The following is a 57,671-nucleotide window of genomic DNA, read 5'->3' on the forward strand; positions in this document are numbered from 1 at the left end:
CTGCTCTGCACGGGCTAACTCGCTGGCTTCGGCAGCTTTGGCTTCCGCTGCTTCGGCTGCGTGGCGGGCGTGCAGGGCTTGTTGTTCAGCGGCTTGCAGCTGCTGTTGTTCGGCAAGGCGTTTTGTCTCGATGGCATCGCGTTGCGCCTGTTCGGCGAGTTCGCGCGAGCGCATCAGTTGCGCATGTTCGGTTTCAGCACGGGCGCGTGCCGCCGCATAGTCAAGGGCAGACTGCTCGGAGACGCGCTTTTTCTGAATGGCGTCGAGTGCCTGCTGCTCCGCCTGGGAACGCTCGGCGGCCGTGCGCGCCAGAGCAATGGCTTCGCGTGCCTGCCGTTCGGCGGTGTCCGCAGCCTGACGTTCGGCTTCCGCCTGTTGCGCGGCATGTTCGATCTTCAGCTTTTCCGCAGTGCATTTTGCTTCGAGCGCCTTGCGGGTTTCCTGCTCTTCGCGTTCACGTGCCTGCAACAGCTGTGCATGCTCTTGTTCGGCGCGCATGCGGGCTTCGGTTTCGGCAAGGGCGGCTTCTTCCGCCTGGCGCTTTTCCTGGACGGCCTGCAGCGCCTTGTGCTCCGCATCGACGCGTTCCCGCTCAATGCGCGCCAGTTCAGTGGCTTCGCGTGCCTTGAGCAACGCCGCCAGCGCTGCCTTGCGCTTCAATTCAGTGGCGGCGCGGAGCTGTTCAGCGGTATGCCGGACGGCGGTGGACTCGGCCTCCGCCGCGGCGCGGGCCGCACGATCGGCTTCTTCCCTGGCGCGCAGGGCGTCGGCTTCTTCCTGCTCGGCATGCCTGCGTGCCTCGGCTTCAGCCAACGCGGCTTGCTCTGCAGCCAGCTTTTGCCGAGCAGCTTCCAGCGCCTGGCGGGCGGCTTCGGCGCGCTTCTGCTCGAGCGCCACCTTTTGCTGCATGGCAGCCAGCGCCTGCTGTTCGTCCTTTGCGCGCTGGCGCTCCAGGCGCGCCAGTTCGACGGCCTCACGCGCTTTTTGCAGTGCGGCTTCAGCGGTTTCGCGTTGTGTGTCGGCACGCTCAAGCGCCTTGGCCAACGCCATCCGCGCGGCTACGCATTCTTCTTCTTTCGCCAAGCGTGCGGCGTGGTCAGTCTGTTCCTGCATGCGAAGCAGGCCGGTGTGCTGCTGCTCGGCGTCGGCTCGGGCTTTGGCTTGGGAGATCGCGGCTTCTTCGGCCTTCAGTTTTTCCTGAAAGGCGGCCGCGGCCTGCTGTTCAGCATCGGCGCGTTCTCGTTCTAGCCGCGCCTGCTCCATCGCCTCGCATGCCTTTTGGGCCGCAAGTTCCGCCGTCTGGCGCTGTAGTTCAGCACGCTCGGCGGCACGCAGCATAGCCTGCCGTTCGGAGTCGGCCTGCTCGGCTGCCATCCTCGCCGCGGCACGCTCCAGTTCGACGCGGCGATCGGCCAGCTGGCGGGCGCGTTGCTCTTCAGCGCTGCGTACCTGCGCGGCATTGGTAATGGCTTGCTCCGCTTCGGCGCGTTCGCGTGCTTCCTGCACGGCGCGCGCTTCCGCTTCGATGCGGTTACGCGCCTGCAAGTCGGCCTGATGTTCGGCTTCGACACGGGTCAGGGCCATCTGCTGCAGTTCGCGTTCAGTCCGGATGCGCGCTTCGGTGGCAGCAAGGATGCGCTCTTCCGCTTCGCGGCGCGCCTGTGCGGCTACCGTAGCTGTTGCTTCGGCGTGTTCGCGGCGTGCGGCGGCGTCGCGCATTTCAGCTTCGGCCTGCAGGCGCACATGCAGCGCTTCGGTTGTCTTGCGTTCGAGCTCGATGCGGGCCAGCGCAGCGGCTTCCTTTTCCTGTTCGGTCAGTGCGCGGGCGCGAGCTTCCTCACGGGCTCGAACTTCGGCTGGTGTACGGCTCAGCGCGGCTTGCAGTGCCATGGCTTCGGCGCGTTCACGTTCACGAGCGACGTCGAGTGCCTCGCTGCGTGCCTGGGCCAGCATTTCGGCGGACTGTCGGGCTGCTTTTTCGCGGCGCTCCTGCTCGCGCGCCAGATCGGCGATGCGCGCATCAGCCCGTGCACGGGCTTCGGCTTCCTGGCGAGCGGCTTCGGTCGCGGCAATCCGTTGTACGGCTTGCCAGCGAGCCAGTTCAGTTTCCTGTGCAAGTTCTTCAGCAGCCGCAGCCACTCGGGCGACAAGCTGGGATTGGGTGGCGATATGTTCGGCCGAGCGCTCGCGGGCTTCACGTTCCGCACGGGCACGCTCGTCGGCGACGCGCCGCGCTTGCGCATCGACTTCGGCACGTGCGCGCAATTCTTCGGTTTCGCGCTTGACCGCCGCGGCACGCGCTTCGCTGGCTTCGCGCGCTTGACGTTCGGCATCGTAGCGAGCACGGCTGGCTTCAATTGCTTCTTCGGATGCCTTGGCGTTCTGGTAAGCCTCGGCCGCAGCGGCCGCTTCGATACGTGCGTGTTCTTCCGCCAGTGCACGGGCGCGTGCCTCTGCGTGGGAGCGGTTTTCGGTTGCGACCGTCGCCTTGGCTTCCGCTTCTACCCTTGCAATTGCCTCGCGGATCGCTTTAAGGTCGACTCCTCCATTGCGCAGGTCAGCGCTGACGGCACGCTCTTCGTTATCCCGGTTACCCGCCGCCGTCCTTTCCACCTCCACCTCCACATCCACCTCCGGACCATCGTCTTGCAGCTTGAGTGTGTTGCGCAATGCCTGATTGGTGTCCATCTTTCCGCTCCCGCTGGGTAGGGATTCCGGCGAGATTCTTGTTATGCCATTGGCCGGAATTTCATACCATGCATTATCAAGCTCCGGAAGAAAAACCAGTGGTGGAAAAGAGACGGATTTCCGAGCCATTTCAGGGAAATGGATTCCATAGAGACGGGAAGACAGGCTCGGGCAAATCGTATTACAGTAGCCGCTTCAGGAAAACAGCCATTTGCCGGCGCCACTCCACAACCGATTACAGCCCATCAGGACCGAACGTGCAGCAAGAACAAGACAGCCCCTCCTCTGCAATGCCTTTGTCCGCGACTGCAAATACCAATGCAGCAGCAACGCCTGCTGCCGGTACCAGCGCCCTTTCCATGGGCAGCCTGCTCGCCGATATGAACCACGACATCCGCACATCGATGAACGGGATTGTCGGCATGCTGGAATTGCTGCTCGAAACCGGCCTGACCGCCGCGCAGCATGAGTATGCGCGGATTGCCCAGAACAGTGTCGATACGCTGCTGCAGGTCATCGAACGCATCGTTGACCTTTCGCTGCTGGAATCCAATCAGTTCAGCCTGACCCAGCTTCCCTTCGATCTCCTGAGCGAAATACAGCAAGCCTGTGCCGACAAGGCTTCTGCGGCTGAAGAGAAAGGCTTGCGACTGACCATCGCTTATCCACAGACAGCCTTGCTGATCGGCGATCCGGTACGGTTACGCCAAGTGGTTGGCATCCTGATCGATACCGCGATCCGGGTTGCCGAACACGGCGAGATCCGGGTCGGTACGGAATTGCAAGTCGACGCCGGCATGGGGAAACTCAGGATGGCGGTGCATGCCAGCGGCCCGTCGGAAGCCGGCGAACAATTGACATCGGCGTTGAACCAGCCACTGCTGACCGGCATTGCGGCACTCAAGGTGCACGGCAAAAACGCCGTCGAACTCGCGCTGTGCGTACGGCTTGCGCGATTGATGGGCGGCAGCGTGAGCGTCGATTGCTCGCCGCGCCTTGGGGCCAACTTTCGCTTGCTGCTCGACATTCCGCTGGCGACTGCCGCAATTGCGGGATTACGGATGCTGGTGCTGGCCGATACGCCAGAGAGGTGGCAGCCTGTGCTTGCATCGCTTGCCGCGGAAGGCATGCAGGTCGACACCGCGACTTCGGTAATGGAAGGTCTTGAGGCTTTGCGTGCCGCAGCTGACAAGCATGCGCCGTATCGGATCGTGATGCTCGAACGCACGGTCGGCGGCATGCAGGCCGACATGCTGGCGACTGCTGTTCGCAATGACGCGTCTTATGCGCACTGTGGCCTGGGCATCCTTGCCGATACGGCAGGACCGGAGACTTACCGACTTTTGCGCGAGGGGTTTGATGCCGTCATCATGCCGTCGATGACGCCGATTGCCTTGATGAATGCAGTTTTCCGGCTTGCCGGTCTGGCGACGCGGCAGATTCCCGCGACATCGGACGCCAGCGGCAAGGATACCGAGCAAAGTGCCGAAAACCTGCAAGGCAAACGCGTGCTGGTTGCCGACGACAATCTGGTCAATCAGCAAGTAGCCATGCGCATGCTTGAAAAGATCGGCTGCAAGGTCGACCTCGCGCTCAACGGCCACGAAGCGGTCGACATGCATAGGACCCGGCACTATGACCTGATTCTGATGGATTGCGACATGCCGCAGCTGGATGGTTATGAGGCAACAGGACAGATTCGCCGGCTGGAAGGTTCGGCCAAGCATGTGCCGGTCATTGCGCTGACCGCCTGCACCACGGAGGAAGAGCGCGACAAATGCTCGGCGGCGGGCATGAATGATTTTCTGTCCAAGCCGATCCGTCCGCAGACGCTCAGGGATATGCTGGCTCGCTGGATGCCGCGCGCATTGCAAGCAGATATTGTATCGTCCGACGTTGCCGGCGACGAGCTGGAAGCCATTCGGGAAATGTTTGGCGCTGACTTTGCCGAACTTGCGACGCTCTACCTCAACGACAGCCCTCCCCGCATCCAGGCTTTGCGCCACGCCGCTGATAATCGTGACGCACAGATTACCGCCAAGGTGGCGCATGCGTTTGCCGGCAGCAGTGCGTCGATCGGAGCGATACGGCTCTCGGCGTTGTGCAGCGAACTGGAAGCAGCGGCAAAGACTGGCCTGCCCGAAGATCTTGCGAACCGCTTATCGATTATCGACACTGAATATGCCCGGGTGAGCAGCAAGCTGTACACCCTGCTCGGATAAGGAACGCCGATGACACCCCTGCAAAAACCATTCAGGATCGTGATTGCGGACGACGACAGTACAACCTGCAGCGTGTTGAGATTGCTGCTGCAGGAACACGGACATCAAGTCGTTGGCGAAGCGCATGATGGCGAAAAGGCGGTCGACATGTGCGAGATGCACAAGCCGGATATTGCCTTCCTCGATATACAGATGCCGCGCATGACCGGTCATGAAGCTGCCCGGCGTATCGTGGATCGCACGCCGGATGTCGGCATCATCATCGTCAGCGCAGTTCCGACGCTGGAGAATGTGCAGGCTGCTTTACAGGCCGGTGCCGCCAGCTTCGTCGTCAAACCGTTCAATGCGGTCAAAGTGGTCGATGCGATCGAGCAGTGTCGGCGCCAGAAAATGCGGCAATCTAGCTCTCCCTGACCACCATCAATCCCGCCCTGAAGCCCGCGCGAACACTGGGGTTGGGAAACACCACGTATTCGGTTGCCTCGCCTACCGTGTATTCAATGCCGGTGTCGCGGGCTATCAATTCACCCGGCTGCAATGGCGTGAAGTTTTTCGTGTTTTGGTCGAAACTCATGCTGAATGCATCGCTGCGCTTGATCAGCTCCTGCTTCACCCGGAATATTGCGGGTGAACTGGCATTGTCCGGAATGCCGCTGGACAAGAAGCGCGTCAGCGCAGTGGCCGTGTCTGCAAAACGACTCAAGTCATTACTGCCCAGCGCCGCCACCTGGCCAAGTTCAAGCGTGGCACTGCTCGCGCCATGTCGCTCCGCCGTATAGGCACTGTAGGTCCCGGCCGACGAGGGGCTCAGGATGACAGCCTCGATTGCCGCCTTGCCTAGCCAGCCGAGCAAGGCATCGCGATTCCGTTCGGGTATCCCTGCCGGCACGACGGCGAAGGTCGAGTAATGCGAGGCGCGAATCGCGGTGTGCAGGTCGAGATGCCACTTGTCTGCATCCGGAGTGCTGAAGAACGAAGCCGTAGCGCGCATGATCTGGTCCGCGCGTTCCGCTTCGGCGGTCCCTTGTAAATCAGCGCGCTCTACGCGAAACAGGCGGTTCAGATCAGCGTCGATGTAGCGCTTGCCGGCGGCAACCGCGGCGAGATTACCGACCACGATCATGAGGTCCACACCCAGGCGGCGTGGTGCGCCGGCAAACTCGTGAAGGATGTGACCCAGCATTTCCAGCGGCGCGGTCTCATCGCCATGCACACCGACGGACAACAGGATGCGCGGACGGGAACCCATGCCAGCCGATGCGAAAAGCTGCAGGATTCCCCGTGAAGGCATCCTGACGGACATACCGGCGTTGGCGAACCTGTCGGCAAGGTCTGTGAAATCACCAGTGGCAAGCGCGGTGACGGTTTCCTCAGCGCTTTGTTTCATATTGTCTTTCATTGGTTGATGGGATGGGCTTTCGATCTTTCATTGTCCGGATCCGCTTGAGCGCTTCGGTAGTGGGATTTGCCGAGCATGGTAGGCGGTTTGGCGCCGTCTAAAATTCTCTTGATTGCGCCACCGGCTGAAGTTTATTTTTTCCTCAGTCGTATCGTGCCGATCGGGAAACTGAAGAAGCTGAAGTGAATGCCGATGTCACAAAAAAAAAGCAGCCAATATTGGTGCAGAGAATTTAGGTTGCGTCCATACCAGTCCCGGACTACTCTGAAGTATGTCTATTGCCAGGAGAAACGTTATGGCCAGTGTCATGCAGCGTGAGTACGCATCCTTTGCGGAATTCTATCCGGTCTATCTCGCTGAGCATTCCAACCGCACTTGCCGGGAATTGCACTTCGTCGGTTCCACTCTTTCCCTGTTTTTTTTAGGCGCCCTGCTACTTACAGGCAACTGGTGGTGGCTGCTCGCCGCGCTGGTGTCCGGATACGGCTTCGCCTGGGTCGGGCATTTCGCTTTTGAAAAAAACCAGCCGGCAACCTTCAAACATCCCATTTATTCTTTCATGGGGGATTGGGTGATGTATTGGCAGATGCTGACTGGGCAGGCGTCGTTCTAGCTTATGTTTGAGAGGCATCAGGCGGTAGCGGCACCGACCTTGCCCGATACGAAATAGTCGGCAAGGCTGGTGTGCAAACCCTGCTCAACCGCAGTCTCCACCTGCTTTGCCAGGACTGCATTTGCGCCTGTATTGAAGACGAACAGGCGATACACATCCGCTACCCGCAGCTGCGCGGGATTGGCCAACAAGACCCAGGTATCGAGGCCCTCGGCTATCCGCTTGCCGATTCGTACCCGCCGCGGTAATTCCGCCTTGATGCGACCTACCCAGCCGGCATCGAGCATCTGTTGAAGCAGCGATTCCGACTCATCGAAACCCAGGCGCGTCAGTGCGCGCAGCGTTCGGGCGTCAACTGCCGCATTCTGGCTATTCGACCTCGCATCATGCAAAACCGTCAGGATGGACATGGCGTCGATGAAGGCACTTCCCGGCGTGGGAATGTGCCACCATCGCTCATATTTCACGATCGGCAAGGCCGCAGCCAGCACGCCTCCCATCAGGGTAATCATCCACGACACATAAATCCACAACAGGAAGATCGGCACGGCGGCCAGCGCGCCATACAAAACGGTATAGGCGGGAAACTTGGTAATGAAAATGACGAAGACCCGCTTGGCAATTTCAAACGCAGTCGCAGCAAGCAATCCGCCGCAGGCTGCATCGCGCCAGTCGACGAAACGGTTCGGCACAGCAAGGTACAGCAGTGTGAATGCCCCCATGGTCAGGAGGACCGAGAGGATGGTATAAAAGGTTGCGCCGATCAGCGGAAAACTGACGACAAAGCCATTCGTCGCACTGAACAAGTCGGACGTAAAAGTGATCGACGCGCCGATCAGCAATGGCCCAAGGGTAACGATCGCCCAATAGATTACCAGCCTCTGGGAGATGGGCCGTGGCGTCTTGACGCGCCAGATATGATTGAACGCCCGGTCGATGGTCAGCATCATCACGACCGCGGTCAGGATCAGGCCGACAGCGCCGATGGCGGAGAGCCGCGTCGCCTTGCTGGCGAACTGGTTGAGGTAGCCTAGAATGTTATTGGCAATCCCCTTGGGCATCAGGCTCTTGATGAAATAGGCCTCCAGCCCGGCACGAAAGGTGTTGAACAAGGGAAATGTCGTAAAGATCGCGAATGCGATGGCAAACACCGGCACCAGTGCCAGCACCGTCGTAAAGGTAAGACTGCCGGCGACCTGAGGCAGACGCTCTTCATGGAGACGACGACGGGCAAACTGGAACAAACCGCGCACGTCATCCACCGGAAAATTCCGGAAGATCTGAAGGTTGAACGGAAAAATCCGTCTGACTGGTTGCGGTTGTGGCATTCGTGTCTGGGCGCTTGGAAACCATCCTATAATACCAAGCATGAATTCGCCTGACCTTCCTATCCTCGTTTTATATTATTCCCGGCATGGATCGACCCGCAAACTGGCAGAGCTGATTGCGCAGGGTATCGAGAGTGTGCGCGGCTGCGAAGCCCGGTTGCGTACCGTGCCGGCCGTGTCGACCGTGACCGAAGCCACCGAATCCGACATTCCGGCCGACGGCGCTCCGTACGCGGACCAGCGTGACCTGGAGGAATGCGCCGGCCTTGCGCTGGGATCGCCTACCCGCTTCGGCAACATGGCCGCTGCCATGAAGTATTTTCTTGACGGCACATCGACGCAATGGTTGTCCGGCGCTCTGACGGGCAAACCCGCCTGCGTCTTCACCTCGACGGGCAGTCTGCACGGCGGACAGGAATCAACCCTGCTGTCGATGATGATCCCGCTGCTGCATCACGGCATGCTCGTCATGGGCGTGCCTTATACCCATCCTCAGCTGATGACGACCAGCAGCGGCGGAACACCCTATGGGGCCAGTCACTGGTCGGGTGCCGACGGCGCTAACGACATCTCGGACGACACGCGCATTCTGACTATCGCCCTCGGTAAGCGTCTTGCCGAAACCACTGTTCGATTGAGGGGTGTCTGATGCAGACTCGCTTCCAGCAAGGGTGTTACTTTGGTGCGACGATCAGCCTGATCGCACTGATCCTGCTCTGCGTGGCATGGGAACTGGTGCTTGCTCCGTTGCGCCCTGGCGGTTCATGGATGGTGCTCAAGGTGTTGCCGCTGCTGCTTCCCTTACGCGGCATCCTGAAGCGGAACATCTATACGATGCAGTGGTCTTCCATGCTGATCCTGTTGTATTTCACCGAAGGGATCGTGCGCGCGACGAGCGACAAGGGCCTGTCCGCTACGCTGGGTTGGGTAGAGGTCGCACTGGTCTGCGTATTTTTTGTTTGCATCATTCTTTTTCTGCGCCCGTATAAACAGGAAGCAAAAAGAATTGCGCAGCAAGCCATCCAAAAAGCCTCCAAATAAGCATAGCCATGAACGACTTTCTGAGTAGCTGCCGCGACGTAGTCGGCGCAGCCAACGTGCTGACCGAAACAGCAGACCTTGAGCGTTACCTGACTGACTGGCGTCGCCGCTACACAGGGCGCGCGCTCGGGGTAGTCCGTCCAGCCAACACCGATGAAGTCGCCGCGATCGTCCGGCTATGCAACCTGCACCGCGTGCCGCTGGTCCCGCAAGGCGGCAACACCGGACTGGTACTCGGCAGCGTGCCCGACCAAAGCGGCAACGCCATCGTGCTGTCACTCTCCCGCATGACGCGCATCCGCGCCACCGACACCATCAACAACACCATGACGGTCGATGCCGGCTGCATCCTTGAACAGATCCAGAATGCGGCGGCGGAAGCCGGTCGCCTGTTCCCGCTGTCACTCGCTGCGGAAGGCAGCTGCACTATCGGCGGCAACCTCGCGACCAATGCAGGCGGCACCGCGGTACTTCGTTACGGCAACACACGCGAGCTCTGCCTGGGTCTTGAAGTCGTCACCGCACAAGGCGACATATGGAACGGCTTGCGAGGGCTCCGCAAGGACAATACCGGCTACGATCTGCGTGACCTGTTTATCGGCGCCGAGGGTACGCTGGGCGTGATCACCGGCGCCGTACTCAAGCTCTTTCCGCAGCCGAAAGCCCAACTCACGGCACTGGCTGCGATGAACTCACCTGAAGAATCGCTACATTTCCTGTCGATGGCGCAGGAACGTTGCGGCGCGGCGCTGACCGGTTTCGAGCTGATGTCTGATTTTTGCCTGACTTTAGTTACCAAACACTTCCCGCAGATGCGCCTGCCCTTCCCGCAGTCCTATCCGCAATACGTCCTGCTGGAACTATCGGACAGCGAGTCGGAGGAACACGCCAACGACATGCTCGAAGGCCTGGTGTCCGAAGCGCTTGAACAAGGAATGATCGCCGACGCCGTCATTGCATCGTCAATTGCACAATCCAAGGCTTTATGGAATTTACGTGAACATATTCCGCTGGCACAAGCCGAGGAAGGAAAAAACATCAAACACGATGTCTCGGTACCGATTTCACGCATTGGCGAATTCATTCGTGTCACCGATGTGCTGCTTGCAGAGCAGTTCCCGGGTTGCCGCATGGTGACCTTTGGTCATCTCGGGGACGGTAACTTGCACTATAACGTTTCGCCACCCGAGAACGCATCGCCGGATGCCTTCATCGAAAGCCAGCCGGCAATCAATCGCGTAGTGCACGACAGCGTGCATGCATTTGGCGGTTCGATCTCGGCGGAGCATGGTCTTGGCGCGTTGAAGCGTGACGAGGTGCGGGCCTACAAGTCCGAGGTGGAGTTGGGATTGATGCGTACGCTGAAGCAGGCGCTGGATCCGTTGAATATCATGAATCCAGGGAAAGTGATTTAAGTGCGCACTTATTTTTTATGTGGTTCGTTAGTTGCCAGCCTTCTCTGCATTTCCATGCCAGCGTACGCGATCTACCGCTGCGAAGCTTCAGGCAAAATCAGCTATAGCGACATGCCATGCCCAGGTGCGAGGCAACTTGAAATCAGGGACTCGCAAATCGACAGCCCGGCTAGCGGGGAAAAACAGCATATTGAAAACAAAAAGGCTCTCGAGAAGGTGGAAAATGCCCGCCATAGAGAAACCAAAACTCAATACAAGGCGCAGCAGCGGGCAGCGAAACAACGAGCCGCATTGGACAAGAAGTGCGCTACATTATCGCGTCGCCAGCAATATGCCAGCGACGACGTGAGGACAGCCCCCCAAAAGTCCGTAGAGAAGGCCAGGCGTAAGGCAAGTCGGATCACGGAGCAGTATGAAGCAGAGTGCAAGGCAAGGCGGTCCGAGTTGTTGGCCAGTTAAAGCCCATTGATTCGAATGCCTTGGCTTACTGAAGCAGCACTGGAACTCGGCGTCAGCAAGGAAACGGCCTGTCAAAATTCATCCGATCCAAGACCCCTCGTCATGGTCAAGCACCCGCTCAATGTGAGCAACCTGTATTAAATCAAGCGTGTTTAATACCGAAACACGCGATTTGCCATCGATATTTGCCGAGTTTCAACTCACTGGATCTGCGGAGAATAGAAGTAGCGACCACGGTTCAATAACGCAATCGCTTCAGTTGACCTTAGTCAATATTTACTTCCGGTTACTTTGTAATCTTAACAACAGGAAAATATTGCTATGGTAAACAAACATGCCGAATTGCATTCCAATTTTGGTTTATCACCGGATCGATAATGAAAGATTATCTACATCCACATCCCCCGCGGTATTTGCCAGCCATCTCGAATGGTTGGCCAAGCGTGGATGGAGGTCATTAACGGTCAGTGAATTAGACTTCTATGCTGCCCGGGGAAAACGCATGCCGGCCAGGTCCTTCCTACTGACCTTTGACGACGGCTATGAAAGTGTTTTTTTGGAAGCTCTCCCTGTATTGAAAAGCTTTAACTTTAGCGCCCTTTGTTTCCTTTCTACAAAATCAATCAGGCATTCGGCAGTGTCTAGTTTGTCCGGCTCGCAGGGCGACCCCGGATTTTTATCGTGGCAGCAGATCAGGGAATTACAGTCAGACGGATGGATGGAGTTTCACTCCCATACGCATGAACACCGGCCACTGTCTGACCTGACCCGCAATGAGTTGACACAGGATCTCGCGACATCGCTCGACCACCTCACACAAGAGCTGGGACTTCCGGGTTCGCATTTCCGCCACCTGGCGTGGCCGTGGGGAGAGTCGCACGATGAGTCGCGCCAGATTGCCGCAAGGTTAGGTTTCCAGTACCAATACACGGTTGCCCGTTCCGGCTTTTTACATAGTTCGCCGTTGCAGAATGTGCCGCGCACCTGCTACGACGGCGCAACGCTGACAAACTTCGTTATCCAGTTTCAGTTGCAGACCGGCATATGCTCCAGCCTCTGGCATGCCGGCTATCCTTTGGTAAGGAAAGTTCGCCGCCCCGGTTTCAGCATCGCCTTTCGGGATGAGACTTCGAGCGTACAAGTTACCGCCCCTATCCGTACTGGCCTTCCCTCGCAGCGCGATACGCCGAATATCGGTAAAGCTGGCTAGGCCTTTCCTACTACAGTTCCGCTATACGCGAAGTTGAGAGGCAAAGAAGATCACCGCGAGCGATATAAGCTGTCGCTGGACCGATTGAAAGGGATTGTGTTTCCAGATTGATAGCACAACGTAAGCAACCGCTATCAACGCAAGTGATAGAACTGATAGGAGTGGCCTGCCCAGCAGGAGTCGAACCTGCGACCTACGGCTTAGAAGGCCGTTGCTCTATCCAACTGAGCTATGGGCAGTCTGTACTGCGACGCGAAGATCTTCAGGAAATCTGAAGACCTCACAGTGAGGACATCGGCAACGGATGTTAACAATCAAACGCGTCCGAGTCTGCGGATATTACCTCTAATGGGAAATCGTTTCAATGACTGGAAGAAGGCTCGTTCAAATTTGAGGAAGTCGACGCTACCAATTCCTCCAGTGTTGCGGCCGGTACTGGACGGCTCAGAAGATAGCCCTGCATCTCATCACACTGCTGCTCGCGCAGAAATGCGAGCTGCTCAGCCGTTTCCACGCCTTCAGCGATGACTCGCATCTTGAGACTGTGGGCCAGCGCAATCACGGCTTTGGCGATTGCCGCGTCGTCCGCATCGGTGGTGATGTCGCGCACAAACGACCTGTCAATCTTGAGCGAATTGATGGGAAAGCGTTTGAGATAACTCAGGCTGGAGTAGCCAGTCCCGAAATCGTCGATCGACAGATGGACGCCCATGTCGCTCAGTTTATGCAGCGTTGCCGCAGCGGCCTCGGGATTTTCCATGACGACGCTTTCGGTAATTTCGAGTTCCAGCCAGTCCGGCCGACAGCCGGTCTGCTCCAGGACATGTGAAACGACTTTCACGATATCTTGATGCTTGAACTGGCGAGCGGAGAGATTGACGGCCACCTTGAGCGGGGCGGTAATGCCCGCGTCATGCCAGGCTTTTTTCTGAGTGCAGGCGGTGCGTAGTACCCATTCACCTATCTGGACGATCAGGCCGGCCTCCTCGGCGATGGGAATGAAATCGCTGGGGAAAACCATGGCTTGTCCTGGTGGCTCCCAACGCAGCAACGCTTCCGCACCGATAATGCGTCCGGACGCAATGTCCATCTGCGGCTGATAATGCACGACGAATTCATTGCGCTCCAATGCCCGGCGCAGACCACTTTCCAGCTTCAGGCGATCAAGGGCACGCGAATTCATTTCATGCGCATAGAACTGGAAATTATTGCGTCCTGCATCCTTGGCCCGGTACATCGCGGTATCGGCATTCTTGAGCAACGTCTGGCCATCGCTGCCGTCCTTGGGATACATGCTGATGCCAATGCTGCCGGTTGGATAAAATTCGTGCCCCTGGACCATCAGTGGTCGCGACAGGTCTTCAAGTATCTGCTGGGCCAGAATGGCAACTGCATCATCCTTGACCACGTCGGGACGGATGATCACGAATTCGTCGCCTCCCAGACGGGCAATGGTATCCCCGGCACGCACGCTCGCGGACAAACGCCGGGCGATCTCCATGATGATCTTGTCACCGGCATCATGACCGAGACTGTCGTTAATGTTTTTGAAGCGGTCGAGGTCGATCAGCATAACGGCGACCTGTTCCTCCGAGCGCTCAGCGAACACCAGTGCCTGTGACAGGCGGTCAAGTAACAGCGAGCGATTAGGTAGGCTGGTCAAGGCGTCGTGGTTCGCCAGGTGCAGCAACTCTTCTTCTATCTGCTTGCGTCTCGATATATCTTCAACGACGGTGCTGTAGTACTTGGGATTGCCACTGTCGCTACGCACCATCGAGCTGGTCAGGTTCACCCATATGTAATACCCGTTCTTGTGACGATAGCGTTTCTCGCGGCTCTTCTCGTCGATTTCACCTGCGATCATTCGCCTGGCAAGAGCCCAGTCGGTGCCCACATCGTCCGGATGCGTGACATCCTGGAAGCGCATGCCGAGCAATTCGCTCTGGGTGTATCCGACGATTTCGCACAGCTTCTTGTTGACCATCAGCCAGCGTCCATCCGGCGAAACATGTGCCAGTCCGACCGCAGCCTGGTTGAACGCGACGCGAAAGCGTTGTTCACTGTCGCGCAGGACTGCCTCGGCTTTGATACGCGCCGTGATGTCGCGCACCACGGCCACCAGCAACTGCCGGCCTTCGGACATGAACGCGCGCATATACACTTCTACCGGCAAACGCTTGCCATCCTTGCGCTGATGGAGCGTTTCAATCGTTCCGGTCTTGTGCTCGCTCTGAATGACTTCATTGAAGCGGCGCTGAATCTTATCGAATTCGCCCGGATCGGGTTTGAGATCTTGCGGCCCGAGTTGCATCAATTCTTCGTAGCTGTAGCCTAGCGTCGAAAGCGCAGTCTTATTCGCATCGATGAAGCGCATCAGCTCATGATCGATCAGGTAGACCGCATCAATGGAACTGTCCAACGCCATGCGGAAGCGCTTCAGTTCTTCCTGCGAACGGATACGTTCGGTGATGTCCTGCGCCATGACGAGGAATACCTTGTCCGGCTTGGCAGGCGTAATGGCTATTTTTAATTCGACATGACGGTGGCCGTCTGGTGTGCGCAGGGTGAGCGCCATTGCATCGTGCGGAGGGGACGCACCGTTACCATCGCCGTCACTGTGGGTAGCCAGCACGAGCCACTTTTCGAGAATGTCGCTGTCAATCACGGACCGCAACGGCAAACCCATCGTTGCCCGACTGTCGGAGATAGAGAACAAGTCGCACATCGCCCGATTGATACGCAGAATTCGCAGCGTTGCATCCACAAGCATCAGGCCAGATGACATCGACGCAATGGCCTGCTCGGCCTGCCGCTGCAGATGGGCGTCACGCACCGCCATCAACTCAGCCGCACCGGCGTCAACATGCTCCATGCAATGGCCTCTCTGGCAATCCGGGATACAAAAACTGCTTTTGTGCGAACGCCAACATTTCCCCAATTAACACATTGTCGTGACGGCCAGATTATCTCAGTCGCCAAGAGACAAAGCAATCTGCAGACACTGTTTGTCGGCAATCGGTACATTACTTGCTACCGTGCGTCCAGAACGTGTGCATCTACCAGCGGATCGCATAGGATGAATGAACAACGAGGGAAGTCTGTGCCGTGAGTCTCGGCCACGATCCCTGTGTTTGAGAAGTGGAAATAGAGCGAAAATAGAGCGGAAATAGAAAAGGGGCTAGCTAAAAAGCTAACCCCCTTTTAAACTTGGTCGGAGTACAAGGATTCGAACCTTGGACCCCCTGGTCCCAAACCAGGTGCGCTACCGGGCTGCGCCACACTCCGAAGAATTAGATCATACCTGAGCAGCACTCTCAGGTCAATTCAAGGAAGCCTTTTAATCTGGTATTTGCGCAAATTTAAAGATTTGAAGGCAAGTTACTCGTGCGTCAATGCAAGCTTCCTATTACTTTCAAAAGAATGCGCCTTGCCGCTAACCGGGTCCCGGAAAGCGATTGCCTTGGCAAGCAACTGCAAAGGCTGCGACATATCATCACCCTTGCAAGGCAGCGCGTCCGGGTAAAACGCGTCGTTGATGATAGGAATACCGAGTGCCGCAAGATGCACGCGTAACTGATGTTTTTTTCCGGTCACAGGGCGCAGGAGGTAACGCGACCAGCGCTCCCCCCTTTCCGCGACATCAATACGGGTTTCCGAATTTGGCTCACCGTCGGCCTCGGTCATCCGAAAAAACGGCTGACCTTCTACAAGTCGGCTGCGATAAACGAATGGAAATTGCACGCCATTCAGGTTTGCTGCTACCGCCTCATAAACCTTCTCGACTTCGCGCTTCTGGAAAAGTGACTGGTAAGCGCCGCGCGTACGCAGATTATGCGAGAACACAACAAGTCCGGCGGTCTCCCTGTCGATACGATGGATCGGCGTCAGGTGATCAAGGCCGGTTCTCTTTTTTAACCTGACCAACAAGGTTTCCCGCAGAAAGCGCCCTGACGGAATAACCGGCAGAAAATGCGGCTTGTCACACACCAGGATGTCTTCATCCTGATAGACAATGTGCTCCGCAAAAGGGATCACCGTTTCCGGTTCGGGTTCGCGGTAATAGAAAATGCAGTCGTTCGGGCGGTATGGACTTTCGGCGTCCATGCGCGCGCCATGCGCATTCACTACATCACCGCGATGCATCCGTAGTTGCCACGCGTCGCGCGACACATTGGGAAAGCGCTCTACGAGGAAGGCCAACAGATTGACCCAAGGCCCAGGAGAAAGCCAGATATAACTCGGGCTGACTCCGTCACGCACCCCAAGCGGCGGCTTGAAAGTGCGGCGATTGAAATTGCGCGACCTCTCCGGCTTCGGGAGAAATTCTTTAGCGGTGTGAGGCGTTTTCATTCTGCAGAAACTTATGCTCGGACCTTCGGATGCAAATCGATCAGGCCACCACCTTGTCGGCGATACGCTTTGCCATTTTCTCCGCCAGTTCCGAATCCCTGGCTTCGACCATGACGCGAATCAGCGGCTCGGTCCCTGAGCTGCGAATCAGCACCCGGCCATTATCGCCCAAGGATGATTCGACGATTTCCTTCTCGCTCATCAAAGCCTGGTTCTTTTGCCATTCGAAGCCGGGGGCGACCTTTACATTGATCAGGCACTGTGGATACAGGGTGAGATCTTCTACACACTGCGGCAAGGTCTTGCCGCTGCGCTTCAACGCCGACAGTACCTGCAATGCCGACACGATGCCATCGCCGGTCGTATGCTTGTCCAGGAACAGCAGGTGACCAGAACCTTCGCCACCGATGCACCAGCCACGCTCGTGCAAAACTTCCAGCACATAGCGGTCGCCGACCTTGGCACGCGCGAATCCAATACCCATTTCCTTGAACGCGACCTCCAGTGCCATGTTGGTCATCAGCGTGCCGACGACTCCCTTGACAGGCGTGGTCGCCATCCTGTCCTTTACCATGATGTACAGCAGCTCGTCACCGTTATATGCCTTGCCTGTCGCATCGACCATCAACAGTCGGTCGGCGTCGCCGTCCAGCGCAATGCCAATATCCGCCTGATGTTCTTTCACAGCAGCGCACAAGGCGTCGGGCGCGGTTGCACCGACACGATCATTGATGTTGGTCCCATTCGGCTTGTTGCCGATGGCGATCACTTCGGCGCCCAGTTCATGGAAGACGTCTGGTGCGATATGGTAAGCGGCGCCATGGGCGCAATCGACGACGATCTTCAGGCCGCGCAAATCCAGTTCGTTGGGAAAGGTGCTCTTGCAGAATTCAATGTAACGTCCCTGCGCATCGAACAGGCGTTTTGCCTTGCCCAGGTTTTCCGAAGACACGCATTCCATCGGATGTTCAAGTTCAGCCTCAATGGCTGACTCGACGTCGTCAGGCAGCTTGTTGCCTGACGATGAAAAGAACTTGATACCGTTATCGGCATAGGGATTATGCGACGCCGAGATCACGACGCCCGCGGAGAGCCGCAATGCGCGGGTTAAATAGGCGACCGCGGGTGTAGGCATCGGTCCGGCCAGCATGACATCGACCCCGGCGGCGGCAAAGCCGGCTTCGAGAGCTGCTTCCAGCATATAGCCCGAGATACGGGTGTCCTTGCCAATCAAGACTACGGGTTTGCCGCTGCTGCCTTCGCCTTGTGCAAGCACCTTGCCGGCAGCATAGCCGAGGCGCATGACAAAATCCGGCGTGATCGGTGATGTGCCGACGCGTCCACGTACACCGTCAGTACCAAAATATTTGCGTGTCATAGGTTGTCCTTCTTTAGTGTTTCGACTGCCTGCCATACCTTCAGGGCATCGACCGTTTCGGCGACATCGTGCACCCTGACGATAAAGGCTCCGTGGGCTACCGCACTCAGGGCTGCCGCAATGCTGCCTGCCATGCGCTGCTCCACTGGCTTGCCGGTAATGGCCCCGATAGTGGATTTACGGGACAGGCCTGCCAATACCGGCAAGCCGATTTCGCCAGAAATATGCCGCAGATCTTTTAACAGCGTCAGATTATGATCGACGGTTTTCCCGAATCCGAAACCCGGATCGATGCACAGGCGCTCTCGCTCTATCCCAACGGCTTCGAATGCCGTCACTCTTTCACCTAAAAAACGCGTGACGTCGGCGACGACATCCTCATATTCGGGGCGAAGTTGCATGGTGACAGGGCTATGTTGCATGTGCATGATACACAAGGCACATTCGCTTTCATTGACGGCACGCAACGCGCCCTCTGCCCTGAATCCATTGATATCGTTGATCATATCCACGCCTGCCGCGATGGCTTCGCGCATCACTTCAGGTTTGTAGGTATCGACGGAAAGCGGCTTTCCGCAGTCACGCAGCGCATAGATGAGGGGCATGACCCGCCGCAACTCTTCGTCCAGCGGCAAGGACGCGGCGCCCGGTCGGCTCGACTCGCCGCCGATATCAATGATGTCAACACCATCGGCAATCATCTGTTCGGCATGCGACAAGGCGAGGTCGAGGGAGTGAAACTGGCCACCATCGGAAAACGAATCGGGCGTCACATTCAGGATGCCCATGACGAGGGGACGGCTTGACTGGCCGCTGAGGGGGAAGCGATAGCGTCCGAACTGCAGGTGTTTGGTGCTCATGATGCGTCAGCTACGATGATTACGGGAAGCATATGATGAAACGCATAACGACGCGGAGGCTGCGAAAGTTGATTCATGAAAGCCTGATTCCGGGTCCGGCGCGCAGAAGCGTGTTCGAATACCGGAAAATATACAAAACGCTATTTTATGTGATCGATCACGAAAAGCATCGCGAAAGAAAACAGCATCGAAAATTTATTCGGATAGAGGCAAAACACCAAAGAGAAGGAGAAATAAAAAAGGGTGAGGATTGCTCCTCACCCTTTCATCTTCTTGCTTTTTGCAGTTCGTCTACGACGGTCCTGGCTTAAGAATCAAGCGTTAAGCCGGTGCAGTCGCGTTCGGCGACATGCCGCCCGATGCGCTATCCGACGGAGAGCGCTTGACCGGAATGCCAGCCTTCGGCGGACGTGGTTCCAGACCTTCCATGATGTCGTTGATCTGGTCGGCGTCGAGTGTTTCCCAATCGAGCAAGGCTTTGGCCATGGTTTCAACCTTGTCCTTGTTTTCTTCGAGCAAACGGCGCGACAGCGCGTACTGTCCATCGAGAATCAAGCGAATCTCGGTGTCAACTTTCTGCTGGGTTGCCTCAGATACCGTCTTGGAACTCATGCGTCCAAAATAAGCATCTTGCTCGCTATCTTCGTACACCATGGTGCCCAGCGTCTCGGACATACCGTAACGGGTCACCATTGCGCGAGCCAGCTTGGTTGCGCGCTCAAAGTCATTGGATGCGCCAGTCGACATTTGATGCATGAAGATTTCCTCGGCGATACGACCACCGAACAGGATCGCAATCTCTTCCAGCATCTTGTCCTTGTACATGTTGACCCGATCATGTTCCGGCAACTGCCAGGTCAAGCCCAATGCATAGCCACGCGGCATGATGGTAACCTTGTGCACCGGATCGGCCTTCGGCAAGAGTTTGGCCACCACTGCGTGTCCTGACTCATGGTACGCAGTATTGCGGCGCTCTTCCTCGCGCATGACGGCGGATTTGCGCTCCGGCCCCATGACGATCTTGTCCTTGGCGTCCTCGAAATCCTGCATTTCCACCAGGCGCTTGTTGCGACGGGCAGCAAACAACGCGGCTTCGTTGACCAGGTTGGCCAGGTCGGCGCCGGAGAATCCCGGGGTGCCACGTGCGAGGATGTCAGCCTTGACGTCCGGCGCGATAGGTACTTTACGCATATGGACGTAGAGGATCTGTTCGCGGCCGCGGATATCGGGCAGGCCAACCATCACCTGGCGGTCGAAACGACCCGGGCGCAGCAGCGCCTTGTCGAGCACGTCGGCGCGGTTGGTTGCTGCAATCACGATGACGCCGGAATTCGCTTCAAAGCCGTCCATCTCGACCAGCAACTGGTTAAGGGTCTGTTCACGTTCATCGTTACCGCCACCCATGCCTGCACCGCGATGGCGACCAACTGCGTCGATCTCGTCGATGAAGATAATGCAGGGAGAATGTTTCTTGGCATTCTCGAACATGTCACGCACACGCGATGCACCGACGCCGACGAACATTTCAACAAAGTCGGAACCGGAAATCGTGAAGAACGGCACTTTGGCTTCGCCGGCGATGGCACGCGCCAGCAAGGTTTTACCAGTACCCGGAGGGCCGACCATCAGGACGCCACGCGGAATGCGTCCACCAAGCTTCTGGAACTTGGTCGGATCGCGCAGGAAGTCAACCAGCTCCTGCACTTCTTCCTTGGCCTCGTCGCAACCGGCAACGTCAGCGAAGGTAACGGTATTGCTTGCCTCGTCCAGCATCCGCGCCTTGGAACGACCGAACGAAAATGCCCCACCCTTGCCGCCGCCCTGCATCTGACGCATGAAGAATACCCAGACGCCGATGAGCAAGAGCATCGGGAACCAGGAAATGAAGACTTGCGACAGGAAGGACTGCTCTTCCGGTTGTTTGACGTCGAATTTGACGCCGTTGTTGATGAGGTCGCCGATCAGGCCGCGATCCAGATAGGTCACTGCGGTCTTGATGCGCTTGCCATCGTTGGTCGTTGCCACGATGGTGCGATCTTCGATGGTTGCCTCGCGGATCTGCTTCGCTTTGACCTCATCCAGGAAATCGGAATACGGTATCGGCGTCGCGCCGCCCGCCAACGTGCGACCGTCGAACTGCTTGAAGACGGTAAACAGCACAAGGGCGATCACCACCCATATGGCGGCTTTGGAAAACATGTTGTTCACTAGAACTCCTTAGACGCAGGTACGCCTATATTTACATAGCTTGTAAAATTGATTCTACTCGCAATGCACAGTGCTTGCTAGGCTGCATTTGCGGACCGGAATCGGCAAATCAAGGGCAAACAAGTAATTATTTGACAATTACTTGTCATCATGGGGTCACTGAACGGGATTTTTTAGCCCTTTACCAAGCAAAAAGATTTCGGATGATTTATCCCTGCTGGCTTTAGGCTTCTTTTGGGTGACGGTTTTGAACTCTTGCTTGAATTTTTCCACCAGCTGCGTATACCCTGTCCCGTTGAAACATTTGACGAGCAAGGCACCGGAAGGTTTCATATGAGCTTGCGCAAACTCCACCGCCAGATCGATGATATGTTCCACGCGAGCGGCGTCGGTGAAGGCCACGCCAGACAAGTTGGGCGCCATGTCCGATAAGACGAGATCCACCTTGCGCCCCGCCAGCACCTCTTCTAGCTGACGTAGCACCTCTTCCTCACGGAAATCACCCTGAATGAAATGCACGTCGGCGATCGGGTCCATTGGCAACATGTCAAGGCCGATGATGGTGCCGTTGATGCCGCCACCCTCCTTCCCCGACAATTTATTGCGCACATACTGTGACCAGCTCCCCGGCGTACTGCCAAGGTCAACAATCACCTGACCGGGACGAATCAGCTTTTCTTCCTCGTCGATTTCCTTGAGCTTGTAGGCGGCCCGTGCACGATACCCCTCCTTCTGCGCGAGCTTCACGTAGGGGTCGTTGATATGGTCGTGCAACCAGTTTTTGTTGAATTTGTTCTTGGCCATTCGCGTAGAATACCGTTTTTAAGGAATAAATAATTATGTTGAAACTGACACCCGCCGAGCGCAGCGCACTGCGTTCGGACGCCCATGCACTGAATCCGGTGGTCATCATCGGCGAAGCCGGATTGACACCGTCTGTGCTCAAGGAAATCGATGCCAGCCTGAATGCGCATGGCCTCATCAAGGTTCGCGTTTTCGGCGACGACCGGGAAGCCCGCGTCGGAATGTATGAAACCATTTGCGAACAACTGGATGCCGCACCAATCCAGCATATCGGCAAACTACTTGTGCTCTATCGCCCCAAAAAAGAAGCTGCCAAGGAACGCAGTGGCAAAAGTGGAAAAGGTTTGCGCGAAGTCACCATCGTCAAGCCCAGCCCAAGCGGTACCAAGCGACCCACCGTAACGAAAGTGATTCTGAAAGGCAATGAACGCGTCACCGCCGGCGGCAACATCAAGCGTGTCAAACCGCGTCAGACAAGTTCCAAAAAGTCTGCGCTTGGCCGGCGCTAAGCTCCCCCAAGCTTACCGATTGCGCCGTGTCCCGTATCGCACTACCGTTCGGGACTTCTGCTCTGCCGGGGCAGCATGATCAGCGCGCCTTGATGACCAGCGCCACGCCAAGCATGCTCTGCACCAGATAAATCGCGCTGGATACGCCATGCAGCAGGCCAAACTTCATTCTCATATCCGAATCCATTACACCTGCGGGACCGGATGCTTCGCGCAGTGCCGCCATGAATGGCTGCGATCCGAAATACCCTAACAGCGTACAAGCCAGCATGGCAAGTAGCAGCCAGGTGCAGGTGCGCCGCTGATTCCCCCCGAGATCCGAAGAAAAAGCGCGCACCAATATCAAGAGGATGATCGCGCAGGCAACCGAAAGCCAGGCTTCCACACGAAACAGTCTGCCGGCAATCGTACCCGCCAACACTCTGTCGTCAAGCGTCGCGAACAACGTGGGAGCAACCACATAACCGATCGTCCACAGGCTACCAACCCATACGGTGACGACCAGCAGACGTGCGCGGGCAAGTGCAAGTGTGGCGTTCAAGTTTTGCCGCAATCAGATGTAGCGCACTTCGAGGACTTCGTATTCGCGAATGCCGGATGGCGCGTTCACTTCGACGACATCGCCAGCGTATTTGCCGATCAACGCACGAGCGATCGGGGAGGTGATCGAAACCTTGAGTTCCTTCAGGTCTGCTTCATCTTCGCCAACGATCTGGTAAGTCACCTGCTGGCCGGACTCCATGTCCTCAAGGTCGACCGTGGACGCAAACACAATACGACCTTCCGCGTCCAGCAAGGTAGGATCAATGATTTGTGCCGCGCTCAGCTTGCCTTCGAGTTCTGCAATACGGCCTTCGATAAAGCTTTGACGCTCTTTCGCTGCATCATATTCCGCATTTTCAGAAAGGTCGCCTTGCGCGCGCGCCTCGGAAATTGCATTAATGACTGCAGGACGATCTTTCGTTTTCAAGCGATGCAATTCTTCCTTCAGAAGTTCTGCACCGCGCTTGGTAATAGGAACTGTGCTCATGAATTTTCTTTTTGACGAAATGAAAACCACAGAGGTCACAAATAGTGCCGGGTGGAACCCGGTACCGTCTGTGACCTCTGTGGCTGGAGTAAGACTGTAGGTCTAGTGTAAAGACTTATGCAGGCCTTGTAAATCGTAGACGTGCAGCTCGTCGAGATGACGCAAACCCTCGACGGCAGCTTCAGCCCCGGCGATGGTGGTGTAGGTCGTGGCACGGGCCAGCAAGGCCGAGGTACGAATCGCGCGCGAGTCCGCAATCGCGGTACGCTTTTCTTCGACCGTATTGATCACCAACACAATTTCGTTGTTCTTGATCATGTCTACCACATGCGGCCTGCCTTCGACCACCTTGTTCACCGCCGCCACTGGAATTCCGGCCGCACTGATGGACGACGCCGTACCCTTGGTTGCCACCAGTGTAAAGCCAAGCTCCACCAAGTCGCGCGCCACCTGTACGGCACGCGGCTTATCGCTGTTTTTGACGCTCAGAAACACCTTGCCCGAGGTCGGCAGCTTTACTCCGGCTCCCAGCTGCGACTTGACGAACGCTTCGCCAAACGTCTTGCCCACTCCCATGACTTCACCCGTTGACTTCATCTCCGGCCCCAGGATCGTATCGACTCCCGGGAACTTGTTGAACGGGAATACCGCTTCCTTGACGGAGTAGTACGATGGCACCACTTCATTCTTGATGCCCTGGCTGTCGAGTGACTGTCCTACCATGCAGCGCGCGGCAATCTTGGCCAGCTGCAGTCCGGTAGCCTTGGATACATACGGCACGGTGCGTGAGGCACGCGGATTGACTTCCAGCACGTACACGACATCCTGCAGCTTGCCATCGACCTCATGCTGCTGGATGGCAAACTGCACATTCATCAGGCCGACCACGTTCAACCCCTTGGCCATCAGGGAGGTCTGGCGCTTGAGTTCGTCAATGGTTTCCTTGGACAGCGAGTACGGCGGCAGCGAACAGGCCGAGTCGCCCGAATGCACGCCGGCCTGCTCAATGTGTTCCATCACGCCGCCAATGAAGGTGCGCTGGCCATCGGACAGGCAGTCGACGTCGACTTCGATCGCATCGTTGAGGAAGCGGTCGAGCAATACCGGCGAATCGTTGGACACCTTGACCGCTTCGCGCATGTAGCGCTCGAGGTCGCGCTGTTCGTGCACGATTTCCATCGCCCGGCCACCCAGCACGTAGGACGGACGGACCACCAGCGGATAGCCGATTTCCTGTGCCAGGCGCAACGCATCTTCTTCGGTACGCGCAGTCCGGTTAGGCGGTTGGCGCAGGCCCAGGTCCTGCAGCAGCTTCTGGAAGCGCTCACGGTCTTCGGCAGCATCAATCATGTCTGGCGAGGTGCCGACAATCGGCACACCGTTGGCTTCGAGGTCCAGTGCCAGCTTGAGCGGCGTCTGGCCGCCGTACTGCACGATCACGCCGTAGGGTTTTTCCTTGTCGACGATTTCCAGCACGTCTTCCAGTGTCAATGGCTCGAAGTACAAGCGGTCGGAAGTGTCGTAATCGGTCGATACAGTTTCCGGGTTGCAGTTGACCATGATGGTTTCATAGCCGTCTTCGCGCATCGCCAGTGCTGCATGCACGCAGCAATAGTCGAATTCGATTCCCTGGCCGATACGGTTCGGACCGCCACCCAGCACCATGATCTTTTTCTTGTCGGTCGGCTGCGATTCGCATTCTTCCTCATAGGTCGAATACATGTATGCGGTACGCGTGGCAAATTCGGCGGCACAGGTGTCGACGCGCTTGTAGACCGGACGCACGTTGAGCGCACGGCGCTTTTCGCGTACTGCCTTGTCGGTGGTCTTCATCAGCTTGGCCAGACGCCGGTCGGCAAAGCCCTTTTGCTTCAGCTTGAACAGCGTGTCTTTATCCAGCGAGTCGAGCGACTGCGATTCCAGCCACAGCTCGATGTCGACGATTTCCTTGATCTGTACCAGGAACCATGGGTCGATGTGCGTCAACTGATGCACTTCTTCCAGTGAGAAGCCTTGAGCAAATGCATCGCCCACATACCAGATGCGCTCCGGTCCGGGCTCGCCCAGCTGCTCTTCGATGGTTTCGCGGTCGGTGGTCTTTTCGTTCATGCCATCGACTCCGACCTCCAGTCCGCGCAATGCTTTCTGGAACGATTCCTGGAACGTGCGGCCAATGGCCATGACTTCACCAACCGATTTCATTTGCGTGGTCAGGTGGCTGTCGGCAGTCGGGAATTTTTCGAATGCAAAGCGCGGCACCTTGGTCACCACATAATCGATGCTCGGCTCGAACGACGCCGGCGTGGCGCCGCCGGTAATTTCATTACGCAGTTCGTCGAGCGTGAAGCCGACTGCCAGCTTGGCGGCGACCTTGGCAATCGGGAAACCGGTGGCCTTGGAGGCCAGCGCGGACGAACGCGACACCCGCGGGTTCATCTCGATGACGATCATGCGGCCGTCGGCCGGGTTGACCGCAAACTGCACGTTGGAGCCGCCGGTATCGACGCCGATCTCGCGCAGCACCGCCAATGAGGCGTTGCGCATGATCTGGTATTCCTTGTCGGTGAGCGTCTGCGCCGGGGCGACGGTAATCGAGTCGCCGGTATGCACGCCCATCGGGTCGAGGTTTTCGATCGAGCAGACGATGATGCAGTTGTCCTTCTTGTCGCGCACGACTTCCATCTCGTACTCTTTCCAGCCGATCAGCGATTCCTCGATCAGCAGCTCAGACGTAGGCGAGGCTTCCAGGCCGCGCTTGCAGATGGTCTCGAACTCTTCCGGATTATAGGCAATGCCGCCGCCAGTGCCGCCCATGGTGAACGATGGCCGGATGATGACGGGAAAGCCGATTTCCTTTTGCACCGCCCATGATTCTTCCATCGTGTGCGACACGCCGGAGCGGGCCGAACCCAGGCCGATCTTCGTCATGGCCTGCTTGAACTTGGAGCGGTCTTCCGCCTTGTCGATGGCTTCCGGTGTGGCGCCGATCAGTTCGCAGCTGTACTTGGTCAGCACGCCGTTGCGGTGCAGATCCAGTGCGCAATTGAGCGCGGTCTGGCCACCCATGGTTGGCAAAATCGCGTCAGGCCTTTCCTTGGCGATGATGCGCTCGACCACCTGCCAGGTGATGGGTTCGATATAGGTGACATCGGCCATTTCCGGGTCGGTCATGATGGTGGCCGGGTTGCTGTTCACCAGCACGACGCGGTAGCCTTCTTCGCGCAATGCCTTGCAGGCCTGTGCGCCGGAATAGTCGAATTCGCAGGCCTGGCCGATGATGATCGGGCCGGCGCCAATAATGAGGATGCTTTTTAAATCGGTACGCTTAGGCATGTTTGTGTTTCTCCATCATCGCCACGAAGCGATCGAACAAGGGGGCGACGTCGGTCGGGCCGGGCGAGGCTTCCGGATGACCCTGGAAGCAGAATGCCGGGCGGTCGGTACGGGCAAAGCCCTGCAGCGAGCCGTCGAACAGCGACACGTGGGTGACGCGGCAGTTGTCCGGCAGGGTTGCCTGGTCGACGGCGAAGCCGTGGTTTTGCGAGGTGATCATCACCTGTCTGGTATCGAGGTCCTGCACCGGATGGTTGGCGCCGTGATGGCCGAACTTCATCTTGAGGGTTTTGGCGCCGGATGCCAGCGCCATGATCTGGTGACCGAGACAGATCCCAAAGGTCGGGATGCCGCGCTCGATGAGTTCTTTGGTTGCCGCAATCGCGTAGTCGCAGGGTTCGGGATCACCGGGACCGTTGGCCAGGAAGATGCCGTCGGGATTCAGTGCAAGTGCATCGGCGGCGGTGGATTGTGCCGGCAGCACGGTAATCTTGCAGCCGCGCTCGGCCAGCATGCGCAGGATGTTGCGCTTGACACCGTAATCATAGGCCACAACATGGAATTTCGGTGCGTGCTGTGCGCCAAAGCCCTGGCCGAGCTTCCACTCGGTTTCATTCCAGACGTAGGACTTGGTCGTGGACACGACTTTTGCGAGATCCATGCCCGCAAGGCCAGGGAAAGACCTGGCCAGCGCCAGTGCCTTTTCCACATCGCTTTCACCAGCGAGGATTGCGCCGTTCTGAGCGCCCTTCTCACGCAGGATACGTGTCAGCTTGCGTGTATCGAGACCGGCAATACCAACCACGTTTTCCGACTTCAGATAGTCGGACAAGGTTTGCTGGGAACGGAAATTGGATGCCACCAGCGGCAGGTCCTTGATGATCAGGCCGGCAGCGTGGATTTTATTGGCTTCGATGTCTTCTTCGTTGACGCCGACGTTGCCGATATGCGGATAGGTCAGTGTGACGATCTGGCGGCTGTAGCTGGGGTCGGTCAGAATTTCCTGGTAGCCTGTCATGGCCGTGTTGAACACGACTTCACCGATCGTATGACCGGGAGCACCAATAGAAAAACCCTGGAAAATCGACCCGTCTGCGAGCGCTAGGATGGCCGGAACTGAGTGGCCAGAAAAAAATGGCAGCAAGGGTAACTCCTGAGATGATTACCGCCGCTGCGCCGCGCCAGAACGACCGTCAACCAAACGGCTTGCGCTGGATGTCGTGGGTCTTTTTGGGACGTGATGGAAGGGGTTATGCGCTACGGCGGGCTGAATTAGCTAAACCCCAAGATTATAGCTGAGATCGGCCTTCGCTGCAAACCCGAGACGCGTTTAAAATCAGGGGTCCTGAACGGATTCCCTAGTCATTCTTTCAATATTTTTTGTGCTCTCCGCACTTAACAAGGAAGCAAGAATTTCGCTTCCTTGCCGGTGTGTCAATGATCTAGAACGATCAGTTGCCGAGAGCGGCGATGCCTGCCTTTGCAATCTGTGCATCTTCAGTCGACTTTACACCGGAGATGCCGACCGCACCGACGCAGTGACCTTCGACCATGACCGGCACGCCGCCTTCGAGCATACCTTCGAGAACCGGGGCGGTCATGAAGGAATAACGGCCGTTGTTGATCATATCTTCATAAACCTTGCTTTCGCGGCGGCCAAGTGCTGCTGTCCTGGCTTTTGCCGGAGCGATGTGCGCGGAGATCGGTGCTGCGCCATCCAAACGCTGCAGCCACAGCAGATGGCCACCTTCGTCAACAATGGAAATGGTAACTGGCCAGTTGTTTGCCTTTGCTTCCGCTTCTGCGGCTGCGGCAATTTTTTTGGTGTCGTCGAGTGTGAGAAACGGTTTGGATTGCATTACGGCTCCTTCTAAAGAAGGCAGGATTGTACGACAGCTGATTCCGCGGTGCCTACCCCGCCGTTCAAACCATGATCACGGCCCCTGCTTACCGCGCTTCAGCACAAGGTCTACCAGCGGCTGCAGATCCGCTGACAATCTACCGAGGTGCGGCAGTACTTCGTTCTGGCGACCCTCACGTATCCATTGCAATAACGTGGCAAGATCCGGAGACGCCTGCTGACTCTCACCCTCTTGCGCCATTGGCAAGGATGCAATCTGTTGGCCGCACAACACTGCCGCTTCTTCTTCCGGCCCGACAACACCGGTCACGCTGCCGCCAATACCCAGCAGTGCGCGATGGCGTGCGCGATCAAGCAACTCATCGAACGTGATCATATTTGGATCGATGCCGGGATCGGAAAGAGAGACGACCCCGCAACTGGCAATGAAAGACATGCGCTCATCGCTGACAAGATGGGCGCCGGCAATCGCCCGGCACACACGTTGAGCGAAAAAACGTGCGGAATCAAAATTGATGCTCCCCGTCGCCACGGTGAACTCGGCTTCGCCCAACTGCGCGACGTGGTCGGTTTCCCTGACCGTGCTTTGCAAAAGCTGACCTATCGCCCGCGATACGCTGGCAGGCGGTGACATGGCAGCGCCCTCAAGTCCTACGTGCTTGAGGCCGATACAAACATCGAGCAGCACGAAATTTTTCCGGGCACTCGCCGCGCTTCCCAGCAGCGCAGCCGCTTTAGCGCGAAATGCATCGATTGTTGGCAACTGTAATGCTGCAACCGGCTCAATTTTCTGCACCAGGACTTCCAGGCTGCGCTCGAACTCACGTTGGGTTGCGACCAGCTTCGACAGGATATCCAGCCGGGATAGCAATTGAGCCGTGCCGATTCCCTTGGTAATCAAATCGGTCGCTCCTGCGGCTTTCGCCCTTTCCCGTTCTGCCCCTTCATCACTGCCCGACACCACAACCACGGGGATTTCCCGGATGCGACTGATTTTGGAACTGCGGATGCGCTGTAGCAAGCCATACCCGTCAAGCTTGGGCATAGTAAGGTCTGTAATCACGACCTTAATATTAGGATCGATCAGCAGGGTCTCCCATGCCTCCTCGCCGTTGAGTGCTTCGCGGAAATCAAACATGCCTTCAATATGTTTGATCAGCGTGGCTCGGACAATACGTGAATCGTCCGCAATCAGGACACGAGGTTTGACAGAAATATCGATTGCGCTAGGAGGTGCCATTCAGGTGCCGTTCATCTGAAAAGTCTGTCGGTAGGAATAGCATTAAGCATACCTGTGGTAAAGATTTTTTGACAGCAATACACGGATTCCCTTACATTGGCCCTGTTGCCGGAATTAAACCTTGACTGAATGATAATGAACCGTACTTTTCCTCTCCGGATACGGCGTGCAGCCTTTTGCGCGTCGCTGTTTTTTGCCGGCCTGATGGGAAGTGCCTGGACGACCGAGATTCCTGCTGTTGAGCCACAAGCTTCTGTAAGTCCTTCAGGCCCATTGGCAAAACTTCATGGGTTTACCAACCGCGCATCCGAACTGGCAATGCAAGCCATGTCCATGATTGGCATCCGGTATAAATACGGTGGAAATGCCCCAGAAAGCGGTTTGGATTGCAGCGGTTTAGTACGTTACGTTTTTCGCAAGACATCGGGTACGGAATTACCACGCACATCTGAAGAGATCAGTCGAGTAGGCGAAAAAATCGACAGCGCGGATCTGCAACCGGGCGATCTGGTGTTTTACAACACCTTGCGCCGCGGTTTCTCCCATGTCGGCATTTATCTTGGCGATAACAAGTTTATCCATGCGCCTCGTGCCGGCGCGGAAGTTCGCGTCGAAAGGATGGATATCGGTTACTGGAAAAAGCGCTTTAACGGTGCACGTCGGATTATCCAGTCCGCCCAGTCAACCCCGCCGAGCCAGCCTGAATAACAGGTCAGCCCCTATTGCTCCCGTTTTGCCGCGAGTTTCCGGCGTAGTTCCGGCAAAGCTGCCGCGACAGCCTGTTCGCCAGCAAGAATCGCAGTATTCCGCCCCGGGAAATCATTGCCTTTCATGGTTCCCAATCTTGGCTGAATCACGACATCCGCTTCCTTGAGCTCGTATTGATTGATACTTTGCCCCATGATGGCGAATGTCTGCAGTACCACATCGACGGAACTGGAAGATGGTTGTGCGTCCGGTTGCGCTGAAATATTGACAGCAATGATGAAGTCCGCACCCATTTCCCGTGCAAAACGAACAGGTACCGGCGACACCAGGCCACCGTCAACATAATTGTGGTCACCTACCCGAACCGGCTGAAAAACGCCAGGCACTGCCGAAGATGCCCTGACCGCAACGCCAGTATTACCGCGTCGGAACAAAATGGGCGCTCCGGTGCTCAGGTCCGTAGCCACTGCACCGAAGGGAATTTTCAGTTTTTCAATCGGCGCGTTTCCCAGCGTACGGTTGACATAGTGCTGCAAGGCCTCTCCTTTGAGCACGCCAGTCGATTTTGCAAACAGCGGCACCGACCAGTCTGAAATGGCAGCCTCATCCATTTCCAACGCCAGTTTTTGTAGGGCAAAGCCGTTATTTCCTGCAGCATACATCGCACCTACCAGACTGCCGGCACTGGTACCAGCCACAACATCGGGCACGATTCCCTGTGCTTCCAGAGCCTTGATGACACCAATATGCGCAAAGCCGCGCGCCGCACCACCACCGAGTGCTAACCCGATTCGCACTGACCGGGTCACCTTAGCCTGAACACTGGCGGCTGGCACATTCGGCTGTATGACCATAGGGATCTTCGGTGACGTGGTGGTGCAGGCGGAAAGGAACAGAGAACAGCAGACAAGAATGCTATGGCGGATGCGGATCATGGAAAGAAGTCGGGGCTGGAGAGCAAACGGGAAGCATGCGCGGGCACATCGAAATGGTCACGTTGGCATGTTGGCCGGGCTGGGAACAAGAAAACAAGTCCGCATTGTAGCCCATCGACAAAACTCTCCCATCAAGCTGGAATGAGAATGATTCCTATTATTTCGTCAAAAAGCTATACTTGACATATTGAGTACTTATTTAATCAAGGACCCATGATGAAAGGTGTCATGCAAAAGAACCTCGTTGTCGCCGCAATCGCCATTGCTGCAGCCTTCTCCGCCCAGGCGCAGGAAAAAGTGCTGAACCTGTATTCGTCGCGCCATTACCAGACCGACGAACAGCTGTATTCAAACTTCACCAAGCAGACTGGCATCAAGATCAATCGCATCGAAGCCGAAGACAGCCCTCTGCTTGAGCGTTTGCGCAACGAGGGAAAGAATAGTCCGGCTGACGTTATCCTGATGGTTGATGCGGCACGTCTCTGGCGCACTCAGATCGAAGGATTGTTCCAACCGGTCAAGTCCAAGGTGCTGGACGCGCGTATTCCCGGCAACCTGCGTGGCAAGAACGATGGCGAAGGTTCAGAGTGGTACGGCTTTTCGACTCGTGCTCGCATCATCGTCTACAACAAGGCGAACGTGAAGCCGGAAGATGTCGCTACCTACGAATCACTGGCCGATCCCAAGAACAAGAGCAAGGTCTGCACACGCTCCGGTTCGCATCCCTACATGCTGTCGATGATTGGCTCGATGATTGAACGTAACGGTGAAGCTGCCACTGAAAAATGGGCACAAGGCGTGGTTGCCAACTTCGCGCGCCCTCCGCGGGGCGGCGACACTGACCAGATCAAAGGCGTCGGCACGGGCGAATGTGGCGTGGCGGTCGCCAATAGCTATTACTATGCGCGTCTGCTGCGTTCGACCAAACCGGAGGACAAGGAACTGATGAGCAAGGTCGCCTTTCTCTGGCCAAACCAGAACACCTCCGGCACACACCTGAACATTTCCGGTGGCGGCGTGGCAAAGAATGCACCGCATCGCGATGCGGCGGTCAAGTTCCTTGAATACCTGGCGAGTGATGAAGCGCAGGCCTATTTCGCCAATGGAAATAACGAGTGGCCAGTCGTGAAGACCGCGGTCGCGGCTAATCCGACACTGGACGCCATGGGCAAGTTCAAGGCGGAGAACGTTTCGATTGCCACCATCGGCAAAAACCAGATCGCCGCGCAAAAGATCCTGGATCGTGTCGGGTATAAGTAAGAAGTAAGCAGAGCCGATAGCCGGCCGCCAAAACAACCATCGGGGCCTTGCCGCGCACTGCGGTCAGGCCCCGATCAGCTTTTCAGCCGGCGCTTCGCAAACGGCCTTGAGTGGAAACCTGACAATGAAGGTGCTGCCCTTTTCCGGCACTGAATCAATCACAAGTGATGCATCGTGCCGCAGCAGCACATGCTTGACAATGGCCAGGCCTAGTCCAGTTCCTTGGGTCTCACGTGAGCGGCTCTTGTCGACGCGATAGAAACGCTCGGTCAGGCGAGCGATATGTTCAGGCTTGATGCCGATACCATTATCCTGAACGGCAAACTGCGGGCCGCTTTCCTTCATTTTCCAGGACAGACGTATGGTGCCGTTCTGCGGGGTATATCGAACCGCATTGGTCGCAAGGTTGCCGAAGGCACTACGCAGTTCCTCCGTGCCGCCTTTGATGTCCGGACCGTCGATGTCGAGGAAAATCTCGTGGCGCCCGCCGGACAACGCCTGGGTATCCTGCAAGATTTGCTCGAGCAGGACGTGGATGTTTACCCGTTCAGGCCGCAACGGATAATCGATCGATTCGAGCCGCGTCAGCGTCAGCATGTCCTCCACCAGGTTTTGCATACGCTGCCCCTGCTCCGCCATCAGCTTCAGGTGCGACAGGCGGGTCTGCACCTCAAGGTTGGGCTGACTGCAGGCAATCTCAAGAAAGCCATTGATGACGGTGAGCGGTGTGCGCAATTCATGCGATGCATTGGCAACGAAATCACGTCGCATCATTTCAATGCGGTCGGACTCGGTCGCGTCATGGGTGACCAGGATCTGGCGCCGGTTTTCAAAAGGAATAATCTGGACAATGAGCTTACGGTCGCGCACCGCAAGCGTCAACGGCTGCTCATACCGACCGAGGATGATGTAATCGATGAACTCCGGACTGCGCACCAGGTTGGTCACGCGCATCCCCTTGTCGCGCTCAAGCTGCAGTCCAAGATGCTTTTCCGCCGCCGTGTTGCACCATTCGAGGAACAGCACGTCATCCATGATGGCGACGCCATCCGGCAACAGGCTCATGGCCTGCCGGAAGCGCGCCAGCCATTCAGCCAGCTCCGCCTGATTGCGTTCGTCGTCGCGCCGCAATTTGTACAAACGGGAAAAAATATCCGTCCATGCGCCCCACCCGTCCGGCAAACGCGAGCTGCTCGGGTGGTCGAGCCAGTTCGACAGTTGGAACAGGTAATGCAGCTGCACCACCAGCATCCCGCATAATCCAAGCACGCCTGCGGTGAGCCCCATGACCAGCCCAAAGAAATACCAGACCACGCCGGCACCGACGAGTATCAGCGCCAGGCGCAGGACGGCAGGGATCCAGAAAAGCAGGCGAGGATTCATGTGAAGCGTGTTTTATTTTTCAGACAGCATATAGCCTACACTACGCACGGTCTTGATCAGCGATTCGGCTTCCTTCAATGCTTTGCGGAGCCGCAGGACATGGACATCGACGGTGCGCTCTTCGATGGCGACGTGGTCGCCCCAGACCTTGTCGAGCAACTGGCTGCGTGAGAACACGCGCTCGGGATGCGCAAGGAAAAACTTGAGCAGCCTGAATTCCGCATGCCCGATGTCGATTTTCTGCTCATTGAGCGTCACTGTGCAACTGACCGGATCGAGCGTGACAGGGCCGGCGGCCATTGCGCTTTGTGCGTGTTCCGGGCTCTTGCGGCGCAGCAGGGCCTTGATGCGTGAAGTCAGCTCGCGCGGCGAGAACGGCTTGGTGATGTAATCATCTGCGCCATTGTCCAGCCCCGCGACCTTGTCTTCTTCCATGCTTTTTGCGGTCAGCATGATGACCGGCAGGCCCTGCAACTGACGGTCTGAACGGATGCGCGACAACAGTCGAAGGCCCGACTGGTCGGGCAACATCCAGTCGAGGAGTACCAGCTGAGGCGCATTCTGCTGCATGTACTCCCAGCCTTCCGCTGAGGTATGGACCGCCGCTGTATTCCAGCCGGCTTCCTTGAGCGTGAACGTCACCAGCTCAATAATCGGCGGTTCGTCTTCAACAATCAGTATGGTGGTTTTATCTACGGCCATATTCAGACAGCGCTATCCAGCTTGGTGTACACATAGTCGGTATGGCGGATGTCCTTGCCTTCGACCACGTAGATAACATATTCGGCAATATTTTTTGCATGATCGCCAATCCGCTCGATCGCCTTGGCGACCCACAGCGTATCCAGGGCAGCGGAAATCGTACGCGGATCTTCCATCATGAACGTGATCATTGTACGCGTGATGGCACGGAATTCATGGTCGATGGCTTCGTCCTGGGAAATGATGCGCGCCGCCTGCCTGTCGTCAAGACGGGCGAAAGCATCGAGAGCATCATGCAGCGAATCCGCAGCGCTGGTCGCAAGCACGCGTACCGATTCATAATGATTCAGCACACCCACGGTGCCGCGCTCATACAGATTTTTTGCAGTGCGTGCAATCTTGGTCGCCTCATCGCCGATTCTTTCCAGATCGGTAATGACCTTCAGCGTCGCCATGACGGTACGCAAATCGTTTGCCGCCGGCTGACGCTTCACGATCAGATGGCTGCAGGTATCGTCAAGCGAGACTTCCAGCTTGTTGACGTTTTCGTCTGCCTTGATCACCTGCTCGGCTTGTGCGATGTTACCGCTGCGAAAACAGGCGATGGCGTCGGCGTACTGGCTTTCCACCAGGCCGCCCATCAATAGGACTTTGGAGCGGATCGCTTCGAGGTCCATGTCGTATTGTTTTGAAGAGTGATCGCCTGGCATCAGGTTCTCCTATGGGTTCATCAATGCAAAAACAGGGGTGGCTGTGGCGACAGCATCAGCCAAAACGACCGGTAATGTAGTCCTGCGTTTCTTTCTTTGCCGGGTTCATGAAGATCTGGTCGGTCTCGCCGAATTCGACCAATTCGCCCAGATACATGTAGGCCGTGTAATCCGAGCAGCGCGCCGCCTGCTGCATATTGTGCGTCACGATAGTGATCGTGTAATCCTGCTTCAGCTCGTTGATCAGTTCTTCAATCTTCACCGTGGAAATCGGATCAAGCGCGGAAGTCGGCTCGTCGAGCAGGAGCACATCCGGCTTGACTGCCACGCCGCGCGCGATGCACAGGCGCTGCTGCTGACCGCCGGACAGGCTGAGCCCGCTCTTGTTGAGTTTATCCTTGACCTCACCCCACAGCGCAGCCTTTTTCAGCGCCCATTCGACGCGCTCGTCCATCTCGCCCTTGGACAGGTTTTCATACAGGCGCACGCCGAAGGCGATGTTTTCGTACACCGACATCGGGAACGGGGTCGGTTTCTGGAACACCATGCCGACCTTGGCGCGCAGCATGTTGACGTCTTGCCCTGGATCGAGAACATTTCGTCCGTTGTACATGATCTTGCCGTCGGCGCGTTGACCTGGATACAGGTCATACATGCGATTGAGTGTACGCAGCAGCGTGGACTTGCCGCAACCAGACGGGCCGATGAAGGCTGTCACCTTCTTTTCGTAGATATTCAGGTTGATGTTTTTCAGGCCCTGAAAATTGCCATAGTAAAAATTCAGGCCGGAAATTTCCATCGTCTTCGCGAGGCTTGCAGTATTTGAATTCATCATGTCAGTTCGGAATCTTTTGGCTGAACAGAGTACGCGACAGGATGTTCAATCCCAGCACGCTGAAAGTAATCAATAAGGCGCCGCCCCATGCCAGTTCGCGCCAGTTGTCGTACGGGCTCATCGCGAACTGATAGATCACGACAGGCAGGTTGGCCATCGGCGCATTCATGTTGGCACTGTAGAACTGGTTGTTCAGCGCGGTAAACAACAGCGGCGCGGTTTCACCGGAAATACGCGCAATCGCCAGCAGCACGCCCGTCACGACGCCGGCCTTGACCGCACGCAAGCGCACCATCATTGCGACCTTCCAGCGTGGTGCCCCAAGAGAAAACGCCGCCTCACGCAAGCTGTTCGGCACCAGCTTGAGCATGTTGTCCGTGGTGCGCACTATCACGGGAACCGCAATCAGCGAGATCGCAAAGCTGCCGGCCCAGCCGGAAAAGTGCTTCACGTTCGCCACGTAAATCGCATAGACGAAGAGGCCGATGACGATCGACGGCGCAGACAACATGATGTCGGTCACAAAGCGCGTGATCTGCGCCAGCCAGCTTTCCTCGCCGTATTCAGCCAGATAAATACCGGCAAGTATGCCAATCGGCGTGCTCACCAGCGTCGCCGCACCAACCATCAGCAAGCTGCCGACGATGGCATTGATCAGTCCGCCGCCATCACTGCCCGGTGCGGGCGTGGTCTGCGTGAACATCGTTAAGCTGAGGGCACCGAAGCCCTTGATCAGCAGCGTGAAAAGAATCCATGAGAGGAACAGCAAGCCTACGGCCATGGCCGTAATCGAGAGCGCGATGCCGATGCGGTGCGCCAGCAGACGGCGGCGATAGACTGGATTCATGATTTGGCTCCTTCCTTGCGCGCCATGCCCATCAGCATCAGCTTGGCAGCGGACAGGACAATAAACGTGATGACAAACAGAATAAGGCCCAGGGCGAACAACGACGACACATGCAACGTTGATTCCGCTTCGGCGAATTCGTTGGCCAGTGTCGACGCAATGCTGTTACCCGCGGCGAATAGCGACCACGACAGCTTATGCGCATTGCCGATCACGAAAGTGACGGCCATGGTTTCACCGAGCGCGCGGCCAAGTCCCAGCATCACTCCACCAACGACTCCGGTCTTGGTGTAAGGCAGCACCACCTTGCGCACCACTTCCCAGCGTGTGCAGCCAAGCCCATACGCAGACTCCTTCAGCACTGCGGGAACAATTTCAAATACATCGCGCATCACCGAGGCGATGAAGGGAATGATCATCACGGCCAGGATTATGCCGGCGGCCAGGATGCCGATGCCCATCGTCGGCCCCTTGAACAGCTGACCGATGACGGGTAGCTGTCCCAGTGTCTTGTTGAGCAAGGGTTGCACATAATCGCCGAACAGGGGCGCGAACACGAACAAGCCCCACATGCCATAGATGATGCTTGGCACCCCGGCCAGCAATTCCACGGCGGTACCCAAGGGACGACGCAGGCGTGCCGGGCAGATTTCCGTCAGAAACAGGGCAATGCCGAAGCTGATGGGGAACGCGATCAGCAAGGCAATCAGTGAAGTGGCGAGGGTGCCGACGATGGCGATCAGTGCGCCATACTGGTCGTTGACCGGATCCCACTCGACCGTCGTGATAAAGGCCGGTCCGAATTCCTTGAATGCGGGCCAGGCACCGATGATGAGCGATACGATAATACCGAGCAGCACAACCAGCACGCTCAGCGCAAAGGTCAGCGTCAGCTTGTGGAACAGGAAATCCTGGATCCGCTGCTTGCGCATGGTCGAACCCATCGCTTTTTCGGCGGCTTCCCTTTCGCGGGCTCGCTGCGATTCGTCGGAAAGAGGCGCCACGATCGTGGAGTAATTTGCGTTCATAGGGCGAATGCCCTTGCGGGCAATGGAGACTGCACCGGAGTCCCTTTTTTCGGGCATCCGGTGCAGTCGTTGAACGTACTGGACAGAGGCAAGTTGCTGGCGTTTAGCTGAGCGATTACCAGAGCGCCTTGCCGGAAGCGTCTTTCAGCTGCGCTTTCCAGCCTTCTTCCACCAGCTTGACGACAGCGGATGGCATCGCGACGTAATCGAGCTCCGCGGCCATTGCGCCGCCGTTCTTGTATGCCCAGTCAAAAAACTTGACGACTTCCTTGCCTTTGGCGGTGTCCACCTGGTTCTTGTGCATCAGGATGAAGGACGCGCCGGTGATCGGCCAGCTTGTCTTGCCTGCCTGGTCGGTCAGGATGACCGCAAAACCAGGAGTTTTGGCCCAGTCAGCACCTGCAGCAGCAGCCTTGAAGGTTTCGTCGTCAGGCTGAACGAACTGGCCATCGCGGTTCTTCAGCTGGGTGTGCGACATCTTGTTTTTCTTGGCATAGGCATACTCGACATAGCCAATGGAATTCTTGATACGCTGTACGTTCGCTGCGACACCTTCATTGCCCTTGCCGCCCACACCAGTCGGCCACTTGACTGCGGTGCCCGCACCGACCTGGGCCTTGAAATCGGGATTAACCTTGGACAGGTAATCGGTGAACAGGAAGGACGTGCCGGAACCATCAGCGCGGTGGACCACGGTAATGTCATCCGTCGGCAGCTTGACGCCAGGATTCAGCGCAGCGATTTCCGGGGCATTCCACTTGGTGATCTTGCCCAGATAGATATCGGCGACTACCTGACCTGTCAGCTTCAGTTGGCCCGGGGTTATGCCCTCCAGATTAACGATCGGTACGACACCACCCATGACTGCCGGAAACTGCATCAGACCAGCAGCGTCCAGATCTTCGGCTTTCAGCGGCATGTCGGAAGCGCCAAAGTCCACGGTCTTGGCCTTGATCTGCTTGATGCCGCCGCCGGAGCCGATGGACTGATAGTTCAGGCCGTTGCCGCTGGCCTTTTTATATTCTTCGGCCCATTTTGCATAGATTGGATAGGGGAAAGTTGCGCCTGCACCGGTAATGTCGGCGGCGATTGCGGAGGAAAACAGGATGGCGCTACCGGCTGCGATAGCTGCCGATTTCAGGAATTTGTTCAGTCGCATAGCTGCTCCATGAGGTTTGTCAAAAGAAGACAGGGCGAACTGTAGCCAACAATTGTGACAGGTTTATGACACTGGCGAAAAGACATGTCATAAATTGCCTTATGATCAAAATTCCTGTCATGAACTTGTCATATTCGACCTCTACACTCCGGAAAAATGACCCGAAGAATGGTTTACCGGCATGAATAAGAAAACCCTGCGTCTTGATGATCCTCCAAAGCAACTCGCTATCAAAGAACCGACCGGCATTTATCTCAATCGGGAACTGTCGCAACTTGCGTTCAATCGGCGCGTACTGGCGCAAGCCGAAGACCGCAGCATTCCCTTGCTGGAACGCCTGCGCTATCTATGTATTGTCAGCAGTAACCTGGATGAGTTTTTTGAAGTCAGGATTGCCAGCCTGCTTGCGCATAACCGGATGGAGGGTGCGCAGGCGCTGCCGCCACAGCTGGCCGCGACGCTTGATCGCACCGGCGAGGAATGCCATGCGATCATCGAGCGCCAATATGCGCTGCTGAATAAGGAAATCCTTCCTCAACTTTCGGAGAATGGTGTTCACCTGCTGCGGCACCAGGATCGCAACGAAGCGCAGCGTGCCTGGGTAAAGGATTACTTCGAACGTGAGGTCCGCCCGTTACTGACCCCCATCGGCCTCGACCCTGCCCATCCCTTCCCCCAAGTGGTGAACAAGAGTCTTAACTTTATTGTCGAGCTTTCCGGCAAGGACGCCTTTGGGCGCGGTACGGCGATCGCCATCCTCAAGGCACCACGTGTGCTGCCGCGGGTCATTCGCTTGCCGGATCACCTGTCCTCAAAAGGCGTGGCCTTCTGCCTGCTGTCGTCCATCATCCACGCGCATATCACGGATCTGTTCACCGGCCGGAACGTCGTTGCCTATTCGCAATTTCGTGTCACGCGTAACAGTGACTTGTGGGTCGATGAGGAAGAGGTGAAGAATCTTCGGCAGGCGCTGCGCACGGAATTACAGAGCCGCCAGTTCGGCTTTGCGGTTCGGCTTGAAGTGGCACGGAATTGTCCGGCGCATCTGGCAGAATTCCTGCTCAACCAGTTTTCCATCGACAAAAGCAGGCTGTACGCAGTCGACGGACCCGTCAACATGGTGCGCCTGCTCGAGCTCATCAATAACGTCCAGCAAGCTTCCCTGCACTTCCCCCCTTTCCAGCCGGGCATGCCGGCAACCCTGGGCGATGGCGACGCCTTCAATATGCTGAGGCAGCGCGATATCCTCCTGCACCACCCGTTTCAGTCGTTTCAGCCCGTCGTCGAATTCATTCGTTGCTCTGCGCTCGACCCGAATGTGGTGGCAATCAAGCAGACAATTTATCGCACCGGCATGAATTCCGACCTGATGGAATCGCTGATTGCCGCTGCTCACCGCGGCAAGGAAGTCACCGTCATCGTCGAGCTGATGGCCCGCTTCGATGAAGAAGCCAATATCAACTGGGCTGAAAAGCTGGAACGTGCCGGCGCCCAGGTGGTGTATGGCGTTGTGGGCCTGAAGACCCATGCCAAGCTGGCACTGGTATTGCGACGCGAAGGTGGCGAGTTGCATCGCTACGCCCATCTGGGGACCGGCAACTATCATCCGACCACCACCAAGCATTACACCGACTTCGGATTGCTGACTGCGCATCCCGCCCTGACTGCCGAAGTGAATGAAATCTTCATTCACCTGACCAGCCTGACAAAACCGAAACATCTGCAATACCTGTGGCTGGCCCCGTTTGCGCTTCAGAAGGAAATCATCCGTTCCATCAAAAATGAAGCCGATATCGCCCGCCAAGGCAAGCCGGCACGCATCATCGCCAAGATGAATGCCTTACTGGATGAATCGGTGATTCGCGCACTCTACGCGGCCTCGGCAGACGGCGTGAAAATAGATCTGATCATTCGCGGTGCCTGCGCATTGCGCCCCGGTGTGCCCGGACTCTCGGAGAACATTCGCGTGCGGTCCATCGTCGGCCGCTTCCTGGAACACAGCCGGATTTATTATTTCCGCAACGGCCTTGCGCATGATGTGTATCTCGCCAGTGCGGACTGGATGAATCGCAACCTGTTCCGACGCGTCGAAGTTGCCTTTCCCGTACTCGACAAAACATTGAAAAAACAAGTCATTACCCACGGACTCAATCCCTATCTCAAGGATAACGTGAATGCCTGGGAACTGGGGATCGATGGCAAGTATCACAGGCGAAAGCCGCGCGGTAAGCAGCAAGCGTTTTGCGCACAACAATATCTGGCACAACTGCTGGGCACGCCTGGCTAAGGAGAATGCGATGGACCTGATCCTGTGGCGACATGCCGAAGCCGAACCGCATGACGTGGACAAGCCCGATGCGGCGCGTGAACTGACCGCGAAAGGTCGCAAGCAGGCAACCAAAATGGGGGAATGGCTGGACCGCAACCTGCCGTCCGAGTGCCGCATTCTCGCGAGTCCCGCAATTCGTACCGTGCAGACAGCCGAAGCGCTTGGCCGCAAATTCAAGACCCATGTATCACTGGCGACCGACACGACTGCCGAAGCGATTCTTGAAGCCGCCAAATGGCCTTCAAGTCGTGAACCGGTATTGATTGTCGGACACCAGCCTACCCTTGGACACGTCGCCTCACTGCTGATTGCAGGCACCGAACAAGACTGGGTGATGCGCAAGGGAAGCATCGTCTGGATCGCGCAGAAGGCGGCGGACGAAGCGGAGGCAAATTACATCAGGGTGGTGCTGGGGGCCGATCTGGCGGGCAAATAACTGCCGTAACGCCATAGCCATACCAGGCACTGTCCGTCACCCGCAATGTTTCAGCGGAATATGCGGTCTCGGCGCGTTCCAATGATGGAACTCGTGGAACTTGTGGACCTCGTGGAACGATCGGGGGCTAATGAGACTAGCGGGAACGCTCACGCTAAGCCGCAAGCGCTTCGCGCTTTTACTGACCGCTGGTTGGCGCAGACGGCACAACTACAGTTTCGATCTGTACAGCGTCCGGCATGGTGATTTGCCGATACTCGCGATAAACGCCGCCCTCGGAAACGCTGCCGCTCACGACACCTTCACCGCGCGTACGGCGCCTGCACATTTCCTGATCCGCTGCCGGCAACGCATTGCAACGCGCCAGCGCATTTCGCTCATAGACTTCCTGCGCATCGCTGAGTTGTCCGTTGAGTGCTTCATTACGCGCGGCAGCCGCTTCCCGCAGGCAAGTCGTCCGCTCTTCCGCAACCGGGATCTGGCGACACGCCGCGGATTCGGTTTGATAGCGAGCCTGTATGTCATTCGCATTGGCACCGCTTGCGGCCATCGCGCCTGCGGAAACAATATCGAACGCGAGAAATACAAGGAGCGTTGAAAATCGCGGGTTTGTCATTTGCTTCATGTGCGTCAGCATCTTGACCTCCTTCGAACGGCTCATCCTGCCAAAAATATCATCAAATTCATTGTACTTCCCCTTCTCCGGATTGCACTGATCCATTCGATCCCGCCGCTCGCGAGCTCATGCACCGCTGCTCCACAGTAGCAAGGTAATCGCATGCAACACCAGGCCAACCAGGCCGCCGACGATCGTGCCATTGATCCGGATGTACTGCAGATCTTTGCCCACATGCAATTCCAGTTTGCGCGACATGGTTTCGGCATCCCATTTACGGATCACGCGCGATACGAGATCGGCGATGTCTTCCCGGCGGCCGACAATGGTTTCGGTCGCGAATATGCGTATCCACTGATTGAGTTTCTTCTGTACTTTCTGGTCGCGCAGCAGTTCGTTTGCAAATGCACTGACTGCCTGGTCGAGTTTCGCGCGCATCTGCGAATCGGGTGACATGGCATCCGCAATCAGGCGCGACTTAACGTCATGCCAGACATGGAGCGTGTAATCGCGCACCAAGGGATGATTCAGGATATCGCTCAGCACCGCATCGATTTTCGCCTCGTATTCCGGCGAGGTGCGCAGTTGCTCGATGAATTCATTTGCCAGGTTCTGGAAACGCGTCTGCCATTCGCTGTCTTCATCCCGCATTTCATCGAGCGTGCTTTGCACCGCTTCCAGCAGTCGTACATAGAGTTTTTCATCGAATGCCTTGGGCATCCAGCGCGGACTGTGCTCATGGATTTTCCAGCGGATATATGGCTTGTTATGCTCCAGGGCACGGGCGGCTAGTCCGATCATGTGATGAAACAAGGCGCGGTGATGCCCGCTGGCGACCAGCACCGTAAGAATCTCGGCAAGCACTGGCGCAAATTTAGTGTTCTCCAGTGCGGAAGAAAGCCGGTTCTGCATGAACTGACGCACGTCTTCATCTTCGACCACTTTCAGCAGGCTCGGAACGCTGCGCACTACCTGCCGGGATACCGACCGGCTGTTTTCCGGCTGGGACAGCCAGGAAGCCGCCGCACCGGAAAAATCGATCGCGCGCAATTCCTCGCGAATGACTTCCTGGGTGATGAAATTATGCTCGAGAAAGTTTGACAGACTGTCGCCGATCCTGTCCTTGTTGCGGGGGATGATGGCGGTATGCGGGATCGGCAGCCCAAGCGGCGAACGGAACAGCGCCGTTACCGCAAACCAGTCAGCCAGTGCGCCGACCATCGCTGCCTCGGCAAAGGCCGATACGAAGGACAGGTAGTGATAACGCGGCTGCAGCAGACGCGACACGACGAACAGCACCGCCATTGCGACCAGCAGGCCGGTTGCCAGTCGTCTTGTCTTGTTTAATTGAATTGCCTGTTCTTGTTCTTGCATTGACTGGTACGTCCCCAGGGTTGCTGAGCGTCCCTTCGAATTTCATCCGGTTCGAGCACCGGATGATGCGATTGGTTCACATTTGACAACAGGGACCGTTCAGGAAAGCAAGCCGCAGGAAGCGGGAATCCTGGTCAGGCGCTTTTCGATTTCTTTGGGCGACCGGCCTTGAGCACTGGCAAACGGTCGAGTTCCTCTTTTAGTTTCGCCGTATCGAGCTGGCGGATGAGTGCGACGCCAACCCGTAGCAATTCACTTTTCTTGACTGCGATTCCGGCTTTCAGGCAGGTCTTCTTCACGTCGCCGAGCACCGCATATTCTGCCTCGGGCATCGTGAAACTATCCCGTACCAGCTTGGTTTTCTTGGTCTTTTCCCTGGTTTCACCAGGCTTGGCGCCCTCTTCCCTGGCAACTTTACCTGTGCGCTTCTTTTCTGCCTTAGCATCCTTCGGCGCCATTTCCTGCACCTCCGCCACCGGCTTGGTCAGCGGTGCCGAACTTGCCACCGGGATCGGTGGCTGAATCGCTTCAGCCGGCATTTTCTGTGGAGGACTTTTGCTCTTGACCGAACTGGCAGCAAGCGGTTTGACAGTAGGTGTAGACGGGGATGCGGGAGTTTTTGCCATGGACCTCTCCTATGTAAATAATAGTATAAACAATTTATATCAAATATTTTGCTTATGCAACTTTAGCCACATTTCATCTGGTTTTTTGCTCTTGGTCGCATCCGCCGTCCGAGTTCATCACGCTGTCACAATCCAGCAGCAGAATTGTCACAAATCAACAAATGTGAAAAAGTTAATGAACGTCACTCCTCTTCTTGCGCCGGCGATTGTTGTCATGGACCGTCTGCGTCTCCTGCCAAAATTCATGCTGGTAGCAGCATTGTTTCTTTTGCCCATGTTGCTGGTATCCAGTTTGCTGTTTGTCGAATTACAGCAGTCCATGCAGGCGATTGAAAAAGAGCGGGTTGGCGTAAAAGCAGTCCGCATGTTGTCGGATACGGTAAGCGATTTACAGAAATTGCGTGGCCTGCGTCATATGGCCTTGTCCGGGAATGCCGGCGTCATCGATCAGACAGCGGACCTGCAGTCCTCACTCGAAAAGCGCGTCACGTCGCTTCACCTTGCCGGTGTCGGGGGCAAGGAAGCTGAAGAAGCATTGCTGGCCGCCAAGAGGGAATGGCTCGCACTTGACGGCAAACTTGCCGGCATGAAGCCGAAGGAAGCCTACGCCGCACAGACCGCTTTACTGGACCGGCTGAAAAAGCTGTTGCAACTCACTGCCGACAAGTCAGGACTCATGCTCGACCCGGAATTGGGTGGCCAGTATCTGGCACATATCTTTGCCGATACCCTGCCCGATATCGCTGAAGCAATCGCGCAGATTGCCGGACGGGGCGCGGTCTATATCGATACCGGATTATTCGAGGCAAACGAAGACCTGTTGCTGAACTCAACGGTCATGGTGGTGCGTCGGGACCTGGAGCAGGTTCCCCTGAAACTGGACGCCATTTTTCGTGAACATCCGGAATTGCGGGAACGCCTGGCCGCACAAGGGAATGTAATGGAAAGCACCCACGCTTTCCTGGAACGTGCCCAGGCGGAAGTCCTGAATTCCTACAATCAGACGTCAGGGAAGGATTTTTTTACCGCAGGTGCAAATGCCATCAATGGTTTGCATGCCTTGGCCGCAACCGCGTCGGTGGAACTGGATACTCTCCTCGCGCAACGCCTGGACCGACATGCCGCCAGAATACGCTGGATCGCGTTTGTGCTTGCGCTTGCGCTTGCCACCGCCACCTTCCTTCTCGCCGGGTTCTATGTATCCTTCACCCGCGAAATCGGCCTTCTTGAAGAGGTAGTTGCCGGCGCTGCCGCCGGCAATCTTTCCCGCCATATCACCTCGCAGGCACGCGACGAGATCGGCCATCTGGTGAACGCCTTCGGCGATATGGTCGTCGGTCTCTCGCGCCTGGTCACAAATGTGCGCGGTGGTAGCGAATCGATCAATCTGACGTCGACAGAGATTGCCTCCGGCAATGCCGAACTGGCTTTACGCACAGAGTCGCAGGCGAGCGCACTCGAACAAACCGCAAGTTCGATGGAACAACTGACCGCCGTGGTCAGGCAAAACGAAGAAAATGCCGGTCACGCGCATCAACTGGTGACGAATGCCGCGGATGTCGCGCGTCGCGGTGGACAAGCGGTGGAACACGTGGTTAACACCATGGGCTCCATCAAATCGAGTTCCTGCCGGATCATCGACATTATTCAGGTCATCGACGGCATCGCTTTTCAGACCAACCTGCTCGCCCTAAACGCGGCGGTCGAAGCCGCACGCGCCGGCGTGCACGGACGCGGATTCGCCGTCGTGGCAGCGGAGGTTCGCGCACTGGCGCAACGCTCCGGCGAAGCGGCGCGAGAGATCAAGACACTGATCGAAAACTCGGTACGCGAGATCGATACCGGTAACGAACTGGTCGCTGTGGCGGGAACCAACATGACCGATATCGTGACCTCCGTCGAGCGGGTCGCCAGCATGATGAACGAGATTGCCGCGGGCAGCCGCGAACAGACGCTCGGCATTGAAGAAGTCAACCAGGCGATGGCCCAAATGGATGAAGTGACCCAGCGTAACGCCATGATGGTCGAACAGGCCGCGTCCGCCGCGCAGGAACTGCAGCAGCAGACGCAATTGCTTACGCAGGCTGTGTCGGTTTTCCGGCTTGACAAGCCGGAGCAGGATCTCGCCGTTTTCCCTTCCACAACGGTCATGACACCGACCGCCGTGCTCCCCATGACAAGGCAAGCGCGTATTACGCATGCACGCCCCGGCAACGACGATTACGCAGACCAAGCGCGTCGCGCATAAAAAGCTGACCAGCCATGAAGTTCCAAGGCGATCCCTTCTCGCCTTGGAACTCCCTCTATTTACGCGCCGTGAAAGCTGAATTGCTTACAACTATCCATTCATATATATCCATTCATCACAGCGTCATATTCAATGGCAAGAATAGCGGCCGAATCATTCATCCGGATATCTCTTCATGCACCCAGCCCTTCCGTATCTTATGCACCTGAAGCACTTGATACAAAGCCTCAGCCTTAGCCTGGCCCTCACGGTGTCTTCAATTGCCTTTGCCGCCGGTGCCAATCCGATTATCGTCGGTCAGGTCATTGATCTTTCCGGCCCCAACGCCGACATCGGGCGCGACTATGTTGCCGGCATCAAGACCTGCTTCGACATGGTCAACGCCTCTGGCGGCATTGGCGGACGAAAAATCCAGTATGTCGTGCGTGACGACCGTGGACAGGCGGCCCTCGCCGCGGAGGCGGCGACTGAATTGCTGGATCGCGGCCAGTCCGATGTGCTGATGGGTGGCGTCGGTGACGCAAGCATGGAAGCTGTGCTGAACACCAATGCTTTCCGGCGCAGTGGCCTCGTGCTCTTCGCTCCACTGGCGGCAGTGGACCACACACGTGATCCACGCGTGATGTTCTGGCGACCCAGTTATCGCCAGGAACTCCAGCATATTTTCAGCCACTTCGGCAAGCTTGGCATGAAAGAGATCGGACTTGTATTTCAGGACACGCCGTCGAACCAGGAAGCTTACAAAAACCTGTCTGTGGAACTTCGCGACCACGGCATGAAGCTGACCGGGACTGTGCGTATCGGCATCCAGAGCGCACAAGCCGGACACATTCGCATGGAAGCGGAAAAACTTGCCGCGTCTCGGCCGGGTTTCGTCCTGGTGGTCGCGGATAGCATCGGCACGGCGCTCTTCCTGCGGGAATATCGCAAGCTCGACAAGCAGACGTTTGTCGCCGGCACGTCCCTGACCAATCTCGCTACGCTGCGTGAACTCGCCGGCCCGCAGGCGGTGGAATGGACCGTCTTTTCACAGGTCGTGCCGAATCCGAACGCAGGGACTTCGTTGCTGCAGGTCGAACACATGAACATGATGCGCAAGTATCGCGATGAGTCGCTGTCGACACTGACACTGGAAGGTTTTGTTGCGGCCAAAGCACTGGTCAAGATTTTGCAGCAGTCCAAACGCGGACCGCGCAATGCGCTTCAGGAACTGGCCGCGCAAGAGGGTGGCATCGATCTCGGCGGCATGACGATTACGGCTGGCGCCAACAGCAATCGCCTTTCGTCCTATCTCGATATCGCCTTGTTCAAGAAAGGCAGCGGTCTGATGTTCTGATCATTTGCAAGGCACTCACATTAGTCTGCATCGACGTCAGGACAAGACCCGGACGCTAAAGTCGATGTCGACTTCCTTCCAGAAGCCGCGCTCCTTATCCGCCCAATACGACACGGTGGGATGCCGGGCAAGCCAGGATTTTTGCAATTCAAGCTCGATACGGCTTTTCATCCGGATTTTCAGTTCAGCGACATCGGCTTCGATACGCGAGTGCATCAGCATCGCCGCCATTCTTAATGCCAGCACCGCCTTGGCGAAATCGCTGTCGTCAAGCGACTCGCGCACTTTGCGCAGATTGCCCTTTTGCGCAACGATCAGAGTGCTCATCAAACGCTGTTCACGGGTGGTAAAGCCTGGCATGTCAGCATTGTCGACCATGTAGGCGGCATGCTTGTGATAACCGGTATGCGACACCGCCATGCCAATTTCATGCAACAGCGCGCTCCAGTACAAATATCTGGCATAGGTATCCGAACTGGGTTTGAGTTGCGTGTAAAGCGCGGCCGCCGTGCTGGCAACGCGATGCGCTCTGCTCTGGTCGACCTGAAAACGCCGCATGAATTCGATGACTGATTGCTCGCGACGATCGCGCCGAGTGCCGCGCAACTGCAGATCCCACAGCACCCCCATGCGCAGTCCCGCATCTACTGCTGTTATTGCAGTAATACCGATCTCTTGCATGATGCCGATCAGGATGGGCAGCCCACCTACCATGACAATGATGCGCTCCGGTTTCACGCCTTGCAGATTGACTGCATTGACGTGACCGAAAGCAATCAGCCGGTCACGCAGCGCTTCGAGACTAAGCAGCGACATGCGGCCATCGCCAATACCATTTTTGGCGATCACATCCGACATCACACGGATGGTGCCGGATGAGCCGTAGGCGGCGCTCCAGAGGCTGGAATTATAGGGTATGACCGCATCTTCGAAATAGGAACGTGCGGACAGGGTAGCTGCCGTAAAGGCGGCGGAACCCAGTACGCCATTGCCGAAGAATGACTCGCTGTGCCGTGCGGTACCGATGCTGAACGATTCGACATGCCGGATCTCCGTGCCATGACCGAGGATGAGTTCGGTAGAACCGCCGCCGATGTCGATCACCAGCCGGCGCTCATCGGGCGCGGCCAGCGCACTCGACACACCCATGTAGATAAGCCGTCCTTCCTCTTCACCGGAAATGATTTCGATGGTGTGTCCGATGGCCTCTTCCGCCGCTGGCAAAAAATCCGCGGCGTTCTTTGCGATGCGCATGGTATTGGTAGCCACCACGCGTACTGCGTCGGGCGAATAGTCGTCGAGTATGGCCCGAAAGTTGCGCAGGCAGTTCAGTGCGGCTTGCATGGCCTGCCCGGTCAGATTGCCGTCCGCATCGAGGCCGGCCCCCAGACGGATCGGGTCGCGCGCCGTCTTGACGATGCGGATCGCATTACCGTCGTGCCTGCCGATATGCATGCGAAAACTATTGGACCCAAGATCTACCGCAGCAAACATGTATGTTCCCCATTCCTGTCACGAGTCGGCTCGATGCCGCTGTTTTTCTGTTTCCATGTTGCCCTATTGTTTTGCCATATAGGGAACGGTGCAGCTTCATGGTGCACGCTTATTCCGGGCAAAAACTTTTTACCTTGATCGTGGTGCATGGCACCGTCATGACCGCCCGCCATATCGATCGGACCACCTACCATTGAGCGATGTTCCGGTATAGCGCACCACAACTTGATTTTAACGAACTTAGCGCCTGTGCAATCACTCAAATTCAAACGGTCCGTCGAATTTTTACCGTCGAAAGCGCTTCACGGCCCGACATCGCGAACGATCCGACGTACGTCACCTTCACCCTCACCCTTCCTGGACAGGAGTCAGCATGTCTTCCCAGCGTCTTCGCTACCCGCACGCCAACCCTTTGCTCGTATGGATGCAACTGGGCTTCAAAACCAGCGAAATGCTATTCGCTTCGTCGCAGGTGATCGGCCACCGTACCAGTCGCATGGCAATGGCGGGGCCTGTGCCGAATGCGCGCGATCGCAAGGAGTTCACCCTGATGGGACAAGAAAAACTCGAGGCGGCGGCTGAATCGGCGCAAGCAGTTATTAACCGCATGTTTGCACTACAGATAGAAATGGCTTCGACCGCCTTTCGACAGTACATGACTGGCGTCACAAGCCTGTTCGCACTGGCGGCCGCACCTGCTTCTGTCCTGACGGCAGGAGGGCAAGCCAGGTTGATGCGCGGCTTCCTTGTCCCTTTGACCGCGGCGACCAGTCTCTCCGGAAATATGGCGCGTGTCGCGCAGCATGGACTTAAGCCAATTCATTCGCGCGCGACGGCGAATGCGCGACGATTGGGCAAACTTTGATCGCGGGCGTGATGAGGTAAGCCGTTGCGCTTGGTCTTGTTCTTACAAGAAGGCAATGATATGGCAGAACGCCTGCTGATGGCGGTTTAGACAATGTGACAGGAACCCTTAAGAGTTGTGCTTCTCTCATTCTCTCCGGCTCTGATCCAGCCTGTATTCCAGCCTGTATATGCGTAGGATGTTTGCACAAAACTGATTTCCGACAAGAACGCTATTAAACGCATAAGAACTATCAAATATCCTTACACGCGGGTCGGCCCTATCATTTTGTCCATACACCTCCATTTCCGTACCCGAAAGGAACGTCATGAGCGACCAGCGACCCACTCTTACCACCCGGCAGGGGCACCCCGTCCACGACAACCAGGCCTTGCGCTCGGTTGGCGAGCGCGGCCCGGCCACGCTAGAAAACTATCAGTTCATTGAAAAGATCACGCACTTCGACCGCGAGCGTATTCCCGAACGTGTCGTGCATGCGCGCGGCACAGGTGCGCACGGTTATTTCGAGGCCTACGGCAAGATCGGCAATGAACCTGCCGAGAAATATACGCGCGCAAAAGTCCTGACCCAGACAGGCGTACGCACTCCGGTCTTCGTCCGCTTCTCTACAGTGATCGGCAGCAAGGATTCGCCGGAGACGGCACGTGATCCACGCGGCTTTGCGGTAAAACTGAAGACCGTCGATGGTAACTGGGACCTCGTCGGTAATAACCTCAAGGTTTTCTTTATTCGTGATGCGATCAAGTTTCCCGACATGATCCATGCATTCAAACCCGATCCCGTGACCAATCGGCAGGAGCCATGGCGTTTTTACGATTTCGTATCGCAGTCGCCGGAAGCGCTGCACATGGTGACCTGGGTCAAGAGCCCATGGGGCATTCCGGCCAACTATCGCGAAATGGAAGGCTCCGGCGTCAATACCTACAAGTTGGTAAATGACCAGGGCGTTGCACATCTCGTGAAGTTCCACTGGCAACCGAAACAGGGCGTGCGTAACCTGACCAGTGCGCAGGCAGCCGAAATTCAGGCACGCGACGTTGGTCACGCGACCAAGGATCTCTATGACGCGATCGAACGTGGCGATTTCCCGGAATGGGAATTCTGCGTGCAGATCATGGCCGACGGCGATCATCCTGAACTGGATTTCGATCCGCTGGATGACACCAAACGCTGGCCTGAAGATCAGTTTCCATTGCTGCCGCTGGGACGCATGGTACTTGACCGTAATCCCGACAACTTTTTTGCAGAGACGGAGCAGTCGGCATTCGGCACCGGTGTGCTGGTCGACGGCATTGACTTTTCGGACGACAAGATGCTGCAGGGACGCACCCTGTCCTACTCCGATACGCAGCGATATCGCGTCGGCCCGAATTACCTGCAACTACCTATCAACGCCCCTCAGGAAGCTGCCCGTGCGCGCACTAACCAGCGCGATGCCCAGATGGCCTTTTACGTCGATAGCGGTGGCGAGAACAAACACATCAACTACGAGCCCAGTGTACTCGGGGGCCTGCAGGAAGCACCAAAACCGGCAAAGGAGTATCACCAGTGGATTGAAGGTCACCTTGGCCGCTACCAGACTTCGCGTACCACGGACGACTACAAGCAGGCGGGCGACCGCTATCGCAGCTTCGAGGACTGGGAACGCGAGGACCTGATCGCCAATATCGGCGGCGACCTGAAGCAATGTCCGGAGCCAATTCAGCTGCGCATGGTCTGGCACCTGTGGCATTGCGATGAAGATTATGGCCGTCGCGTCGCACAAGTCGCCGGCATCGACCTGGAGAAAGCCAAGGCGCTACCGCCGCTGCCCGGCAAACCAGCACCACATGAGCGTCGCGCCGGGCCGACGTACACCAGCGGCCAACAGGAAGCACAGGCACGAACTGACGAGCCGGCGAGTGTTAAGTAAGTAAGTCAAGTCCATGTATCGGCGTGCGGGTAGCGCGCCGATACCATCTATGCAGGAGTGTGCGGAATGCGCATTTTCCTATCCAAGCGGTTGCAGTTGACTGATGTATTGCTGCAGCCTGGAATGAAAGGACCCACATGCAACACTCGACAGGAACCGATGCCATCGGCGAGCGCAAGGTCATGGACCAGGAGACGCTTGATTTTGCGTTGAAGATATTCCAGCTGGTGCGCGCCGGGGATGCCGCGACGCTCACCCCTTTGCTTGATCAGGGTGTGCCACCCAATCTGCGCAATGAGAAGGGCGACAGCTTGCTGATGCTGGCGTGTTATCACGGGCATTTCGACGCGGCGAAGGCGCTGCTTGAGCACGGGGCCGACCCTGAACTTCATAATGACCAGGGACAGACGCCTTTAGCTGGTGCAGCATACAAGGGCGATTTGCGTGTTGTGCAGCTCCTGCTCGATCGCGGTGCCAATGTCGAAGGCGCTGCGCCGGGCGGCAAGACGGCACTGATGCTTGCGGCAATGTTTAATCGCACCGCCGTGGTCGACCTGCTGATTGCACGCGGCGCCAATATACAGGCACGTGATGCAAGCGGTCTTACCGCCCTGGATGCCGCTCGCATCATGGATGCCAATGACACCGTTGCCCAACTGGCGCGATTGATGCGATAGCTTGATGCGATAAATTCGCTGTTCCTTCCACATTTGCCCTGGCTGGCAAACTCTGTCTGTCTGGCTTTTGCACTGAGGGACAACCAGCTTGACTTTCCGCGGAACCCTTCGGCTTCCTCAAGCCACTCATCTATACACAGCAAGGCAGTCCGATGAAGTTGCAGGGCGCAATCTGCGTCCGCCGGGCTGCGATTGCACATTTTCTGGAGGCGGTTATGTCTCACGAATCGAATTTAAGCAGGCACGAAGAGCACCGTGAAATGCGTCGGATTCTAGGTGCTGAGCTACGAGGGCCGACGCTGGATATGGCCGAGATGCAGTTCAGTGTGACGCGGAGGAACTGTGAACCGCAGCAAGCCATGGAAGCCCTGACGATGCTGGCCGCCAGTCCGGCAGGATCCGATTTGCCATGAAATGAAAACAGGCGGCGGCGACACGCAATAAAAAAGCCCTTGAGGTAATCTCAAGGGCTTTTTCGTATTCTGGCGGAGAGGGAGGGATTCGAACCCTCGATACGCATAAACGTATACTGGATTTCGAGTCCAGCGCATTCGACCACTCTGCCACCTCTCCGTCTTGGTCGTCTTGCGGCGGGCTAGCACCGCAAAGCACGAAATTATAGCAGAGATATTCTGACGCCGAATAGGGGTTGCAGTGGATTAATTTTTCACCCTTTGAGCAACGTGCTGGCGAGGTGTGTTTTCCAATGCCACGTCAGTCGCACCGCCCAAAAAGGTTTCCTCGCATCATCATCTTGTCATAAACCTTCTTTAGCATTCTGGATGAAATATCAACGTCCCTATCAATAAAAACAAGAAAGCCTGTTTTGAGTCCGCATTTATTTTCGATCGCACCTGGTGACACTCTGGCACATGAATACCCGATCATGACTATCTCACCGCCAGACGTACTGCCTGCCGGCGCAACCAGTCTGCCGGCATGCCGATGTGTGGCCAAGAAAGCGGCCAACGACCGGAATGACGACGCGAGCAGGCAGCCGGAGAACAAAGACGCCATGCTGTTATCGCGATTACACGAAATCCTGCATCAGCGGCAGTTGACCGCGCTGTTCCAGCCCATCATCAACATGCAGCGTGGCGACATCGTCGGCTATGAAGGCCTGATCCGCGGTCCTTCCGACAGTCCGCTGCATTCGCCGATGAATCTCTTCAAGGTCGCGCGGGCGCATCATCTCAGCGTCGAGGTGGAGCACATGTGCCGCCGCGTGGTGCTGGAACGATTTGCAGAATTGCAGCTGCCCGGCAAACTGTTCCTCAACGTCAGCCCTGAAATGCTGCTGCAGCCGCAGGCACGGCATGGGGAAACGCTCGGCTACATCGATGAAGTGGGTATCCATCCGGATCGGGTCATCATCGAATTGACCGAGAATCAGCCGACCTATGATTACGACCTGCTGCGCGAAGCGGTAATGCATTATCGCGGAATGGGTTTTCAGATTGCCATCGATGACTTGGGGGAAGGCTTTTCCAGTTTGCGGCTGTGGTCGGAACTGCGTCCCGAATACGTAAAAATCGACATGCACTTTGTGCAAGGCATCAATCAGGATCCGGTAAAGCTGCAGTTCGTCCGTTCGATCCAGGAAATCGCCCAGGAATCGGGCACTATCGCCATTGCCGAAGGAATCGAGACGCAGACTGAATTGCTGCTGATCCGCGACCTCGACATTGCTTATGGTCAGGGCTACCATATCGCAAGGCCTCATGCGCATCCGGCAACGGATGTCGCAGCCGACATCGTGGCATCACTCAATCGCAATGGCGTGTCGGTCTACCCTTACCGGACTGCCCTGAAACATAACGTCATCACCGCCACCAAGCTGTTGCGGGCGATACCGCCGGTATCGCCTGGGATGACGAATACCGATGTGTACGACATGTTCATTGGTGCGCCGGAGCTGCAGATTGTGCCTGTCGTTGAAAACGGGATGCCGGTAGGGCTGATCACGCGCCATGATCTGATTGACCGCTTTGCCCGCCTGTTCTCGCGCGACGTCTACGGCAAGAAGCCCTGTACGACCTTCATGGATCCCTACCCGCTGATCATTGACAAGGACACCAGCCTGCAGGAACTGAGCCGCACCATCGTCGAGGCCGACCATCATCATCTGTCGAACGGTTTCATCATCACGGCCGAGGGTCGTTATATCGGCATGGGCACCGGCCAGGATCTGATGCGCGAAATCACGCAAATGCAGATCAATGCGGCGCGCTACGCGAATCCATTGACCCTGCTGCCAGGGAACGTGCCGATCAATGAGCATATCGACCGGCTACTGCAGAGTGGCGTACCTTTCTTTGCGTGTTATGCAGACCTGGACCACTTCAAGCCCTTCAATGATGCGTTCGGTTATCGCAAGGGCGACGATGTAATCCAGCTGACCGGCAGGACCCTGGCGGCGCACTGTGATCCCACGCGTGATTTCATCGGCCATATCGGCGGCGATGATTTCATCGTGCTGTTTCAGAGCGAGGACTGGGAAGTGCGTTGCCGCAGCATCATGGAGGTGATGGCCACAGCGATTCCCGAGCACTATAGCGCGCAAGACCGTGAGCGCGGCGCCTATGCCAGCGAAAACCGCCGCGGGCGGACGGTGCTCCATCCGTTGATCAGTATCTCACTTGGTGTGGTCCGCGTAGAACCCGGTAATTTTCTGTCGCATCATCAGATCGCGGCGGCGGCGGCGGATGCAAAAAAACAGGCGAAGAAAATTTCCGGCAACAGTTTGTTCATTGAACGGCGCCAAGGCTCGGCTTCGCCGGCGTGGGGCTAAAGCGCTTTAGCCACCGCCACACGCGGACACCCGGTTGATTAAAAGCTTATGCCGCAGGCGCAAGCATTTTGACGCCGCCCATGTAAGGTTGCAGAACCTCGGGAATGTCAACGCTGCCATCCGACTGCTGATAATTTTCGAGGACGGCAACCAGGGTCCGGCCAACCGCGAGACCGGAGCCGTTGAGGGTGTGCACCAGTTCCGGCTTGCCTTGCGCATTGCGGAAGCGAGCCTGCATGCGACGCGCCTGGAAGGCTTCGCAATTGGATACCGATGAAATCTCCCGATACGTATTCTGGGCCGGCAGCCACACTTCGAGGTCATAGGTCTTGGCTGCGCCGAAGCCCATGTCGCCGGTGCAAAGGGTGATGACACGATAAGGCAAACCGAGTTTTTTCAGGATGTTCTCGGCGTGTCCGACCATCTCTTCGAGCGCTTCGTAAGATTTTTCGGGATGGACAACCTGCACCATCTCGACCTTGTCGAACTGGTGCTGGCGGATCATGCCTCGGGTATCGCGGCCATAGCTGCCGGCTTCGGAACGGAAGCACGGCGTATGTGCAGTCATGCGGATCGGCAGTGCATCGGCGGCAACGATTTCGTCGCGCACCATGTTGGTCAGCGGCACTTCGGAAGTCGGGATCAGGTAGAGGGCTTCGCCCTCGCCTTCCTGCCCTCCCTTCTTTGCGGCGAACAGGTCGGCTTCAAATTTGGGAAGCTGGCCGGTGCCGCGCAGGGAATCGGCGTTGACCATGTACGGGGTATAGCATTCGGTATAGCCATGCTCGGCGGTATGAGTATCGAGCATGAACTGCGCAAGCGCCCGGTGCAGACGGGCGATGCCGCCTTTCATCACCGCAAAGCGCGAGCCGGTCAACTTGGCGGCGACATCGAAATCGAGTCCCAGCGCAGCGCCGACATCGACATGGTCCTTGACCTCGAAATCGAAGCTGCGCGGCGTGCCGACCTTGCGTACCTCGACATTGCCGCTTTCATCCTGACCAACCGGGACTGACTCATTCGGCAGGTTGGGCACGGCAAGAATAAACTCGCTCATCTTCGCCTGGATGGCATCAAGACGTTCGGCCGAAGCCTTGAGCTCGTCGCCAATGCCGGCAACTTCCGCCATGACGGCGGTCGTATCTTCGCCCTTGCCCTTGAGCATGCCGATCTGTTTGGACAGGGTATTGCGCTTGCCTTGCAGTTCTTCGGTACGGGTCTGGATCTGCTTGCGTTCAGCCTCCATTGCATTGAAGGCCGCGACGTCCAGCTGGAACTTGCGGGCTGCGAGGCGCGCCGCGACGCTGTCGATGTCTTTGCGGAGGAGTTGGATATCGATCATGAAAGTGCCGGTGTTGATTGCGAAACCGCCATTGTACCAAGCAGGGACCGTCCGGCTTGCAATCGGGCCGCCGGAGGAGCTTGATTATTGCCAAGGAAGCTAGCGACTCA

The 57,671-nt window shown here is 56.9% G+C and carries 48 protein-coding genes and 3 tRNA genes (1 of these 51 running past the window's edge); 20 read left to right on the top strand and 31 right to left on the bottom strand.

All coding sequences use genetic code 11. From position 1 onward, the window contains the following. On the bottom strand, positions 1-2,688 hold the 5' portion of the coding sequence (locus tag ASE07_RS09180) for a hypothetical protein (protein ID WP_057290493.1). Its footprint begins 1,629 nt before the window's first position; only the first 2,688 of its 4,317 coding nucleotides appear in the window; it begins with the start codon at positions 2,686-2,688; its stop codon lies beyond the left edge, outside the window. A 257-nt stretch (positions 2,689-2,945) separates the two neighbouring features. On the opposite strand from ASE07_RS09180, the gene ASE07_RS09185 reads away from it, so the two are divergent. Together ASE07_RS09185 and ASE07_RS09190 are read left to right on the top strand one after the other, a co-directional pair. Continuing rightward, positions 2,946-4,910, top strand: coding sequence for a response regulator (locus ASE07_RS09185; RefSeq protein WP_162256869.1), 1,965 nt, complete (start codon positions 2,946-2,948; stop codon positions 4,908-4,910). Positions 4,911-4,919: 9 nt separating this feature from the next. Beyond that, the gene (locus ASE07_RS09190; protein ID WP_057290495.1) at positions 4,920-5,324 is read left to right on the top strand and encodes a response regulator transcription factor; all 405 of its coding nucleotides are present in this window, start codon (positions 4,920-4,922) and stop codon (positions 5,322-5,324) included. Here ASE07_RS09190 and ASE07_RS09195 read toward each other — a convergent pair. Further along, positions 5,311-6,297 carry a succinylglutamate desuccinylase gene (locus tag ASE07_RS09195; protein ID WP_057290584.1) on the bottom strand — a complete coding sequence of 329 codons (987 nt, stop codon included), beginning with the start codon at positions 6,295-6,297 and terminating at the stop codon, positions 5,311-5,313. The two genes, ASE07_RS09190 and ASE07_RS09195, sit on opposite strands and share 14 nt — an antisense overlap. 307 nt (positions 6,298-6,604) lie before the next feature. On the opposite strand from ASE07_RS09195, the gene ASE07_RS09200 reads away from it, so the two are divergent. Then, positions 6,605-6,922, top strand: a complete 318-nt coding sequence (locus tag ASE07_RS09200) for a DUF962 domain-containing protein (RefSeq protein ID WP_057290496.1) — start codon at positions 6,605-6,607, stop codon at positions 6,920-6,922. A 17-nt stretch (positions 6,923-6,939) separates the two neighbouring features. Here the strand turns inward: ASE07_RS09200 and ASE07_RS09205 are convergent, their stop codons facing one another. Further along, on the bottom strand, positions 6,940-8,250 hold the full coding sequence (locus tag ASE07_RS09205; protein WP_082584050.1) for a YihY family inner membrane protein: 1,311 nt from the start codon (positions 8,248-8,250) through the stop codon (positions 6,940-6,942). Between the two features lie 40 nt (positions 8,251-8,290). On the opposite strand from ASE07_RS09205, the gene wrbA reads away from it, so the two are divergent. From wrbA to ASE07_RS27975, 5 genes are all read left to right on the top strand, one after another. Beyond that, positions 8,291-8,899 (top strand): NAD(P)H:quinone oxidoreductase, encoded by a 609-nt coding sequence (gene wrbA / locus ASE07_RS09210; RefSeq protein ID WP_057290497.1) that lies wholly within the window; start codon positions 8,291-8,293, stop codon positions 8,897-8,899. After that, positions 8,899-9,291: a DUF2069 domain-containing protein gene (locus ASE07_RS09215; RefSeq protein WP_057290498.1), complete on the top strand. Its 393-nt coding sequence runs from the start codon at positions 8,899-8,901 to the stop codon at positions 9,289-9,291. The genes wrbA and ASE07_RS09215 overlap by 1 nt, the downstream gene beginning before the upstream one ends. 8 nt (positions 9,292-9,299) lie before the next feature. After that, the gene (locus ASE07_RS09220; RefSeq protein ID WP_057290499.1) at positions 9,300-10,706 is read left to right on the top strand and encodes an FAD-binding oxidoreductase; all 1,407 of its coding nucleotides are present in this window, start codon (positions 9,300-9,302) and stop codon (positions 10,704-10,706) included. Then, positions 10,707-11,165 carry a DUF4124 domain-containing protein gene (locus tag ASE07_RS09225; RefSeq protein ID WP_156396493.1) on the top strand — a complete coding sequence of 153 codons (459 nt, stop codon included), beginning with the start codon at positions 10,707-10,709 and terminating at the stop codon, positions 11,163-11,165. A 334-nt stretch (positions 11,166-11,499) separates the two neighbouring features. Then, on the top strand, positions 11,500-12,375 hold the full coding sequence (locus ASE07_RS27975; protein WP_082584033.1) for a polysaccharide deacetylase family protein: 876 nt from the start codon (positions 11,500-11,502) through the stop codon (positions 12,373-12,375). A 162-nt stretch (positions 12,376-12,537) separates the two neighbouring features. Here ASE07_RS27975 and ASE07_RS09235 read toward each other — a convergent pair. From ASE07_RS09235 to ASE07_RS09270, 8 genes are all read right to left on the bottom strand, one after another. Then, a tRNA-Arg gene (locus ASE07_RS09235) sits at positions 12,538-12,614 on the bottom strand. Positions 12,615-12,736: 122 nt separating this feature from the next. Continuing rightward, positions 12,737-15,247, bottom strand: coding sequence for a sensor domain-containing protein (locus ASE07_RS09240; protein ID WP_057290502.1), 2,511 nt, complete (start codon positions 15,245-15,247; stop codon positions 12,737-12,739). Positions 15,248-15,583: 336 nt separating this feature from the next. Then, a tRNA-Pro gene (locus tag ASE07_RS09245) sits at positions 15,584-15,660 on the bottom strand. Between the two features lie 93 nt (positions 15,661-15,753). Continuing rightward, positions 15,754-16,725, bottom strand: coding sequence for a pseudouridine synthase (locus ASE07_RS09250; protein WP_082584034.1), 972 nt, complete (start codon positions 16,723-16,725; stop codon positions 15,754-15,756). A gap of 40 nt (positions 16,726-16,765) precedes the next feature. Beyond that, the gene (gene glmM / locus ASE07_RS09255; RefSeq protein ID WP_057290503.1) at positions 16,766-18,103 is read right to left on the bottom strand and encodes a phosphoglucosamine mutase; all 1,338 of its coding nucleotides are present in this window, start codon (positions 18,101-18,103) and stop codon (positions 16,766-16,768) included. After that, positions 18,100-18,963 carry a dihydropteroate synthase gene (gene folP / locus ASE07_RS09260; RefSeq protein ID WP_057290504.1) on the bottom strand — a complete coding sequence of 288 codons (864 nt, stop codon included), beginning with the start codon at positions 18,961-18,963 and terminating at the stop codon, positions 18,100-18,102. Before folP ends, glmM begins: the two co-directional genes overlap by 4 nt. A gap of 321 nt (positions 18,964-19,284) precedes the next feature. Beyond that, complete coding sequence (ftsH, locus tag ASE07_RS09265; protein WP_057290505.1) at positions 19,285-21,171, bottom strand: ATP-dependent zinc metalloprotease FtsH; 1,887 nt, start codon at positions 21,169-21,171, stop codon at positions 19,285-19,287. Between the two features lie 156 nt (positions 21,172-21,327). Further along, positions 21,328-21,975 carry an RlmE family RNA methyltransferase gene (locus ASE07_RS09270; RefSeq protein ID WP_057290506.1) on the bottom strand — a complete coding sequence of 216 codons (648 nt, stop codon included), beginning with the start codon at positions 21,973-21,975 and terminating at the stop codon, positions 21,328-21,330. 35 nt (positions 21,976-22,010) lie between these two features. On the opposite strand from ASE07_RS09270, the gene yhbY reads away from it, so the two are divergent. Next, complete coding sequence (gene yhbY, locus ASE07_RS09275; protein ID WP_057290507.1) at positions 22,011-22,484, top strand: ribosome assembly RNA-binding protein YhbY; 474 nt, start codon at positions 22,011-22,013, stop codon at positions 22,482-22,484. Positions 22,485-22,563: 79 nt separating this feature from the next. Here yhbY and ASE07_RS09280 read toward each other — a convergent pair whose 3' ends face one another. From ASE07_RS09280 to ASE07_RS09305, 6 genes are all read right to left on the bottom strand, one after another. Continuing rightward, positions 22,564-23,025, bottom strand: coding sequence for a DUF4149 domain-containing protein (locus ASE07_RS09280; protein ID WP_057290508.1), 462 nt, complete (start codon positions 23,023-23,025; stop codon positions 22,564-22,566). A gap of 12 nt (positions 23,026-23,037) precedes the next feature. Further along, complete coding sequence (gene greA, locus ASE07_RS09285) at positions 23,038-23,514, bottom strand: transcription elongation factor GreA (RefSeq protein WP_057290509.1); 477 nt, start codon at positions 23,512-23,514, stop codon at positions 23,038-23,040. 102 nt (positions 23,515-23,616) lie between these two features. Further along, positions 23,617-26,847, bottom strand: coding sequence for a carbamoyl-phosphate synthase large subunit (gene carB, locus ASE07_RS09290; RefSeq protein ID WP_057290510.1), 3,231 nt, complete (start codon positions 26,845-26,847; stop codon positions 23,617-23,619). Then, positions 26,840-27,991 carry a glutamine-hydrolyzing carbamoyl-phosphate synthase small subunit gene (carA, locus tag ASE07_RS09295; protein ID WP_057290511.1) on the bottom strand — a complete coding sequence of 384 codons (1,152 nt, stop codon included), beginning with the start codon at positions 27,989-27,991 and terminating at the stop codon, positions 26,840-26,842. Before carA ends, carB begins: the two co-directional genes overlap by 8 nt. 307 nt (positions 27,992-28,298) lie before the next feature. Next, positions 28,299-28,706: a GlcG/HbpS family heme-binding protein gene (locus tag ASE07_RS09300; protein WP_057290512.1), complete on the bottom strand. Its 408-nt coding sequence runs from the start codon at positions 28,704-28,706 to the stop codon at positions 28,299-28,301. A 75-nt stretch (positions 28,707-28,781) separates the two neighbouring features. Beyond that, a complete protein-coding gene (locus ASE07_RS09305) occupies positions 28,782-29,948 on the bottom strand; it encodes a response regulator (protein ID WP_057290513.1) in 1,167 nt (388 codons plus the stop codon). Between the two features lie 129 nt (positions 29,949-30,077). Between ASE07_RS09305 and ASE07_RS09310 the strand changes: the two genes are divergently transcribed. After that, positions 30,078-30,656, top strand: coding sequence for a C40 family peptidase (locus ASE07_RS09310; RefSeq protein ID WP_057290514.1), 579 nt, complete (start codon positions 30,078-30,080; stop codon positions 30,654-30,656). An 11-nt stretch (positions 30,657-30,667) separates the two neighbouring features. Here the strand turns inward: ASE07_RS09310 and ASE07_RS09315 are convergent, their stop codons facing one another. Further along, on the bottom strand, positions 30,668-31,510 hold the full coding sequence (locus ASE07_RS09315) for a patatin-like phospholipase family protein (protein WP_235548403.1): 843 nt from the start codon (positions 31,508-31,510) through the stop codon (positions 30,668-30,670). 309 nt (positions 31,511-31,819) lie between these two features. Here ASE07_RS09315 and ASE07_RS09320 point away from each other — a divergent pair, with 309 nt between their 5' ends. Next, positions 31,820-32,851: an extracellular solute-binding protein gene (locus ASE07_RS09320; protein ID WP_057290587.1), complete on the top strand. Its 1,032-nt coding sequence runs from the start codon at positions 31,820-31,822 to the stop codon at positions 32,849-32,851. Positions 32,852-32,914: 63 nt separating this feature from the next. Here ASE07_RS09320 and phoR read toward each other — a convergent pair whose 3' ends face one another. From phoR to pstS, 7 genes are all read right to left on the bottom strand, one after another. Next, positions 32,915-34,234, bottom strand: a complete 1,320-nt coding sequence (gene phoR, locus ASE07_RS09325; RefSeq protein WP_057290516.1) for a phosphate regulon sensor histidine kinase PhoR — start codon at positions 34,232-34,234, stop codon at positions 32,915-32,917. A 12-nt stretch (positions 34,235-34,246) separates the two neighbouring features. Further along, on the bottom strand, positions 34,247-34,936 hold the full coding sequence (locus ASE07_RS09330) for a response regulator (RefSeq protein ID WP_057290517.1): 690 nt from the start codon (positions 34,934-34,936) through the stop codon (positions 34,247-34,249). A gap of 2 nt (positions 34,937-34,938) precedes the next feature. Next, complete coding sequence (phoU, locus tag ASE07_RS09335) at positions 34,939-35,646, bottom strand: phosphate signaling complex protein PhoU (RefSeq protein WP_057290518.1); 708 nt, start codon at positions 35,644-35,646, stop codon at positions 34,939-34,941. A 55-nt stretch (positions 35,647-35,701) separates the two neighbouring features. Further along, a complete protein-coding gene (gene pstB / locus ASE07_RS09340) occupies positions 35,702-36,481 on the bottom strand; it encodes a phosphate ABC transporter ATP-binding protein PstB (RefSeq protein WP_057290519.1) in 780 nt (259 codons plus the stop codon). A 1-nt stretch (position 36,482) separates the two neighbouring features. Continuing rightward, the gene (gene pstA, locus ASE07_RS09345) at positions 36,483-37,328 is read right to left on the bottom strand and encodes a phosphate ABC transporter permease PstA (protein ID WP_057290520.1); all 846 of its coding nucleotides are present in this window, start codon (positions 37,326-37,328) and stop codon (positions 36,483-36,485) included. After that, a complete protein-coding gene (pstC, locus tag ASE07_RS09350; RefSeq protein WP_057290588.1) occupies positions 37,325-38,356 on the bottom strand; it encodes a phosphate ABC transporter permease subunit PstC in 1,032 nt (343 codons plus the stop codon). Before pstC ends, pstA begins: the two co-directional genes overlap by 4 nt. A gap of 115 nt (positions 38,357-38,471) precedes the next feature. After that, positions 38,472-39,515: a phosphate ABC transporter substrate-binding protein PstS gene (pstS, locus tag ASE07_RS09355; RefSeq protein ID WP_057290521.1), complete on the bottom strand. Its 1,044-nt coding sequence runs from the start codon at positions 39,513-39,515 to the stop codon at positions 38,472-38,474. 181 nt (positions 39,516-39,696) lie between these two features. Between pstS and ppk1 the strand changes: the two genes are divergently transcribed. Both ppk1 and ASE07_RS09365 read left to right on the top strand, forming a co-directional pair. After that, positions 39,697-41,802 (top strand): polyphosphate kinase 1, encoded by a 2,106-nt coding sequence (ppk1, locus tag ASE07_RS09360; RefSeq protein ID WP_082584035.1) that lies wholly within the window; start codon positions 39,697-39,699, stop codon positions 41,800-41,802. A gap of 10 nt (positions 41,803-41,812) precedes the next feature. After that, the gene (locus ASE07_RS09365; protein WP_057290522.1) at positions 41,813-42,280 is read left to right on the top strand and encodes a SixA phosphatase family protein; all 468 of its coding nucleotides are present in this window, start codon (positions 41,813-41,815) and stop codon (positions 42,278-42,280) included. A 178-nt stretch (positions 42,281-42,458) separates the two neighbouring features. Here the strand turns inward: ASE07_RS09365 and ASE07_RS09370 are convergent, their stop codons facing one another. The 3 genes from ASE07_RS09370 to ASE07_RS09380 all read right to left on the bottom strand — a co-directional run bounded on the left by ASE07_RS09370 (position 42,459) and on the right by ASE07_RS09380 (position 44,896). After that, positions 42,459-42,905 (bottom strand): hypothetical protein, encoded by a 447-nt coding sequence (locus ASE07_RS09370; RefSeq protein ID WP_156396495.1) that lies wholly within the window; start codon positions 42,903-42,905, stop codon positions 42,459-42,461. Positions 42,906-43,022: 117 nt separating this feature from the next. Beyond that, the gene (locus ASE07_RS09375; RefSeq protein WP_057290524.1) at positions 43,023-44,270 is read right to left on the bottom strand and encodes a DUF445 domain-containing protein; all 1,248 of its coding nucleotides are present in this window, start codon (positions 44,268-44,270) and stop codon (positions 43,023-43,025) included. Positions 44,271-44,404: 134 nt separating this feature from the next. Next, complete coding sequence (locus tag ASE07_RS09380) at positions 44,405-44,896, bottom strand: hypothetical protein (RefSeq protein ID WP_082584036.1); 492 nt, start codon at positions 44,894-44,896, stop codon at positions 44,405-44,407. 175 nt (positions 44,897-45,071) lie between these two features. Here ASE07_RS09380 and ASE07_RS09385 point away from each other — a divergent pair, with 175 nt between their 5' ends. Further along, positions 45,072-47,144 carry a methyl-accepting chemotaxis protein gene (locus ASE07_RS09385; protein WP_057290525.1) on the top strand — a complete coding sequence of 691 codons (2,073 nt, stop codon included), beginning with the start codon at positions 45,072-45,074 and terminating at the stop codon, positions 47,142-47,144. A gap of 175 nt (positions 47,145-47,319) precedes the next feature. Beyond that, positions 47,320-48,480, top strand: coding sequence for an ABC transporter substrate-binding protein (locus ASE07_RS09390; protein ID WP_235548404.1), 1,161 nt, complete (start codon positions 47,320-47,322; stop codon positions 48,478-48,480). Between the two features lie 36 nt (positions 48,481-48,516). Here ASE07_RS09390 and ASE07_RS09395 read toward each other — a convergent pair whose 3' ends face one another. Further along, positions 48,517-49,974 carry a Ppx/GppA phosphatase family protein gene (locus tag ASE07_RS09395; protein WP_057290527.1) on the bottom strand — a complete coding sequence of 486 codons (1,458 nt, stop codon included), beginning with the start codon at positions 49,972-49,974 and terminating at the stop codon, positions 48,517-48,519. Positions 49,975-50,347: 373 nt separating this feature from the next. Between ASE07_RS09395 and ASE07_RS09400 the strand changes: the two genes are divergently transcribed. The 4 genes from ASE07_RS09400 to ASE07_RS09415 all read left to right on the top strand — a co-directional run bounded on the left by ASE07_RS09400 (position 50,348) and on the right by ASE07_RS09415 (position 53,841). Next, a complete protein-coding gene (locus tag ASE07_RS09400) occupies positions 50,348-50,839 on the top strand; it encodes a polyhydroxyalkanoate granule-associated phasin (protein WP_057290528.1) in 492 nt (163 codons plus the stop codon). Between the two features lie 307 nt (positions 50,840-51,146). After that, entirely contained in the window at positions 51,147-52,751 is a 1,605-nt protein-coding gene (locus ASE07_RS09405) for a catalase (RefSeq protein WP_057290529.1), read from the top strand. Positions 52,752-52,888: 137 nt separating this feature from the next. Beyond that, positions 52,889-53,428 (top strand): ankyrin repeat domain-containing protein, encoded by a 540-nt coding sequence (locus ASE07_RS09410; RefSeq protein WP_057290530.1) that lies wholly within the window; start codon positions 52,889-52,891, stop codon positions 53,426-53,428. A gap of 152 nt (positions 53,429-53,580) precedes the next feature. Next, entirely contained in the window at positions 53,581-53,841 is a 261-nt protein-coding gene (locus ASE07_RS09415; RefSeq protein ID WP_057290531.1) for a hypothetical protein, read from the top strand. Between the two features lie 70 nt (positions 53,842-53,911). Here ASE07_RS09415 and ASE07_RS09420 read toward each other — a convergent pair. Beyond that, a tRNA-Ser gene (locus ASE07_RS09420) sits at positions 53,912-54,001 on the bottom strand. A gap of 442 nt (positions 54,002-54,443) precedes the next feature. Between ASE07_RS09420 and ASE07_RS09425 the strand changes: the two genes are divergently transcribed. Beyond that, the gene (locus ASE07_RS09425; protein WP_057290591.1) at positions 54,444-56,219 is read left to right on the top strand and encodes a GGDEF domain-containing protein; all 1,776 of its coding nucleotides are present in this window, start codon (positions 54,444-54,446) and stop codon (positions 56,217-56,219) included. A 46-nt stretch (positions 56,220-56,265) separates the two neighbouring features. Here the strand turns inward: ASE07_RS09425 and serS are convergent, their stop codons facing one another. Beyond that, positions 56,266-57,561 carry a serine--tRNA ligase gene (gene serS, locus ASE07_RS09430; RefSeq protein WP_057290532.1) on the bottom strand — a complete coding sequence of 432 codons (1,296 nt, stop codon included), beginning with the start codon at positions 57,559-57,561 and terminating at the stop codon, positions 56,266-56,268. Positions 57,562-57,671 lie beyond the last annotated feature (110 nt).

The sequence above is a fragment of the Noviherbaspirillum sp. Root189 genome (assembly GCF_001428545.1).
Lineage (GTDB): Bacteria > Pseudomonadota > Gammaproteobacteria > Burkholderiales > Burkholderiaceae_D > Noviherbaspirillum.

Bases quoted from the DNA above. Each gene is read 5' to 3' on its own strand.
- yhbY (WP_057290507.1), top strand. From the start codon at position 22,011: ATGTTGAAACTGACACCCGCCGAGCGCAGCGCACTGCGTTCGGACGCC.
- ASE07_RS09310 (WP_057290514.1), top strand. From the start codon at position 30,078: ATGATAATGAACCGTACTTTTCCTCTCCGGATACGGCGTGCAGCCTTT.
- ASE07_RS09330 (WP_057290517.1), bottom strand. From the start codon at position 34,936: ATGGCCGTAGATAAAACCACCATACTGATTGTTGAAGACGAACCGCCG.
- ASE07_RS09365 (WP_057290522.1), top strand. From the start codon at position 41,813: ATGGACCTGATCCTGTGGCGACATGCCGAAGCCGAACCGCATGACGTG.
- pstS (WP_057290521.1), bottom strand. From the start codon at position 39,515: ATGCGACTGAACAAATTCCTGAAATCGGCAGCTATCGCAGCCGGTAGC.
- ASE07_RS09390 (WP_235548404.1), top strand. From the start codon at position 47,320: ATGCACCCAGCCCTTCCGTATCTTATGCACCTGAAGCACTTGATACAA.
- ASE07_RS27975 (WP_082584033.1), top strand. From the start codon at position 11,500: ATGCCGAATTGCATTCCAATTTTGGTTTATCACCGGATCGATAATGAA.
- ASE07_RS09270 (WP_057290506.1), bottom strand. From the start codon at position 21,975: ATGGCCAAGAACAAATTCAACAAAAACTGGTTGCACGACCATATCAAC.
- wrbA (WP_057290497.1), top strand. From the start codon at position 8,291: ATGAATTCGCCTGACCTTCCTATCCTCGTTTTATATTATTCCCGGCAT.
- ASE07_RS09385 (WP_057290525.1), top strand. From the start codon at position 45,072: ATGAACGTCACTCCTCTTCTTGCGCCGGCGATTGTTGTCATGGACCGT.
- pstC (WP_057290588.1), bottom strand. From the start codon at position 38,356: ATGAACGCAAATTACTCCACGATCGTGGCGCCTCTTTCCGACGAATCG.
- phoR (WP_057290516.1), bottom strand. From the start codon at position 34,234: ATGAATCCTCGCCTGCTTTTCTGGATCCCTGCCGTCCTGCGCCTGGCG.
- ASE07_RS09205 (WP_082584050.1), bottom strand. From the start codon at position 8,250: ATGCCACAACCGCAACCAGTCAGACGGATTTTTCCGTTCAACCTTCAG.
- ASE07_RS09405 (WP_057290529.1), top strand. From the start codon at position 51,147: ATGAGCGACCAGCGACCCACTCTTACCACCCGGCAGGGGCACCCCGTC.
- folP (WP_057290504.1), bottom strand. From the start codon at position 18,963: ATGAGCACCAAACACCTGCAGTTCGGACGCTATCGCTTCCCCCTCAGC.
- ASE07_RS09315 (WP_235548403.1), bottom strand. From the start codon at position 31,510: ATGGTCATACAGCCGAATGTGCCAGCCGCCAGTGTTCAGGCTAAGGTG.
- ASE07_RS09300 (WP_057290512.1), bottom strand. From the start codon at position 28,706: ATGCAATCCAAACCGTTTCTCACACTCGACGACACCAAAAAAATTGCC.
- ASE07_RS09190 (WP_057290495.1), top strand. From the start codon at position 4,920: ATGACACCCCTGCAAAAACCATTCAGGATCGTGATTGCGGACGACGAC.
- ASE07_RS09215 (WP_057290498.1), top strand. From the start codon at position 8,899: ATGCAGACTCGCTTCCAGCAAGGGTGTTACTTTGGTGCGACGATCAGC.
- ASE07_RS09425 (WP_057290591.1), top strand. From the start codon at position 54,444: ATGCTGTTATCGCGATTACACGAAATCCTGCATCAGCGGCAGTTGACC.
- ppk1 (WP_082584035.1), top strand. From the start codon at position 39,697: ATGAATAAGAAAACCCTGCGTCTTGATGATCCTCCAAAGCAACTCGCT.
- ASE07_RS09395 (WP_057290527.1), bottom strand. From the start codon at position 49,974: ATGTTTGCTGCGGTAGATCTTGGGTCCAATAGTTTTCGCATGCATATC.
- ASE07_RS09305 (WP_057290513.1), bottom strand. From the start codon at position 29,948: ATGGCACCTCCTAGCGCAATCGATATTTCTGTCAAACCTCGTGTCCTG.
- ASE07_RS09240 (WP_057290502.1), bottom strand. From the start codon at position 15,247: ATGGAGCATGTTGACGCCGGTGCGGCTGAGTTGATGGCGGTGCGTGAC.
- pstB (WP_057290519.1), bottom strand. From the start codon at position 36,481: ATGATGAATTCAAATACTGCAAGCCTCGCGAAGACGATGGAAATTTCC.
- ASE07_RS09195 (WP_057290584.1), bottom strand. From the start codon at position 6,297: ATGAAACAAAGCGCTGAGGAAACCGTCACCGCGCTTGCCACTGGTGAT.
- glmM (WP_057290503.1), bottom strand. From the start codon at position 18,103: ATGACACGCAAATATTTTGGTACTGACGGTGTACGTGGACGCGTCGGC.
- ASE07_RS09375 (WP_057290524.1), bottom strand. From the start codon at position 44,270: ATGCAAGAACAAGAACAGGCAATTCAATTAAACAAGACAAGACGACTG.
- ASE07_RS09220 (WP_057290499.1), top strand. From the start codon at position 9,300: ATGAACGACTTTCTGAGTAGCTGCCGCGACGTAGTCGGCGCAGCCAAC.
- ASE07_RS09370 (WP_156396495.1), bottom strand. From the start codon at position 42,905: ATGAAGCAAATGACAAACCCGCGATTTTCAACGCTCCTTGTATTTCTC.
- ASE07_RS09415 (WP_057290531.1), top strand. From the start codon at position 53,581: ATGAAGTTGCAGGGCGCAATCTGCGTCCGCCGGGCTGCGATTGCACAT.
- ASE07_RS09320 (WP_057290587.1), top strand. From the start codon at position 31,820: ATGCAAAAGAACCTCGTTGTCGCCGCAATCGCCATTGCTGCAGCCTTC.
- phoU (WP_057290518.1), bottom strand. From the start codon at position 35,646: ATGCCAGGCGATCACTCTTCAAAACAATACGACATGGACCTCGAAGCG.
- greA (WP_057290509.1), bottom strand. From the start codon at position 23,514: ATGAGCACAGTTCCTATTACCAAGCGCGGTGCAGAACTTCTGAAGGAA.
- ASE07_RS09200 (WP_057290496.1), top strand. From the start codon at position 6,605: ATGGCCAGTGTCATGCAGCGTGAGTACGCATCCTTTGCGGAATTCTAT.
- ASE07_RS09400 (WP_057290528.1), top strand. From the start codon at position 50,348: ATGTCTTCCCAGCGTCTTCGCTACCCGCACGCCAACCCTTTGCTCGTA.
- serS (WP_057290532.1), bottom strand. From the start codon at position 57,561: ATGATCGATATCCAACTCCTCCGCAAAGACATCGACAGCGTCGCGGCG.
- ASE07_RS09410 (WP_057290530.1), top strand. From the start codon at position 52,889: ATGCAACACTCGACAGGAACCGATGCCATCGGCGAGCGCAAGGTCATG.
- ASE07_RS09250 (WP_082584034.1), bottom strand. From the start codon at position 16,725: ATGAAAACGCCTCACACCGCTAAAGAATTTCTCCCGAAGCCGGAGAGG.
- carB (WP_057290510.1), bottom strand. From the start codon at position 26,847: ATGCCTAAGCGTACCGATTTAAAAAGCATCCTCATTATTGGCGCCGGC.
- pstA (WP_057290520.1), bottom strand. From the start codon at position 37,328: ATGAATCCAGTCTATCGCCGCCGTCTGCTGGCGCACCGCATCGGCATC.
- ASE07_RS09380 (WP_082584036.1), bottom strand. From the start codon at position 44,896: ATGGCAAAAACTCCCGCATCCCCGTCTACACCTACTGTCAAACCGCTT.